This is a genomic window from Leptospira harrisiae (assembly GCF_002811945.1).
In the GTDB taxonomy this organism is placed as follows: Bacteria; Spirochaetota; Leptospiria; order Leptospirales; family Leptospiraceae; genus Leptospira_A; species Leptospira_A harrisiae.
The window spans coordinates 1-57,671 of record NZ_NPDX01000007.1 but is presented as its reverse complement, the minus strand read 5'-3'; the positions used below and the strand labels follow the sequence as shown (position 1 = coordinate 57,671).

At 38.0% G+C, this 57,671-nt stretch carries 47 protein-coding genes (1 of these 47 running past the window's edge); 23 read left to right on the top strand and 24 right to left on the bottom strand.

Annotated features, from left to right (window positions below):
• Positions 1–518 carry the 5' portion of a helix-turn-helix domain-containing protein gene (locus CH364_RS17645; protein WP_100744116.1) on the bottom strand. 583 nt of this gene lie to the left of the window's left edge, so 518 of the gene's 1,101 nt are visible here — the first part of the coding sequence; the start codon lies at positions 516–518; its stop codon lies off the left edge, out of view.
• Between the two features lie 6 nt (positions 519–524).
• A complete protein-coding gene (gene dnaE / locus CH364_RS17640) occupies positions 525–4,022 on the bottom strand; it encodes a DNA polymerase III subunit alpha (RefSeq protein WP_100744115.1) in 3,498 nt (1,165 codons plus the stop codon).
• A 163-nt stretch (positions 4,023–4,185) separates the two neighbouring features.
• Here dnaE and cobT point away from each other — a divergent pair, with 163 nt between their 5' ends.
• From cobT to CH364_RS17625, 3 genes are read left to right on the top strand one after another with little or no spacing between them, the layout of a single operon-like run.
• The gene (gene cobT / locus CH364_RS17635) at positions 4,186–5,241 is read left to right on the top strand and encodes a nicotinate-nucleotide--dimethylbenzimidazole phosphoribosyltransferase (protein ID WP_100744114.1); all 1,056 of its coding nucleotides are present in this window, start codon (positions 4,186–4,188) and stop codon (positions 5,239–5,241) included.
• A 7-nt stretch (positions 5,242–5,248) separates the two neighbouring features.
• A complete protein-coding gene (locus CH364_RS17630; protein ID WP_100744113.1) occupies positions 5,249–6,070 on the top strand; it encodes an adenosylcobinamide-GDP ribazoletransferase in 822 nt (273 codons plus the stop codon).
• Entirely contained in the window at positions 6,055–6,648 is a 594-nt protein-coding gene (locus CH364_RS17625) for a histidine phosphatase family protein (protein ID WP_100744112.1), read from the top strand. Before CH364_RS17630 ends, CH364_RS17625 begins: the two co-directional genes overlap by 16 nt.
• Here the strand turns inward: CH364_RS17625 and gatB are convergent.
• From gatB to CH364_RS17600, 5 genes are all read right to left on the bottom strand, one after another.
• Positions 6,645–8,108 (bottom strand): Asp-tRNA(Asn)/Glu-tRNA(Gln) amidotransferase subunit GatB, encoded by a 1,464-nt coding sequence (gene gatB, locus CH364_RS17620; protein ID WP_100744111.1) that lies wholly within the window; start codon positions 8,106–8,108, stop codon positions 6,645–6,647. The genes CH364_RS17625 and gatB overlap by 4 nt on opposite strands.
• 59 nt (positions 8,109–8,167) lie before the next feature.
• On the bottom strand, positions 8,168–9,271 hold the full coding sequence (locus CH364_RS17615) for a bacteriohemerythrin (RefSeq protein ID WP_100744110.1): 1,104 nt from the start codon (positions 9,269–9,271) through the stop codon (positions 8,168–8,170).
• Positions 9,272–9,465: 194 nt separating this feature from the next.
• On the bottom strand, positions 9,466–10,941 hold the full coding sequence (locus tag CH364_RS17610) for an aldehyde dehydrogenase family protein (RefSeq protein WP_100744109.1): 1,476 nt from the start codon (positions 10,939–10,941) through the stop codon (positions 9,466–9,468).
• A gap of 85 nt (positions 10,942–11,026) precedes the next feature.
• Positions 11,027–13,171: an adenylate/guanylate cyclase domain-containing protein gene (locus CH364_RS17605; RefSeq protein WP_100744108.1), complete on the bottom strand. Its 2,145-nt coding sequence runs from the start codon at positions 13,169–13,171 to the stop codon at positions 11,027–11,029.
• On the bottom strand, positions 13,159–15,273 hold the full coding sequence (locus CH364_RS17600) for an adenylate/guanylate cyclase domain-containing protein (RefSeq protein WP_100744756.1): 2,115 nt from the start codon (positions 15,271–15,273) through the stop codon (positions 13,159–13,161). The genes CH364_RS17605 and CH364_RS17600 overlap by 13 nt, the downstream gene beginning before the upstream one ends.
• Positions 15,274–15,386: 113 nt before the next feature.
• Here CH364_RS17600 and CH364_RS17595 point away from each other — a divergent pair, with 113 nt between their 5' ends.
• From CH364_RS17595 to CH364_RS17570, 6 genes are read left to right on the top strand one after another with little or no spacing between them, the layout of a single operon-like run.
• Positions 15,387–16,616 (top strand): FliG C-terminal domain-containing protein, encoded by a 1,230-nt coding sequence (locus tag CH364_RS17595; protein WP_100744107.1) that lies wholly within the window; start codon positions 15,387–15,389, stop codon positions 16,614–16,616.
• Between the two features lie 4 nt (positions 16,617–16,620).
• Complete coding sequence (gene fliH / locus CH364_RS17590; RefSeq protein WP_100744106.1) at positions 16,621–17,544, top strand: flagellar assembly protein FliH; 924 nt, start codon at positions 16,621–16,623, stop codon at positions 17,542–17,544.
• A complete protein-coding gene (locus tag CH364_RS17585; RefSeq protein ID WP_100744105.1) occupies positions 17,541–19,526 on the top strand; it encodes a sensor histidine kinase in 1,986 nt (661 codons plus the stop codon). Before fliH ends, CH364_RS17585 begins: the two co-directional genes overlap by 4 nt.
• Positions 19,523–21,520, top strand: a complete 1,998-nt coding sequence (locus CH364_RS17580; RefSeq protein ID WP_100744104.1) for a 7TM-DISM domain-containing protein — start codon at positions 19,523–19,525, stop codon at positions 21,518–21,520. Before CH364_RS17585 ends, CH364_RS17580 begins: the two co-directional genes overlap by 4 nt.
• Positions 21,521–21,532: 12 nt before the next feature.
• Positions 21,533–22,159 carry a Crp/Fnr family transcriptional regulator gene (locus CH364_RS17575; RefSeq protein ID WP_100744103.1) on the top strand — a complete coding sequence of 209 codons (627 nt, stop codon included), beginning with the start codon at positions 21,533–21,535 and terminating at the stop codon, positions 22,157–22,159.
• A 50-nt stretch (positions 22,160–22,209) separates the two neighbouring features.
• A complete protein-coding gene (locus CH364_RS17570) occupies positions 22,210–23,436 on the top strand; it encodes an NnrS family protein (protein ID WP_100744102.1) in 1,227 nt (408 codons plus the stop codon).
• Between the two features lie 11 nt (positions 23,437–23,447).
• Here CH364_RS17570 and CH364_RS17565 read toward each other — a convergent pair whose 3' ends face one another.
• From CH364_RS17565 to CH364_RS17550, 4 genes are read right to left on the bottom strand one after another with little or no spacing between them, the layout of a single operon-like run.
• A complete protein-coding gene (locus CH364_RS17565) occupies positions 23,448–25,220 on the bottom strand; it encodes a nitric oxide reductase activation protein NorD (RefSeq protein ID WP_100744101.1) in 1,773 nt (590 codons plus the stop codon).
• A 9-nt stretch (positions 25,221–25,229) separates the two neighbouring features.
• A complete protein-coding gene (locus CH364_RS17560) occupies positions 25,230–26,012 on the bottom strand; it encodes a CbbQ/NirQ/NorQ/GpvN family protein (protein ID WP_100744100.1) in 783 nt (260 codons plus the stop codon).
• 3 nt (positions 26,013–26,015) lie between these two features.
• Positions 26,016–27,365, bottom strand: coding sequence for a cbb3-type cytochrome c oxidase subunit I (locus CH364_RS17555; protein WP_100744099.1), 1,350 nt, complete (start codon positions 27,363–27,365; stop codon positions 26,016–26,018).
• 9 nt (positions 27,366–27,374) lie between these two features.
• A complete protein-coding gene (locus CH364_RS17550; RefSeq protein ID WP_100744098.1) occupies positions 27,375–28,079 on the bottom strand; it encodes a c-type cytochrome in 705 nt (234 codons plus the stop codon).
• Between the two features lie 301 nt (positions 28,080–28,380).
• On the opposite strand from CH364_RS17550, the gene CH364_RS17545 reads away from it, so the two are divergent.
• Together CH364_RS17545 and CH364_RS17540 are read left to right on the top strand one after the other, a co-directional pair.
• Complete coding sequence (locus CH364_RS17545; RefSeq protein WP_100744097.1) at positions 28,381–28,953, top strand: cytochrome c oxidase subunit 3; 573 nt, start codon at positions 28,381–28,383, stop codon at positions 28,951–28,953.
• A gap of 10 nt (positions 28,954–28,963) precedes the next feature.
• Positions 28,964–29,194, top strand: a complete 231-nt coding sequence (locus CH364_RS17540; RefSeq protein WP_100744096.1) for a prokaryotic cytochrome C oxidase subunit IV — start codon at positions 28,964–28,966, stop codon at positions 29,192–29,194.
• Here the strand turns inward: CH364_RS17540 and mtnC are convergent.
• The 3 genes from mtnC to CH364_RS17525 are packed head-to-tail and all read right to left on the bottom strand — an operon-like array spanning position 29,191 to position 32,330.
• Positions 29,191–29,922 carry an acireductone synthase gene (gene mtnC / locus CH364_RS17535; RefSeq protein WP_100744095.1) on the bottom strand — a complete coding sequence of 244 codons (732 nt, stop codon included), beginning with the start codon at positions 29,920–29,922 and terminating at the stop codon, positions 29,191–29,193. The genes CH364_RS17540 and mtnC overlap by 4 nt on opposite strands.
• Positions 29,923–29,943: 21 nt before the next feature.
• Positions 29,944–31,308, bottom strand: a complete 1,365-nt coding sequence (locus CH364_RS17530; protein ID WP_100744094.1) for an MFS transporter — start codon at positions 31,306–31,308, stop codon at positions 29,944–29,946.
• Positions 31,305–32,330: a hypothetical protein gene (locus tag CH364_RS17525; protein ID WP_100744093.1), complete on the bottom strand. Its 1,026-nt coding sequence runs from the start codon at positions 32,328–32,330 to the stop codon at positions 31,305–31,307. Before CH364_RS17525 ends, CH364_RS17530 begins: the two co-directional genes overlap by 4 nt.
• Positions 32,331–32,456: 126 nt before the next feature.
• Between CH364_RS17525 and CH364_RS17520 the strand changes: the two genes are divergently transcribed.
• Positions 32,457–33,269 carry a WecB/TagA/CpsF family glycosyltransferase gene (locus CH364_RS17520; RefSeq protein ID WP_035983331.1) on the top strand — a complete coding sequence of 271 codons (813 nt, stop codon included), beginning with the start codon at positions 32,457–32,459 and terminating at the stop codon, positions 33,267–33,269.
• Positions 33,270–33,364: 95 nt separating this feature from the next.
• Here CH364_RS17520 and CH364_RS17515 read toward each other — a convergent pair whose 3' ends face one another.
• Positions 33,365–37,006 (bottom strand): hypothetical protein, encoded by a 3,642-nt coding sequence (locus tag CH364_RS17515; RefSeq protein ID WP_100744092.1) that lies wholly within the window; start codon positions 37,004–37,006, stop codon positions 33,365–33,367.
• A 156-nt stretch (positions 37,007–37,162) separates the two neighbouring features.
• Between CH364_RS17515 and CH364_RS17510 the strand changes: the two genes are divergently transcribed.
• A complete protein-coding gene (locus CH364_RS17510; protein ID WP_243401369.1) occupies positions 37,163–38,041 on the top strand; it encodes a glycogen-binding domain-containing protein in 879 nt (292 codons plus the stop codon).
• A 51-nt stretch (positions 38,042–38,092) separates the two neighbouring features.
• Here CH364_RS17510 and CH364_RS17505 read toward each other — a convergent pair whose 3' ends face one another.
• From CH364_RS17505 to CH364_RS17475, 7 genes are read right to left on the bottom strand one after another with little or no spacing between them, the layout of a single operon-like run.
• Positions 38,093–38,419, bottom strand: a complete 327-nt coding sequence (locus CH364_RS17505; protein ID WP_100744090.1) for an ATP-dependent Clp protease adaptor ClpS — start codon at positions 38,417–38,419, stop codon at positions 38,093–38,095.
• A gap of 15 nt (positions 38,420–38,434) precedes the next feature.
• On the bottom strand, positions 38,435–39,400 hold the full coding sequence (locus CH364_RS17500; protein WP_100744089.1) for a transketolase family protein: 966 nt from the start codon (positions 39,398–39,400) through the stop codon (positions 38,435–38,437).
• Positions 39,401–39,402: 2 nt separating this feature from the next.
• Positions 39,403–40,569 (bottom strand): methionine adenosyltransferase, encoded by a 1,167-nt coding sequence (gene metK, locus CH364_RS17495; RefSeq protein WP_100744088.1) that lies wholly within the window; start codon positions 40,567–40,569, stop codon positions 39,403–39,405.
• A gap of 24 nt (positions 40,570–40,593) precedes the next feature.
• Positions 40,594–41,331, bottom strand: a complete 738-nt coding sequence (locus CH364_RS17490) for a lysophospholipid acyltransferase family protein (protein ID WP_100744087.1) — start codon at positions 41,329–41,331, stop codon at positions 40,594–40,596.
• Positions 41,328–42,020, bottom strand: coding sequence for a Rossmann-fold NAD(P)-binding domain-containing protein (locus CH364_RS17485; protein WP_100744086.1), 693 nt, complete (start codon positions 42,018–42,020; stop codon positions 41,328–41,330). Before CH364_RS17485 ends, CH364_RS17490 begins: the two co-directional genes overlap by 4 nt.
• The gene (locus CH364_RS17480) at positions 42,017–42,364 is read right to left on the bottom strand and encodes a PilZ domain-containing protein (RefSeq protein WP_100744085.1); all 348 of its coding nucleotides are present in this window, start codon (positions 42,362–42,364) and stop codon (positions 42,017–42,019) included. The genes CH364_RS17485 and CH364_RS17480 overlap by 4 nt, the downstream gene beginning before the upstream one ends.
• 47 nt (positions 42,365–42,411) lie before the next feature.
• The gene (locus tag CH364_RS17475) at positions 42,412–43,872 is read right to left on the bottom strand and encodes an MBOAT family O-acyltransferase (protein ID WP_100744084.1); all 1,461 of its coding nucleotides are present in this window, start codon (positions 43,870–43,872) and stop codon (positions 42,412–42,414) included.
• Positions 43,873–43,999: 127 nt separating this feature from the next.
• On the opposite strand from CH364_RS17475, the gene CH364_RS17470 reads away from it, so the two are divergent.
• A complete protein-coding gene (locus tag CH364_RS17470; protein WP_100744083.1) occupies positions 44,000–44,506 on the top strand; it encodes a DUF3332 family protein in 507 nt (168 codons plus the stop codon).
• A gap of 53 nt (positions 44,507–44,559) precedes the next feature.
• Complete coding sequence (locus CH364_RS17465; RefSeq protein WP_100744082.1) at positions 44,560–45,630, top strand: hypothetical protein; 1,071 nt, start codon at positions 44,560–44,562, stop codon at positions 45,628–45,630.
• A gap of 46 nt (positions 45,631–45,676) precedes the next feature.
• On the opposite strand, the gene CH364_RS17460 is transcribed toward CH364_RS17465, so the two are convergent.
• Positions 45,677–46,030 (bottom strand): single-stranded DNA-binding protein, encoded by a 354-nt coding sequence (locus CH364_RS17460; protein WP_100744081.1) that lies wholly within the window; start codon positions 46,028–46,030, stop codon positions 45,677–45,679.
• 123 nt (positions 46,031–46,153) lie between these two features.
• Between CH364_RS17460 and CH364_RS17455 the strand changes: the two genes are divergently transcribed.
• Genes CH364_RS17455 through CH364_RS17440 form a run of 4 tightly spaced genes read left to right on the top strand, consistent with a single transcriptional unit; the run spans position 46,154 to position 51,749 of the window.
• Positions 46,154–47,689 carry a sensor histidine kinase gene (locus CH364_RS17455; RefSeq protein WP_100787879.1) on the top strand — a complete coding sequence of 512 codons (1,536 nt, stop codon included), beginning with the start codon at positions 46,154–46,156 and terminating at the stop codon, positions 47,687–47,689.
• Positions 47,686–48,084: a response regulator gene (locus CH364_RS17450; RefSeq protein WP_100744079.1), complete on the top strand. Its 399-nt coding sequence runs from the start codon at positions 47,686–47,688 to the stop codon at positions 48,082–48,084. Before CH364_RS17455 ends, CH364_RS17450 begins: the two co-directional genes overlap by 4 nt.
• A gap of 29 nt (positions 48,085–48,113) precedes the next feature.
• The gene (locus CH364_RS17445; protein ID WP_100744078.1) at positions 48,114–49,676 is read left to right on the top strand and encodes an FMN-binding glutamate synthase family protein; all 1,563 of its coding nucleotides are present in this window, start codon (positions 48,114–48,116) and stop codon (positions 49,674–49,676) included.
• Positions 49,677–51,749, top strand: coding sequence for an adenylate/guanylate cyclase domain-containing protein (locus CH364_RS17440; RefSeq protein WP_100744077.1), 2,073 nt, complete (start codon positions 49,677–49,679; stop codon positions 51,747–51,749). It begins immediately after the preceding gene.
• On the opposite strand, the gene eat is transcribed toward CH364_RS17440, so the two are convergent.
• Positions 51,746–53,041: an ethanolamine permease gene (gene eat / locus CH364_RS17435; RefSeq protein WP_100744076.1), complete on the bottom strand. Its 1,296-nt coding sequence runs from the start codon at positions 53,039–53,041 to the stop codon at positions 51,746–51,748. The genes CH364_RS17440 and eat overlap by 4 nt on opposite strands.
• Positions 53,042–53,307: 266 nt before the next feature.
• Here eat and CH364_RS17425 point away from each other — a divergent pair, with 266 nt between their 5' ends.
• The 4 genes from CH364_RS17425 to CH364_RS17405 form a co-directional block, all read left to right on the top strand.
• Positions 53,308–54,129, top strand: a complete 822-nt coding sequence (locus tag CH364_RS17425; protein WP_100744074.1) for an LA_0442/LA_0875 N-terminal domain-containing protein — start codon at positions 53,308–53,310, stop codon at positions 54,127–54,129.
• Between the two features lie 18 nt (positions 54,130–54,147).
• Positions 54,148–55,023 (top strand): hypothetical protein, encoded by an 876-nt coding sequence (locus tag CH364_RS17420; protein ID WP_243401366.1) that lies wholly within the window; start codon positions 54,148–54,150, stop codon positions 55,021–55,023.
• Positions 55,024–55,191: 168 nt separating this feature from the next.
• Complete coding sequence (locus CH364_RS17410; RefSeq protein ID WP_100744071.1) at positions 55,192–56,001, top strand: carboxypeptidase-like regulatory domain-containing protein; 810 nt, start codon at positions 55,192–55,194, stop codon at positions 55,999–56,001.
• Between the two features lie 93 nt (positions 56,002–56,094).
• On the top strand, positions 56,095–57,671 hold a 1,577-nt coding region (locus CH364_RS17405; protein ID WP_244280423.1), incomplete at its 3' end, for a TPM domain-containing protein.

Below are 57,671 nucleotides of genomic sequence, written 5' to 3'. Positions count from 1 at the left end.
GACAACCTTACATTCGGTATCCATTCTTTCAGGAGAAATAAACCAACCGAAAGTAAGATAGAAATTTTAATTCCAAAGTTCATTCCTACGATTACGGAACCATATTCCGTTTTTGACATTTGTTCCAATATCTCTAATTGTTCCGCATCTGAATCAAAATAAAATGGAATCAAAAAAACTACGGATACAAATGCGGGAATAAAATGATAAATTTTAATTTGGATTAATTTTTCCAAAAACAAATATTCTAAGTATAAATAAAGTAAGGTTGCGGAAAGAAATACAAATGGGATGTGAATTAATGCTATGGAAGGAAGGTATCTGTAAAACCCAGTGAACATAAAAGCACCAGTGAGTAACCAAAGACCTGTTGAAAATAAAACAAAAGACCAGACAAACCCAGAGATATTTCTGTTTCTAATTAAATTTGAGAGAGACCAGATCAAACAAAAAACTGATCCAGAACCCATCCAAAGAAACTCAAAAAGAAGGTTTAAGGATATTGAACCAGTCGCCACAAAATTTTATCCGTATACTCTTACTTCTTCGCCAACGGTATAACGAACTGTACCTTTTCCCAAAATATCCGTTAACATCTTCATCAGATCAGAAGTAATTTCGATAGAAAAATGATCATGTGCACGAATTACTTTTTTTTCATCACCATTTCCAACCAAATGGAAAAATACTGAAGAAGCCCCGCGATGAACAGAGAGGATGTCTTGTAATTTTAAAATCACATCTCTATTTTTTTCTTCCATCATGTTAATTGTTAGATGGAGCGTTTTTTCCATTTTCTTTTCAATGGTAACTGAATTTAATTCTTCGAGTTTATTGACAATAATTTGGCCCTTTAACTCCGATTCGTCTGCATCAAGTCGTTCTAAAATTCCTCTGATGAAAACAGTATTGTCTTCCGTAAATAGGTGTTTGAATTCTGCATAAGTTTTTGGGAAAGCAACACATTCAATTTCCCCTGTTTGGTCTTCCAACATGAAGTTCACAAACTCTTCTTTTTTCTTTGTGAGTTTGACTACTTTTTTGGAAAGAACACCGGCAATTTCTACTTTAGATTTGGGGCGAACCTCTTCTAAGTTTTCGATAGTTGTAGGTTTTAATGTTTTTAATTGTTCAGTAAATTTATCAAGAGGGTGTCCAGAAAGATATAGTCCTGTGGTTTCTTTTTCTCTTTTAAGTAAATCATCCCCATTCCATTCAATTCCGTCTTTTGGTAAGTTGAGGTTTTCTTCCGCACCACCGTTTGCACCGCCAAACAAAGAAAACTGGCCTTCTTTTTCTTCCGCCTGTTTTTTGTTAGCGTAACTTAGAATCATATCGGTAGATTCAAAGATCGTTTTTCTTGTATATCCAAAAGAATCAAAGGCTCCCCCTTGTGCGAGAGACTCTAAAACTTTTTTGTTAGCAAGTCTAGTATCCAATTTTTTAGTGAAGTCACCTAACTGTTTATATCCGCCAATAGAATTTCGATTGGCGATAATATTTTCAGCAGCGAGTTCTCCGACACCTTTGATAGAGGAAAGACCGAATCTTACTGTTTTATCGTCGGTAATTTCGAAAGAAATACCTGATTCTTTGACATCAGGACCTAAAATACGAATTCCCATTTCTTTTGCATTATTGATGTATTTCACAACATCAGTGATTTTTGAATGATCTCCAGATAAAAGAGCAGTCAAGTATTCAATGGAGTAGTTGGCTTTTAAAAATGCAGTTTGGTAAGTGACAAAGGCATAGGCTACTGAGTGAGATTTATTAAAACCATACTCACCAAATTTTTCTAACTGTTCAAAAAGTTCTATGGCAAGTTTTTCGTTGATCTTTTTTTCGATCGCACCTTTCACAAACTTTTCTTTCAATGCTGGAAGTTTCGATTTGTCTTTTTTGGCCATCGCCTTACGAAGAACATCCGAGTCACCCACAGAGAATCCACCCATAATCCGCGAAATACCCATCACCTGTTCTTGGTAAACAACAACTCCGTAGGTTTCACCCAAAACTTCTGCCAAACTTTCATGTGGGAATATAACTTTCTTTTTCCCGTTTTTACGATCTAAATAATCATCCAACATTCCCGATCCCATCGGACCAGGTCGATATAATGCAAGTAAGGCGGCAATTTCTTCAAATTTTTGCACTTGCGCTTTTGCAAAAAGGTCACGAATTCCGGAAGAAGAATCTAACTGGAATATCCCAAGGACATTTGCTTTACGTAACAAACTAAATGTGGCCGGATCATCCAAAGGAATTTTATCTAAATCAAGCAACACTCCATGACGTTTTTCAATGAGTTTGGTGGCATGATGGATGGTCGTTAAGTTTTTTAAACCTAAGATATCCATCTTGATTAGCCCTACCTGTTCCGACATATTTTTGTCGTACTGAGTAACTATGGAACGACCATCCCTACCTGGTTCACTAACCGTAGATAAAGGAACAATTTCTTCCAGAGCCGTTGGTGCAATAACAACACCGGCAGCATGCCTTCCCACCTGACGGTAGTTACCCTCTAATTTCTGAGCAATATAAAAAACTTTTTTGTTTAAATCAGATTTTTCCGCAATGTCACGAAGGTCTTTCGATGTATCAACAGCTTCCTGGATGGTAATTCCCAATTTTTTTGGGAAGAGTTTACTCATCTCATTTACTTCTGAAAAAGGAACATTGAATACACGAGCAACATCTTTAATAGCAGCCTTTGCCGCTAACGATCCAAAGGTAATGATTTGCCCTACTCGGTTTTCACCATACCGGTGTTTAATGTAATTGATTACTTCTTCTCGCCTTTCCACACAGAAATCCGTATCAATATCGGGCATATCCTTTCTGTCGGGATTGAGAAACCTTTCAAAAAGTAGGTTATAACGAATAGGGTCTACATTGGTGATTCCAAGTGCAAAAGCAATGATGGATCCTGCAGCAGAACCACGCCCAGGCCCTACTGGAATTCCTGCTCGTCTTGCAAAATTAATATAATCTTGAACGATAAGAAAGTAACCAGCAAAATGCATATTTCGAATGGTTTGCATTTCATATTCTGTTCTTTCTCGCACAACGGGAGTGATCTCTTGGTATTTTTCTTGGATACCTTCCCAAACCAATTTTTCCAAATAACTATCGGTATCAAAACCAGCAGGTACTTCAAAAGGAGGGAGTAATGGATTTCCAAATTGAAAGTTAAGAGAACATTTATCTCGAATGGCTAAGGTATTATAAAATGCATCCTTATGATCGGGAAAGATACCCATCATTTCTGCGGGAGACTTTACATAGAAGTTATCATTGAAACCAAATCGCATTTCATCATCGATATTTTTACGCATACCGATTCGAAGTAAGATATCTTGCGCTTCACGATCATCTTTTGTTAAAAAGTGCGAATCGTTTGTAAGCACAAGAGGTATGCCTGTTCGTTTGGAAAATCCCATCACCGCTTCGGCAACAGTTCGTTGTTCTGGAATTCCATGGTCTTGGATTTCTAAATAAAAATCTTCTTTGCGAAAAATTTCATGTAACCGACCAGCTAACGCATATGCTTTGTCTTCTTTGCCTTCTAATATCTTACGGTTGACTTCTCCCGCAAGACAAGCAGTCAAACAAACGAGGCCTTCACTATGTCGTTCTAATAAATCATAATCGATCCTTGGTTTGCGATAAAATCCTTCTGTAAAGGAACGACTAGCCAGTTTGATGATATTTCGATAACCAATTTCGTTTTTACAAAGTAAGATGATATGATATGCACCACCATCGGCAATCTCATCTAGTTCCGTTTCAGCACTGCGAGATGGAGTTACATAAAACTCACATCCAATGATGGGTTTAACATCATGTTTGACAGCCTCTTTGTAAAATTCAATGGCCCCATACATGTTTCCGTGGTCGGTGATGGCGACAGAACTCATACCAAGTTCCTTCACACGCTTCATCAGATCGCTGATTCGTATGGCTCCATCGAGCATGGAATAGGTAGTATGTAAATGTAAGTGGGCAAAATCTTCCATGGCTTGGTGACATAGTAACTCCGACGGCTTCCTACGTAAAGCGCCCCAAGGTCAGAATTTCGGATTTTTTTCGGTCCAAATTGCCAATTCCCAAACCTCCCCGTCCCTTCCAAGTCCAAAAACGATGGAAGCGGATACAGACCCTTTTAGACTGGTTTTGTTTATGTCACCATTTTCCCTACCTTCCATTTCTCCCGTAACCGATGTTTTGCGAGATTCAATCCGCAATAAAATAGACAACAAAACCAAACCTGTGGGTTCGTTGGGTGATTTGGAGGCAATTGCCTTGCAATTGGCTGAAATCCAAAATACCCTTACCCCAAGTTTAAATCACCCGAAACTCATTCTTTTTGCAGGTGACCATGGCATAACGGAAGAACCGGTTTCTTTGTATCCCAAGGATGTCACTTGGCAGATGGTTTTAAATTTTTTATCAGGTGGGGCTTGCGCGAATGTCTTCGCCAAACACAGCTATATCGAAGTGGAAGTGGTAGATTCGGGAGTAGACCATGATTGGGATGATCATTCTCCAAAACCCATCCAAAGAAAAATCAGAAAAGGTACTTCCAACTTTTTAAAACAGTCGGCTATGTCACTCAATGAGGCAAAAGAAACCATCATTAGTGGGATTGAACTTCTCTCAGAAAAAAGATACGAATCAACAAATATATTTTTATTTGGTGAGATGGGAATTGGGAATACCTCTTCTGCATCTTTAGTTTTATCTCAACTAACAGAAATTCCATTAAACCAACTTGTGGGACGAGGGACTGGACTTACTAACTCTGCAAAGGATATCAAATTCAAAATTCTTTCAGAAGCTTTTCAAAGAACTGGAAAAATAAAAGACCCGCTAGAAGTTTTGTCTGAATTTGGTGGATTTGAAATTGGTATGATGGCGGGTGCTATGATTGGCGCTGCAGCACAGAGAAAAGCTTTTGTAGTGGATGGATTCATTACAACAGCTGCTTTTGCCATAGCATTCGCGCTCAATCCTACCGTAAAAAGTTACGCCATTTTTTCACATCTATCAGAAGAAGAAGGCCATACAGTTGTATTGGAACATTGGAAAATAAAACCTTTACTTCGGCTCAATTTACGGTTAGGTGAAGGAAGTGGTGCACTTGCAGCTTATCCTCTCATTGAACTCAGTGTAAAATTTCTAAATGAAATGGCATCCTTTGCAGATGCTGGTGTTAGTAATACGGATTCTAAATAGAAAATTGATGCATCTAATTCTAACAGAAGTTCGCCTATTCTTTGTTTGTTTGTCGTTTCTTTCAAGAATACCTTCACCTAATTGGATTGGTTTTAAGGAAGAGTGGTTACACAAATCGATTAAATATTCTCCTTTTGTTGGGATCTTACTGGGATCTTTACAATGGATGATTTTTATTCTTTTTCAAATGTTCTTTGGGGTAGGGATCGCATTTGTAATTTCGCTGGGATTTTTGTTAATCTTAACAGGAGCCTTTCACGAAGATGGATTTTCTGATTTTTGTGATGGGATTGGCGGAGGTTGGAAAAGAGAAGACATCCTTCGGATTATGAAAGATAGCCGGGTCGGTAGTTTTGGCGCAGCAGGAATTTCTCTTTTACTCGTATTAAAAATTTTAGGTGCATGGGAATCCCTACAAGATATGAGAATCTATTGGAACCAATTTTCAATTGATAAAATTGACCAACTAATACTAATTTGGTTGTATTTTGTTTCTGCGCATAGCCTTAGTCGCTTTTTTTCTGTTTTGATGATGAAACTCCTCCCCTATGCCAAAGAAGAAGGTTATGCAAAACCAATGGCCAAAGAAATTACTTGGCCTCAAACATTCTTTGCAAGCCTTGCAGGTTTAGTTCCATTTCTTTTTCTTTCCTACCTTTATCCAAAATATTTATTTAGTTTGGTTTGTATCATTCCCAGTTTATTTTATATGTATTCACTAATGAAACGTTGGATTGGTGGGTTTACTGGAGATTGTTTGGGAGCCGTCCAACAAGTGGTCGAAACTTGTCTTTGGATTTCTGGAGTATTTGTATGGACCTCTATTTAATTCGCCATCCTGAAACCATAGCTCCAAAAGGAACTTGTTATGGTCGTACTGACTTTCCTCTCAAATATCCAGTAGAAGATACGGCAGACTCAACATTTTCTTATTTGCCATCCACCTTTGATTTTTTCCTTTCGAGTCCAGCACCGAGGGCACTCAAATTATCCTCCGCTTTATTATCCAAATTTAATGTATCAAAAGTTGATCATTCCGAAATACCAACTGACGAACGTTTGTGGGAAATGAATTTTGGAGAATGGGATGGAAAACTTTGGGAAGAAATTCCTAGAAAAGAAACCATTCCTTGGATGAAAGACTTTGTTAATGCAAAAACACCTGGTGGGGAAGCTTTTACTGATCTTATCCGTAGAGTGGATTCTTTTATCAATGATTGGAAAACAGATGGGTCTTTAAGAATGGATTGGGAAAAAACAAACAGCAAATCCTTAAACTCACTGATTGTTGTTTGCCACTCAGGTCCCATCCGAGCCGTCCTTTGCAAACAGAACGGCACCCCTTACGCAGAAGCTTTCAAATCACCTGTGGACTTTGGATCCGTCCACAAAGTAAAGATAGATTAAACTTTCTTTTTCTCGCCTAACGGGCCAAGTTTTGCAAGAATCAGTTCGTTCACAAGTTTTGGATCAGCTTTTCCTTTGGTTTCTTTCATAACTCCGCCAACAATGGCACCGAGAACTCGATCTTTTCCGTTTTTCCAACCTTCTACTGATTCCGGTTGTGCTTCAATCACACGAATGACAATTTCTTCCAATGCTTTGTCATCACGAACCACTTTTAAACCTTTAGCTTCAACAATGGCTTCAGGTTGGTCTTTGGATGTTAACATATCTTCAAAGATTGTTTTTGCAATTTTTCCTGTGATCTCACCTGAGTTAATGAGTTTTACAAGTTTACCAATTCGTAATGGATCGATGGCAAACTCTTGAATGGAAATATTTTCTTTATTTACGATTCCAAGGATTTCATCTTTTACCCAGTTGGATGTTTTTTTTGCATCTTCGGAAACAAGAAGTGCTTGTTCAAAGTATTCGGCAATCTCACGTTCGCTCGTTAATACTTCTGCATCGTAATCAGGAAGTCCAAGATCTGTTTTGTATCTTTCCTTTTTTTGTCTAGGAAGCTCTGGCAAAGATTTACGAATCTCTTCAATAAAAGAATCAGCAATTTGAATTGTAGGAAGATCAGGTTCTGGAAAATAACGATAATCATGACTCATTTCTTTAGAACGCATTGGAATGGTTTTAAGTAAAGTGGCATCCCAAAGTTTTGTCATTTGGCGAAAAGACTCCCCACGGGAATAAACATCTTTTTGCCATTCAATTTCATAGTCTATCGCTTGTTTTACGGCCTTAAAGGAGTTTAAGTTTTTGATTTCTACTCGAGTACGAAATCCTTTTTCACCTTTAGGTCGAATGGAAACGTTAGCATCACAACGTAGCGATCCTTCTTCCATGTTACAATCAGAAACCTGAATGTATCGTAAAATTGTTTTAAGTTCGTTTAAATAAACATACGCTTCATCAGAAGAACGTAAGTCTGGTTCTGATACGATTTCGATCAGAGGTGTTCCCGCACGATTATAATCCACATAAGAACGGTTAATGGAAGGATCATGGGAATGGATTAGTTTTCCCGCATCCTCTTCCATATGAATTCTTGTAAGAGGAATGAATTTTTCTTCTGTTTCCCCTTTTAGTTTAATATGGATTCCACCTTGGGTGGCATAAGGTTTATCAAACTGAGAAATCTGATACCCTTTTGGTAAATCTGGGTAAAAATAATTTTTGCGATCAAACTTTGTAAACCTTGTGATTTCGCAGCCAAGTGCCACTCCAGCACGAACTGCCTTTTCCAAAACCACTTCATTTAACACTGGCAATGTGCCAGGGAGAGCCACACAAAGTGTGGAAATATGGGTATTGGGGCTACCGCCAAATTCGTTTGTAGCTGTAGAAAATATTTTAGATAGAGTATTGAGCTGGACGTGGACTTCCAGACCGATGATGACTTCGTATTCCATGGGTTTGAAAACAGGATTTTCCCGGAAAATCAGACTGGCAATTCAATTTCCGACGGAAATCAATCGAGAGGGTCGGGTGCCGATTGCATTACAAGTTTATATAGGTTTTTTTGCTCTCGAGAGATGCTGATTTCGCCAGTTTGGTGGAGTTTTTTTGTAAACTCAGAAAGTTCACGGACACGGGCCTCAAAGGCGATCCCAATTTTTTTATCCTCAAGGGCAATATGTGACAAAAGCCAATTGCGGAGGTCTTGGACCAAATGAAGTCCAGCACGGGGGTGTCCTAACTTAAATTCATCGTTTCTTGTTTTAATAAAGTCAATAAAACGTTTGTGCTGATTCATATGTTGGACAACATCCGTATACCGAAAGTATCTCATAATTTTATCTTCCACACCAAAATGATCCTTTGTGTATTCGATTGCAGAAGTAATCACTTTCTGGAAAGTTTCACTAGAACCATCACCTAACTTTAATGAGTTGTCTAATTCAACTATCATCTTTAAAAGCCAAATATGTTGTAAATCGATAATAGGAATTCCAGTTGCAAGATTATATGTTTTCCAAATATTTCTAATTTCCTGAATAATATCAATAGATTGTTCATGGAGAGTGATATGAGTTGTATCCACTTGCACAATATTCTGATAAATCAAAAGTTGCTCCTTTGAAATTGGATATTTACCTGATTTTAAAATTTCATTACAATAGGATTTTAGATCAACGGCACTTGCCTTAAAAAAATCAGCGTAATCGGTATCATCATGTAAAATATGTTGGAACAACCATTTTTTTAAAATTTGGAGGATTCCCAAAGCAGCCATTTGACTATCCTTTGCTTGGTAGTATTTTTCAGTTAACCTTTCAACAAATTTGCGATGGCTACTAACATGTTCAGAAAATTCTGGATAGTTGAAATGTTCGAGAATATCTTCTTCTAATGCAAAATGTTCTGATACATAATCCAGTGCCTTTCGAAATGAAGAATGAACATCCACATCAGAACCTTCTTTTTCGGATTCGACTATGGTTTCTTCTAACTCTAAAATGATATGTACCAACCACACGTGTTGTAGATCAATAATAGGAATTCCAAGGTGGAAAGGTTCACTTAACCAAGTGATTCGTAAGGAATCTAAATGCGCGGAAAAATCCTTCTGCATATTTCCACAAAAATATTCACTCAGTCAGTGTCACGGAATTAGAATCATTTGAGGAATTGATATTTATCAGTAGTTTCTAAAAAGCGAGTATATCGATTTTAGGATGGGAATCAAGAATCAATATTCTGTAGTAAATATGATAGATACACTCCCGAAGTTTTCCTAGGAGTGTATCTTCATTAAGCGAAATTGGACTAAACGAAGAATTTGGTAGTTAATTTCACCATTAATCTCACAAAACCAGAGTAAGGTGGATACATCAATTTAGCAATGGATGCCTTAGGAGTTTGTAAAACCGATCTTTCATGTGAAAAAGTTTTAAATCCAAAATTTCCATGGTAACTACCGTGACCAGAATGATTCACTCCACCAAATGGAAGATTTGAATTCACCAAATGTAGGATCACGTCGTTAATGACAGCTCCACCTGAACTTGTTCTTTTGAGAACATACCTGGAAGTACTTCTTTTTTTAGTAAAAATATACAACGCAAGTGGTTTCGGTCTCTCATTGATGATTTGAATGGCTTCATCTAAAGTTTTGTAAGTGATGATAGGAAGCAGTGGTCCAAAAATTTCATCTTCCATAATGCGAGCATCCAAAGTCACATTTGTTAAGATGGTTGGTGAAATAAAATTATCCGAACTTCTTACCTCTCCACCGTAAGCAATTTTTGCACCTTTTTTAACTGCGTCTTCCATATAGGAAGAAACTCTTCCAAAGTTTTTTGCATTCACGATACGGCAAAAGTCAGGACTTGCCGTAAAATTTTCAGGTTTGGACTTAAAAAAACTTTCTGTTGTTTCTTTAGCATTTTTTACAAATTCTTCGACTTTTGATTCTGGAATCAAAAGATAATCAGGAGCCACACAGGTCTGACCTGCGTTTAAAAATTTTCCCCACATAATCCTTTCTGCTGCTACTTTTAAATCAGCATCTTCTGCAACTATCGAAGGAGATTTACCACCTAATTCGAGCGTTACGCTTGTAAGATGTTTTGCAGCCGCAGCCATCACAATTTTACCCACAGGAGTAGAACCCGTAAAAAAGATATGATCGAAAGGCACTTCAAGTAATGCAGTTGCCACAGCAACATCACCTTCAAAAACAGCGACTTCATCTTCTGCAAAAATTTCACTTAACATTGCTTTCATGACATCAGCTGTATGAGGTGTAAATTCAGAAGGTTTCAACATGATCGTGTTACCAGCAGCAATCGCTGCAGCTAGTGGTGCAATGGCAAGGTGGAAGGGATAATTCCAAGGGGCAATGATTAGACAAACACCTTTTGGTTCATAAACGATACGGCTAGTGGCTCCCAGTAAAGTTGGCGGTGTCATCACATTTTTAGGGCGCATCCAATGTTTTACATGGCGGATGGCATCATTGATTTCTGCGATGGTTGGCAAAATTTCAGTGATGTCCACTTCGCCTGCAGATTTTCTAAAATCGGAATGTAGCGCCGTTTGGATTTCTTTTTGGTATTTGAGGACTGCGTTTTTTAGTTTTTTTAATTTGAGGATTCGAGTTTTGAAATTGGATAAACGAAGTTCCAATGCTTTTTTCTTTTGTGCTTGGAAAATACGATCAATGTCAGAGGGAGTAAAACTTTTTGTTTGGATCACAGCCTTTCCTGAATTAGAGGTTTGTGTGAGAGTAGCTTGGGTCATGGGAATCTCCGTATTACTGACTCTCGTTCATTTAGAGAGGAAGTTCAAGAACTTTTTCAAGAACCGGGGCGAATCTATGTCTTTTTTATGCCAAAAACCCCCTCCCAAACCCGGGTGGTGGACCATTTTGGGCATAAACTTCCGTTCGATCCAAATACAATTTGGCTGCTTTGTCAGAAGGATCGATTTCATAAACTGCACGAAACCCTTCCCTTGCTTTTTCAAATTCCCCATCCCAAAATAAATTCACACAATCTTCAAACTGATTTTTGGTTTTTAATTTTAAATCAAAGGACTCTTCTACTCCCTCGACTAACACTTGAGCGATTCCAATTAACTTTTGTTTGGCCGGAATTTTAATAAAATCCAATAGCCTATGCGGATAAGAATCTGGATGTTTTAACTCTAGAAGTGCATCTAAACTAAGAATGATTTTTGCTCCATATTTTTTGGTCATGGATTCCAAAGAATTAGCAACACCCATCGAATCAGATAATACTGCAGATTCAATTCGTTGTTCCTCACCAATGATTCCTAACATCAGTTCACCAAAATGAATCCCAATTCCAACTTGAATGTCCGAAACTCGATGAGACATTGTTTCCTTATTCCACTTAGCAATTGTTTTGTGCATTTCAATGGCAGCCGACAAAGCATCTTCTGGTTGTCTTTCAAACAATGCAAAAATTGCATCCCCAACATATTTTTCGATAAACCCATTATGTGATCGTATCGTTGGGCCTACTTGCCTCAAATAATCATTGAGGAATAAAAACGTTTCTTCAGGACTTAAGGTTTCAGAAATTGCAGTAAAATCACGAATGTCCGAAGAGAGCACTGACATTTGTTTTACGATAAAATCGCCACGTTTGACTCTTATTTTAGTAACTTTTGAAAACAATTGTATGAGACGTAAGGGAACAAACTTCGCATAGATTTTATTAGATGCTTCTAGGCGATTATTTACTTCAATGAGTTCAGTTGTTAACATATCCATTGATGAATAGAATCTGGCATTTCTCCTTGCGAGCAGGATACTCTGAAATAAAAAGAAAACAAACAAAGAAAAAGGCATCAATGGTTGAGATTGAAACCAATAATTTCCTGCCATCAAATCATGCGTTGATCCAACCATCAGAAGTAGTGATCCATAGAACACTAAGCTACTATCTTTTTTTTTCTGCTTATAAATCCGTAAAATCACGTAAAAAGAACAAGCGCTAAAAAATAAAATTACAACTTGAGAAAAGATATTCGTTTTCGTGAATAATTTAACATCAGTTAAAAGAACAAAAGACACATAACAAGCAGTAATGCTCCAACAGGAATAGATCATCCACTTGGGGACTTCAGATCTACCAGGAAACAAACTCTTTAAGTAACCTAGGAAAAAACATACAAGAAGAGGGGCAGATATATAATCCAAAACCTGCATCCAATGCCAAGAAAAATCAGGAATTGCATAAACAATATAGTAATTATCTAGAACAACCAATCGAAGGCCCGTGAACAAACAAAACATTGCAAAAAAAAGAGAACTTTTTTCTTCTCTCCGGAAGAAAAACACTGTTAGCTGGTATAATGCCATTGTCAGCATTGTTCCAAAAACAAAGATTTCTCCCGCAGAATAAATAAGAGATTGATTTTGGATGACCTCTTTGGTTCCAATCTCTATTGGTTTCCTATATCCACCGCGGGCATGATGAAAATTACTCACCACATAAAGTATTTCTTGTTCGAAACCTTCTGGTTGAAATGAAACATATTGAATTTGGTATTTAGGAACTGCTGTGAACTCATCAGTTCCGACCTTCCCTGAACTTGCAATTTTTTGCCGATTGACATAAAGTTCATAAGAACTTGTTGCAGGTTGAACCCTTAGGTAATAACGAATGTTTGGATCAGGAACTTTTAGCGTTAGACGAAATACTGCAAAACCATCCCCACCTTCACCTTCTGGTCTGTATGAATTCCACGACGATGGAACCTTTACATAAGTTTTGTTAGGTTCATTTATTTTTTCAAATAAACTTTCGCCAAAAACCTCTCCCCAATAAAACTCCCATTCACCTCCGGTAGAAAGTTTTTGATTATTCTCTACGACCTGAGGAGGAAGTTCCAAATATCCTTTTTCTGCCTCTTTTGAAGATCCGAATTGACATGACGAAAATAAAATTGCCGAGATAAAAAATACAAAAATTGCTTGGTTGGTTTTAGTTATTTTTCCCATGCGGAAACCCCATCCCAATCTTCACCGACACCGGAAGTTTGGTAATATTCACATCTTTCAATGTAAATCTTTGCGGCCAAATCTTCTGGGTTGTTTGTAAATACTTCGCGAAATCCTTTTAAAGCAGAAACAAAATCAGCACGTTCATAATCAAAAATGGCAGCTTCAAATCTGTTTCGATTTCCAATTTTTTTATTAGAGATTACATCAATATCGGGAATCAAAACCTCCGCAATCATAACAGCTTCCTGTTTTCCTTTAACACGTACAAAATCTAAAATTCTATAAGGGATTGTATCCAAATCTTCGTGTAACATAAGAGATGTTAAACTAACAAGAATCCTAGCGCCGTATTTTTTTGTTAAACCTTGGATACGACTCGAAAGATTAACGGTGTCGGAAATGACGGTAGATTCTAATCTTTTTTCTTCTCCCAAAATTCCGAGCATTGTATCGCCAGAATGAATTCCAATCCCTGCATGTAGTGGTAAATACCCAATGGTTCGCCGACGCTCATTGTATTTTTCTAATTCCCATTGGATGTCTTCAGCTGCCTTGATGGAATCCTGAATTCCTCCATCAAATAGAGCCATAATCGCACTTCCAATGTATTTATCTATGAAACCATTATTTTTGCGAACACAGGGTCCAATCCTTCCCAAGTAAGAATTGGTGAACAACATACGGTTTTCTAAAGGTATAGAATAAATAATATCCCAATATTCCCAAATGTCCGCAAACAAAATGGTCATTTCTCTTTCGCTACTGTCGCCTAACTGTACCTCTTCAATACTTTCCTTTCCTAAATGAGTTAAAAAATCACGAGGAATGAATTTTGCATAAAATCGATTTGTTAGAATAAACTGTTCATTAATGGTTTCAAATTCTTCTTTTAATAAAACTTTCTTATGAAAGTTCCTTGCCGTACGAAGTGTAACAATTGTGGACTGGACTCCAAAAAACAAAAAGACCGCTATCTGAGATAACGTTGACTCTCCTTGCCCACTATAAGCTAGAAATACATCGTAAACAAAACCAACAAATAATACCAGATACCCTAAAAAGAAAATTCCCGCATCAGGCAACCCTCTAAGCATCATTTGGAATAATCGAATTCCTAAAAATAAAGCAAAAACAACACCTAATACTTGAAATACAACTTCAAATTGTGTATAAACGTCCGGTTTAATAATTAAACCATAAACTAACATAAACTGTACGTAGGCGCTGAAATAAAGAATTAACTTATGATCGATAAACCTTGGAAAAAGTCCATCGACAAACCACAAAAACAAAATTCCTAAAACAAAAACAGATGCATACTCTACATAAATCACTAGTTCCCAAGGAATATTTGGAAATACCGCATATATTGTTTTACTTCCAATAAAAGGAATTCGTGCCGCAAATACTAAACAGAAAAAACCAAAGTAAAACGCTTCTCTTTGTTTGTTTCGATAGAAAAACAAAATAAAATGATACAAACCAAACATAAATATAGCACCCGTTAATGCTAAATCGATCGTACTTTGCGCCAAAATATAATTTTGAACACTTTCCGCAAGTCCGAAGACGGGTGCGTTAGGGAGACCTCCTTCTTTATGATGGAAGTTACTCACTTCAATTCGGATTTGAAGGTGTTCCTTTGCGGATATTGTAAAACTTTGGCCTTGCGCACTTGGGATTGTAAATTCCTTCGTGGTACCAGGTATTCCTGACACCAAACTCCTGTTACCCGCTATGAGTCGAAAGGAGGTACGAACCTCTGGCAGATAAATAGCATAAATCTGATTTTCAGTGGGAAGTTGTATGTCTAAAACATAAGTTCCATAACCCTTACCATCAATGATCCCCGAGCGCAAAGGAACCTGATTCCAAAGTGCAGGGACAGGAAGATAGGAAGGAGAGAGTGCCCCTTCCTGAAGGTTCAGCTGCCCTGGAAAAAATTTCCAGTCCCCTTGGAGAGTCATGGCGGATCCTGATTCAAATGGGAAATTTCGTAAATCCAATGCGCCTGAAAGAATTTTTGGTGAAGGTGCCACCATACGACAGGCCGTTGACAAAAGTGCGATGGAAAGGTAGATTATTGTCTGACGGGTCATCCCTAACCTTAAGAGACTTGGAGGACAAGAATTTGGAAAGGAAGTTTTCGAATTAAAAAAAATAATATTTTTTGGTTTGTACGACTGTCCCATTAAGTTATTATGTCACCTAAATGAAAACTCCGTCCGGGCCCAATAAAGCTGCTCTTGCCTACCAAATCCTAGGCCGCTATTTACCGGATGAAGTGTTCGCTCATTTGAGTGATGCAGAAATCGAATCACTTCTGATCAAAGTGGAATCCAATCCTTCCCCAACCAGAGGGCAGGAAAAGGACATCCTCCTTTCCTTTACCAAGTTTCTGCAAAAAAATCAGAAACAACCAAAGGGAAAAAATTCTTTTCAAGCGGGCCTACCTAGCAATTCCAAATCTGGACCTATATCTCAAAACCTGCGCAGTGATTCCCATCAAGGATACTCTCCGAATTCACGTGGAAAATATGCGAATAACGACTATTTCCCTGAAAAAGTGGGTAAATCTGATCCTAATTTCGAAAAATCAGCGTTCGAAAACGGCTATACGAATAACGAAGATGATCCCCGGAATCTCGACGGATCTGGCAGAAAATATGCGCATAACGAACAACAAGATTCAAATGAATTGTATTCTTTGCTCCAGGAAATTCTAAAAGAAGAAGAATCCAAATCCAAATCGAACTCGCCCCTTTGGCCAGAGCTTCCCAAATATTCCTTAGAAATGCTCCGCCATTTGACCATGGACGAATCCTCAGAAGTTGTGGCTCGGGTTTTAAGTTTTTCAGATCCGGAGACTGCTTCCGAGGTTTTAGCCGAATACCCAGAAAACCACCGGGAAGATATCATTTTAGCACTTTCTGAAATTGATTACCACTCGGACAGGGAACGCGACCAACTCGAACGGTTCCTCCGCTTCAAAATGGAACTGATTGAGAAAAAAATGCCGGTTTCGAAGATCCGTAGCCGCAAAGCAAAGACTGCCGGAGAAATTCTCACTCGACTTCCTTTTTTACCATCTCAAAATTTAATTGAACGAATTCAGAAAAAAAGCCCAGAATATGCCGAAACTATAGTAGAACACTACTTTCGTTTGGAAGACCTCCTTCATTTAGGAAGGACGAGTCTTACTCGATTTTTTTCTGAGATCCATCCTCTTGTCATTGCATGCGCATTGAAAGGAGTAGAGACGGATTTCCGCGACCAAATATATTCCAATTTGGAATCTTGGCTCGTAAAAGAAATAAAGATCGAATGGGATTCGTTAGGTCCTGTTTCACTGGCAGAGATTGAAGAAGCCCAAAAGGGAATCTTAGATCGTTTGCGGGAAGCAATGGATGAAGGCAAAGTGAAACTTTGGAGATTGAAGTAAGGATATGGCAAAACTAGTTTTTAAACCCATTCAAATTGCCGACTTACAAGAAGAAGTTGAAATCCAACTTCCTGATAAGTACAAAAAATTTCATAAAACAGACGAACAAGAAGACTTCGAGATAGACCAAGAAGGGAATATCATCGAACAATACCAAGGACCCTCGATCGAAGAGATCGAAGCCGAACTCCAAAGGTATCGCCAAGAAACAGAAGAACAAGTCCGCCAATTATTAGAAGATGCTAAAAAACAAGCAAAGTCCATTGAAGAAGAAGGCAGAACCAAAGCCTTCCAAATGGTTCAGGACTCAAAAGAAAAAATCAAATTAGAAGAAGATTCAGGCCGAGCAAAAGCGGAACAAATCTTAGATCGTGCGAAGATGGAAGTCGAACGTATGATCAAAGAAGCCGAAATGAAACAGGCTGAGATCGAACATGAAGCCTACCAAAAAGGATATGATGCTGGACGTGAAGTTGGTTTTAAAAAAGGCCAAGGGGAAGTAAGACGTCTCATTGACAGATTGGGAACTATCATTGGTAAGGCGATCGACATTCGCGAAGAGATGATTGCTGCTTCTGAAAAACAAATGGTAGAAATGATTCTTGTGATTGCAAGGAAAGTAATCAAAGACGAAATCATTGAACGTAAAGAAATTGTGTTAAATAATATTCGTGAGGCGATGAAACGAATTAAAGATCGAGACCGTATCGATATTCGTGTTAACTTCGCTGACTTAGAACTTACAACAGCACATAAAGACGAACTCATCAAACTAATGGAATCACTCCGTAAAGTAAACATCTACGAAGATTCACGTGTGGACCGTGGTGGAGTGATCATCGAAACAGATGTGGGAGCTATCGACGCAAGGATCTCTACTCAGCTCAAAGAAATCGAAGAGGCCATTCGAAACGTCGAACCGATATGATTTCGAAAACCCGTATTTACCAACTCGTATTCGGGTTTTCACTTGTTCTCTTTCCAACTGTTTTTGGTTTGGCGGCGGAACCCTGTGGAAACATGGTCACATCCTTCGAAAAACCGGTGGTTCTAAAAACAGACTGGTTATTTCGTAAGGGAGATAATTTAGATTGGCGAGATGAAACCGTTGAGGAATCATTTTGGGTCAAACGATCTGTTCCTGATTATGGAATATCCAAAACGGAAAACCTAACAGGTTATCACTGGTATCGCTGTTCCTTTTATTTACCAGAAAATTATACAACCCCTGTTGAACCAATCGCAATCCAACTCGGTCGCATTCGGGACGTTGATGAATTTTATCTAAATGGAACCCTGATCGATAAAACAGGAACTGTACTTCCAAAACTAGAAGTTGACTTTCAAAAAATTAGAATTTATTCTCTACCAACTCACCTCCTCAAGCCGGGTCTCAATATTTTGGCGATTCGCATTTATGCAGCAACAAACCTAAATGGACTCAAAGAAGCACCTACCATTGCAAAAGAACGATTTTTACGTGAAGCCGTTTTTTCAAAAGAAGCTTTTGCCATGGTTTGCGGTTATGTATTTATATTTATGGGAATTTACTTTTTAGTTGGTTCCATTGTTCGCGGGCGAGCTGGCGAAAACTTTTTCTTCGCACTCTTTTCCATTTTCATGGGAATTTACGTTTTGATCCGTACTCAACATAGAGACATCTTATTTGATAGTTTTACATGGTCTTATGTTGCAGAACTGTTAGTTCTCATTTGCCTTCCCGTATTTTTTATCAACTTCATGCACCAATATTTAAAAATGAAACGAAGCATAGTTTTATTGGTATATGAAGTATTCCTATTTGCATTATTCGTTATCACACTTTTTTTTAGAACACCAAAAACTTGGATTTTGGTCATTGCGCTCTTCAACTATACATTGCCAGTTGCGATGGGACTTGTGATTTATTTATTTGTAAACAATGGGAAGGCTAACATTGCAAAGGTGAAATATATCCTCATCGGAATTGCTTGTATTTTACCAACAATTCTTATTGATAGCCTCTCCGCTTTAGAAATCATTTCGATGCCTGGAACATTGTATTTAGGATTTTTGATCTTTTTGGTAATGATATCCATCCAACTATCAAATGATATTGTTTTAGGATTAGAGAACTTTATCGAACAAGAAAAAGAACTTATCCAAATGGAAAGAGTCAAAACTGGTTTTTTAATTAATTTATCTTCTGAATTCAAATCAGGAATGGAAAAAATTAAAAAGGCTATCGACAATATTTCTGCAAATCACGGTAAATCCAATTCCAAAGACCAAACTAAAGTATTACCAAAACAAGCAGCAAAAAAGAAAACCAAAAGTAAAACAAGTTCGAAACAAGAATCTGATCCTATTAAACAAGCAGAAGATCATATTTCTTACATGAGTTATATGGTAGAAGAAGCAATTCTTCTTCGAAAATTGGAAGAGAAAACTTATATTCCATTTTATGAAACATTCTCCGTACAAGAATTAATTCGAAACTGTGTCTTTAGTGTAGAAAACCATTTAGAACAACACAGAAAAACGACTTCAATCGAAGTAAAACCAAATGATTTGGAAATATATTTTCCTAAAGAATTGTTGTTCTGTATCTTAAGAAACCTGGTAGAAAACGCCTACCAATACACCGATCCTAAAACAGACATTGGTATCGAATTTTTTAATCGTGATGGTTACCACCAACTAATCGTTATGGATGAAGGGATGGGACTTAGCCAACTGGAGATGGAAACCATTTTCCAGAAATTTGTCCGTGGATATCGTGACAAAAAAAATGAAATACCAGGAGCCGGAATCGGTTTAACCCTGGTAGAAGCGACCACAAAATTCTTAGGTGGGACGGTGAGTTTGAAATCAAGCGAAGGTATGGGAGCCAAATTCACAATTCGGATTCCGGAGAAACCTAAAAGATGAAATTTTTAATTTTATATAGAATTTTAGTATTAAGTTTCTTTTTATTTATTTTGAATTGTGCTCGTTCCACAGACGAAAACACAGTCGTACTACGATTAGACGGTGATGACTGGGGAATTTACTTTAACAACAATCCCGACATTCTGAATGCTGAATTCAATGCAAACAATTTAGATATCACAACTGTTCCTAACAACTTTCGCAATATTAACAAAAGTTATCGTGGTTCCATTTGGGTTAGAAAAAATTTTGAAATCACAACAGAACAGCACCAAAAATCTTTAGCTCTCCAACTGGGAAAAATATACCAATCTGATGAAGTATTTATCAATGGAGTGCTCATTGGAAAAAACAACTCTGCCTTTGGAAAAGATCCAGATGAGTTTGCCTTTGGTAGACCAAGAATTTATCCAATTCCGCATGATTTATTGTTAGAAGGTGAGAATGTACTAATTGTAAAAATAGATTCTTCACTTTCCACATCAGCAGGTATCATTTCAGGACCAATTCGTATCGTTACTTACGAAGAAGCTCTTAACGGTAACCTATATGATTCGCTGGTAGAATTGATCTTTGTTGGATTTTATCTCTTTATTGCTCTATTTTTCTTCATAAATTTTTTCAATTTACGAGATAAAAAAGAATACCTAAGTTTTAGTATTTTAGCATTAATTTTCTCTGCTTATGAATTATCAAAAAACGAAGTTAGATTCTTTTTAATCAATCAATTTGCCATATTAAAATTTATAGAATATGCATTCCTTCTCATTCTTCCTTATGGATTTATCAAATTCATTCAAGATTTTTTTGAATTAAAACCTTTCAAATACCAAAGACTGTATTTGTTAATGCAGTTCTTCTTCATAGCTGTATTTGCAATCATACACAATCCTGTGTTCTGGTACAATTTTATCGGATATTGGGATATCCATTTATTAGCTGTCATTGGTTATGCGATTTATGTAACTTTTTTAAAATTTCGCGACCAAGCCCGAGGATCAACCATCCATTTACTTGCACTCGTTTACTTATTATATTCAATTTTAAAAGAAATATTAATCGAGAGAGGATATTTGAATTCACCTTCTTCTCTCGAAACTAGCTTTTTAGTATATCTGGTATTGATGACTCTTGCGTTACGATTTCAGTTTTTAATGATGAAACGTAAACTTCAAAATAGATACGAAAGGCTAAAAGAAGCAGACTCTTTACGTGAAAAGATATTTTATTATATGGATGCAATGATTTCTGGTCCACTGAAATCCATGAAAGAAAAGTTGATTTCTTTTCGTGAATCTACACAAAAAACCAAGGATAAAAACTTAGTTAAAGAAGTGATTGAAGTTCAATCTTCAATAGACAATGTAATGGATGATATAATTGAACTTTCGCGATTAGAAGTTCTAAAAGAGGTTCCATTCAAAGAACAAGTCAACTTCATCTCTTTTATCAACGAAGTGATTCCAGAAGATGACATTACTTATTCAATTAAGGTAAATCCAGAAACAGAAATCCATAACAGCTTAGATTTAATTAACTCGGTCGTTGTTAGGTTAGTTGACTTTCCTCCATTCAAAGAATTCAACCATAACGATTTAATCATCACTCAGGATTTGAAAGGGAATGTCCATTTCCGTTTTTTATTGTTTCATAGTAACCCAAAAGTTTCACAAAGACTATTTAGTGATTTAGTTGAAAATTACAACACACTCACTCCAGTAAAAGTTAAGTGGGCAATTATCCTTGAAATTGTACGTTTATTAGGTGCAAAAATTGATTTCAAAATTATTAAAAAGAAATATTTGAAAATTGATTTAGGCATTGCTGCTATTGTTCCTGTATCAGAATTACAACCTATCAAAGAGCCAAAAAACTCAACTCAAACAACTTCAAATAAAACAGCAAAGGAAGATTGGAGAGTCACTTTAAAACGGATATGGAAATTTTTGAAAGAAACTGAAATAAAAATTCCAAACTTCAAAAAGAAAAAATAAATTCTAAAATTTATGATCATAAAGTACCTGACACAACCAAATCCAGAATCTTTAAAGAAGGCCTTTGAAGGCTGCCAGGAACTTACATTTTCAAAAGATGAGTTTTTATTTCATGGTGGTGATGCTGTTGCTTACATGGATTTATTAGTAACCGGTGACCTTCAGGTATTCAAATACGATGGAAACATGAATGAAGTTACTTTAACTTTTTTTCGTCCTGTCAGTATCATTGCAGAATGGGCCGTCATTCAAGGAATTCCTTACCCGGCTTCAGGAAGATTTACCAAAACAAGTACGATCTTAAGAATGCCTTTGTCGGAAGTGCAGACTCGGATTCATAAAAATATTGAACTGAATCATATTCTAATGCACTCGCTAATGAATAAAATTGATACATTGAATTTAGCAATCAATCGTGGATTAACGATGGATGCAATGCAAAGGGTGGCTCATTTTTTGTTTTATGGAACACCTGATTCACTGGCATTAAAACAAACGCAAATGGCCTCCCTTCTCTATCTAAGACCAGAAACTTTTTCTAGAATTCTCAAACAATTAAAAGATCAGGGTCTCATAGATAACCAAAAAGGTGAAATTTCTATTTTGGACAAAGAAGGTTTACTTAAAATTTTGGCTTAGTTCTTGATTTGAATCAATGAAATGATTCTAATTTCCAATAGGATCAAATCATGAAGAATTCTTTTTTTCAGTGGAGTTTTTGGAATACAGCCTTTCGTCCGTTTTTTTGGTTCGGTTCGGTATATGGCGTATTAGTCATTACAATTTGGTTATTGGTGCTTTCGAATGCGATCGTTAACCTCATTCAAATTAACTCAATCCATTGGCATTCTTATGAAATGGTTTTTGGTTTCTCAAAAGCAATTGTCCTTGGGTTCCTTTTTACTGCAGTTCAAAACTGGACTAACTCAAGTATCTTAAAGGGAAAAAATCTATTTTTCCTTCTTCTCTTTTGGTCTCTGGGAAGATTCTCCATGTATCCGCTTGGTTTTGTTTCCTATTTATCTTTTGGTCTGGATATTAGTTCCGATTTAATGGTGATCTTTTTACTTTTTCCCAAACTCACAGTGCCCACCCAAAAACACAATCGCCCAATTCTTTATCATTATGGATTGTTTACCATATTTCACTTGTTAGCTGGTTTTTCGGCGAGATCTGTGTTAAATTCAGAGATGACTTTATTATACATTCATTTAAGCATTTTTGTAATCCTATTCCTTATTTTGATCATTGGCGGAAGGGTAGTTCCTTTTTTTTCCGGAGTTGTCATACAAGGATATTCTTTCAAACGATTGCCAAAACTAGAAACATTAATCCTATATTTGCCATTTGTATTTTATGTTTCGAAATTGATACAGGGTTATCTTGTTAATAATGAGTCCATACACTTGGATTTTGCGAATTTAAATCTTTCAAGTTTGATACTACTCACAACATTTTTTGTAAGTTTTTCTTTGTTTATTACCAATCTGGTTCGTTACGTTTCTTGGAAACCTTGGAGATCGTACAAAAAACCCATCCTTTGGATTTTGTATACTGGTTACTTCTGGGTCTGTTTAGGTTTTTTATTATATAGTCTAGTGTATTTAGGTTACTTTCCCGTGTCTTCTGCGATCCACAGTTTGACTGTTGGTGGGATTGGAGTTTTTATCTATGGAATGATCACGCGTGTGAGTTTAGGTCATACAGGAAGGAGCATTATAGCATCCCCACTCACAGTAGGTGCTTACATTTTATTAAATTTAGCAGTGGTGGTTCGAGTATTTCTTCCACTCATTGGAAAATACACCTGGGCATACCATCTTTCGGGAATTGGTTGGATCTTGGCATTTAGTTTGTTTATTTTCCAATACACAAAAATTTTATTTAGCGCAAGACCTGACGGAAAACCATCCTAATGTATTAGATTTTATACTCTGATGGCTCTTCGAAAAAACTCTTGAAGCGAATCGAGGAGCCTCTCTGGCTGGAACAACATTTGATAACTAGCATTTCTCATCATCGCAGGAATTGTTGGCTTTTCTTCTGTTCCAATGGCTAAAGTATAGACTTGAACTCCATTTAACAAACATTCGCCGACAGCCTTATTCACATCTTCGATTCCGTATTTTCCTTCATATTTATCATAGTCATTGGGACGAGCATCAGTGATGAGAATGATCCACTTTTGTTTATAAGTTGTTTCTTTTAAAATGGAATTGATATGACGTAAAGAGGGGCCAACACGGGTGTATCCTATGGGTGAAAGTGAACCCAAACGATCACGAGAACTTAGCCAAGACTCAGATAATTGTTTCAAATGTAAAAATTGATTAAAATTACGAGTTCGAGAATAAAATCCTGCAATACCAAATGGAATTTTTAAATCTTCCAAACATTCAGAAAACAAAAGTAAACTTTCTCTTTCTACATCTAAAACTCTTTTTTCCTGGATCCATGAATCAGTAGACAAACTCAAATCTACCAAAAAGTATAACACCATATCAGAAACATCTCGAATAGGGTTCATATAAATAGATTCTGATGGACTAATTTTTGCTTTGATATCCGCATAACGATCCACAAGTGCATCTAAATCAATATCATCTCCCGAAACCAAACGTTTTTTGATTCGTGTTTGGTTTAAGAGTGCCATCGTTTTCTTTTTTAACTGTGTCAAAGTGGAATGTTGTTTTTCTAATACATGTTTTGTGTAAAAAATATCCTTTTGGTTCGGAAATTCCTCTACAACATTACAATAATTAGGTTTATAGTTTTTTAATTTATAGTCCCACTCAGGATAGGAAAAACGATTTCCCAAATTTTTTTCGTCTAAAATCTCCAGTGTTGTTCCAGATCCGGATTCACTGCTACGTGTAGTATGCACTGGATCTTCTGTACGAATGATATGTTTTAAGTTCAGCTCTTGTAGTGCCTCCTCTTCTTCCATATCTTCTTCTCCGTCAATGTCACGCCATTGCCCATCAAACTCTTCTACCGTTTCAATTTTTTCAAAATTATGGCCTAATGTATATTCCTCGATTTTTTTCTCATCGACTTCCAAAACCTCTGCATCACTGGGATCTAACTTTTGTTTGGAATCTTTGGATTTAATTTTTTGTTTATCCGTTTTCGAAATAAAATCTTTCCCTGTGGGAAACTCATGTTTCAAATCAGAAATGGCAGAGGATGTATCCGTGATTAGTTTCTTTATTTTTTGGTGTTGGACTGGATCTTTTTTGCGGATGATGAATCTCTCGTTTCGAATTTCTTTCCAATCATTCCGAATGCCTGGAAATTCAATGATGAAATTTCGAAACTGATAAAAGAAATTTTCTTTTGATAATGACTTTATTCCATTTATATTTTTTTTATCATCTTTCTTCGTTAATTTAAGGTTCTTACCATTAGAAAGAAAAGCTAAATACGCAAGATAGATACGTACAAATTTTTTAGAAATAGACTCTGATAAAAACCAATGTATTTCTTCTGGAAATTTTAAATAATTTGGACCAAATGTGACAGATTCTCCACCAAGAATCAAAGCTGTAGGTTCCTTTTTTAATGTTTGTAAATAACGAAGAACCCGAACTTCTTCCAACCCCATTTGATACGCATAATATGGATTTGGTGGAGTTAATTTTTTACGAATCTTTTTCCAAAGTTTATGACCTTGGAAGAATACAAACTGATCCCATTCCAAATCTGTACCCTAAAAAATCAGGTCAAAACTATCCTGCAAAGCAGTGACAGTATCCAAATCATCAGAGAGTGGTAAAATAATCGCAGTCCTTCCCGCTAAGCGAGCCGGTAAACCTTTTGCCATTAATTTTGCACAAGATACGAGTAACCTGGTCGAAACAGTCTCTGCCAAACCTAACTCTGGCTTATTTCTTACCAACCCTGCAAATTGCACTAATTTCTTTGAGACAGAATCACTAATTCCCGTTTCTCCCACGATGATTTTTTCCTCTACAGATGCCTTCGGATAAGGGAAGTCCATTCCGAGAAATCGTTGTTTTGTGGAAGGTTTTAATTCCTTAAATCCTCTCTGGTATCCTGGGTTATAAGATGCTACGAGTAAAAAATCAGGATGTGCTTGGATTTCTTCGTTTTTTCTTTCTAAAAATAGAGTACGGCGATGGTCGGTTAAGGAGTGAATGGTTACAAGAGTGTCAGGTCTTGCTTCTGCCACTTCATCTAAATAAACAATGGCTCCTTCTTTGACTCCTGTTGTTAAAGGTCCATCCATCCAAATGGTATCAGCACCTTTGACTAAAAATCTTCCGACTAAATCTACAGAAGATGTTTCATCGTTACATAAAATTGTGATGAGTCTACGGCCTAATGTATGAGCCATATACTCCAAAAATCGAGACTTACCGGATCCAGTAGGACCTTTCAACAAAAGCGGCAGAGAATTCTCTGCCGCCATTTGAAAGATTTCTATTTCCTTACCGATTGGTTCGTAATAGGGTGCTTTCTTCGTTAACATAGATTATTCGAGATCACCTGCATTTTTTCCTACAGCTTCATCGGATGGAAGACCATGTCGAATGAAATCCACGATAAAGTAAGTGATCCCTACCGTAAATAGTGTGGCAGCCAGTAACATTCCAATAAAGTGGAATATGATTTCTTTCTGAACCACGAGGAAGTCCATTCCTAATTTACGTTCTAAATACACTTGAGTGATACCGGCAACCGCGAGTGCACCAGTCATACCTAACATTCCAATATTGGATGCCCAAAATGCCAAATAACCTGACATTCCAGTAAACAGTTTTCTTCCGGTTAGGTTTGGCATTGCATAGGAAATCACAGCTAACACTAACATAGCGTAGGCTCCCCAGAATGCAAGGTGTCCATGCATTGCAGTGATGAGAGTTCCATGAGTCCATTGGTTTACGGAAGGCCATGTATGAGCAAAACCTAAAAATCCAGCACCAATGAAAGACATCATGGCACTGCCCAAAGTCCAATAGAGCGCAATTTTATTAGGATGGTTTTTTCCTTTTTTGCGATACATATTGAGAGCCCAGATTGCCATTCCAAGAAAAGCAAGTGGTTCCAAAGCAGAAAAAATTCCACCCACCATAAGCCAATACTTAGGAGTTCCAATCCAGTAGTAGTGGTGGCCTGTTCCAAGAATTCCTGAAAGGAAAGTTAAACCAACAACTACATACAACCATTTTTCGATTACTTCTCTATCCACACCAGTGAGTTTGATGAGTAAAAAAGCAAGGATACCACCCATAATGAGTTCCCAAACTCCTTCTACCCAAAGATGTACCACCCACCAACGAAAGTAGGAATCCAGTGTTTGGTTGTCGAAGTAAATCATACCTGGTAGATATAATAACGCAGCACATAACAATCCAAAGAAGAGAACTAGTTGTGTTGTACTTCTTTTTTTTGCCTGCCAGATCGTCATTGCAATGTTAAACAAAAAGGTTAAAACATTCACAACAACCAAATAGTCGAGAGGTCTTGGGATTTCTAAGAACTTACGACCTTCCCACCAATTGAAGTGAAATCCGATAATGGCGACAACTCCAACAACAACCCAAGAAAGAAGTTGAATATAGGCAAGTTTTACACTATACAGCTCTCTATCAGATTCTTCAGGAATGATGTAATAAGCAGCTCCCATAAAACCAGTTAACAACCATACAACGAGTAAATTTGTATGTGTTGCGCGAGCAGTATTAAACGGAATATAATCATGTAACCCGTCTAATCCAATGCGAGCAAAACCCATTATAAAACCATATACGATTTGTAAAGATAAGAGTAACATACAAGTTGCAAAGAACCAATATGCGACCTTTTGTGATTGGAATCTCATTGTTTCTCCTTATTTCAACGAAGAAAGATAAGTTACGATATCTTTTCTTTCTGGATCAGTTAACGGTAACTTTGGCATATTCGTTCCCGGTTTGATGGCTTGTGGATCTGATAACCAACGATTGAGATAATCAGCATCGAACTTGGATCCTACATGATCAAGTGCCGGCCCAACATTTCCACCCTTCCCACCGACTGCGTGACAGGCGACACAAAGTTGAGAAAACTTTTCAGGTTGAGACAAGGCAACTGCATTTGTTTTTGCCTGTGGCGCAGGAGGAGTTGCAATCGAATCAATTGGGATATTTGGTTTAGGAGGCCATCCATTGGCATCAATTTTACCTACCCAATCAAGAAAGGCAATGACCTGACCTTTTTCTTCCTTAGTGAAGTTATACTTCACCATCTTTCGTTCTCCTGGAAACATCGCTTGCGGATCGTCTAAAAAGACATCGATCCAAGTAGCTCCTCTTCTTTCGACAACCTTTGTTAGGTCAGGTGCATAATAAGCGCCTTCACCTAACAATGTATGACAGCCCATACAGTTATTTTTTTCCCAAATTTCCTTTCCTTTCAAAACATCCGCTGTTATGTTTTGCGCATTGGTTCGGGAATCATTTTGCCGCAAGGTATCCACAGTGAGAAACACAAAGATAGCACTGAACAAAAAGGTGCCTCCCAAAAAGAACGCCCTGGCTTGCGATTTTGATAGCATCCTTGCCTCCTAATTTCAATTTTTTAAATTGTAGGTGCAGATATTAGTTTCGGCATTGATTTATATCAAGTACGAATTTGAATTTTTCTAATATCATAACGAATGAATATAGGAACAGCGGTTAATTGATACTTGAAATCAATTGAGCACATTGAGAACTCGGTTCTACGAAGGAAATTAGGTACAGATTGTAACAAACTAAAGGAAAACCCTAAAAAAATCAAAATAGGAACAGAATATATCAAATTAAAGAAATTGAATATTCCGTTATTCATCAATAATACTTATAAAGGAGATTTCGATGCACGAAAACAAAATAGAAACAAACCAATCGCTATGGTATCCACCCGGTGGAATTCTCATTTGGATGATTATCCTTGTCGAAGTTCTGACATTCAGTTTAGGAATTGGTTCCTTGCTATATGATAAGTCAAAGGAGCTTACGGCTTTTAGTTTTATGCAGTCACACTTAAACAAAACTTTTGCATTTTACAATACTGTCTTTTTGCTAACTAGTGGGTTTAGTATCGCAATGGCAGCACATTTCAGAACAAAAAATAATTTTAAGTTTTTTACAATTTCGTTATCTGCCTCCATTCTCTTTGGATTTGCTTTTCTTTTTCTTAAATTCTATGAGTTTCGAGAAAAGTGGTCATTAGGTTTTGGCCTCGAAACCAGTCAGTTTTTTAGTTATTATTGGTTACTCACTGGATTCCATTATCTTCATGTGGTTGTAGGTGTGATCATTTTGTTGATCATCTATTTGAATCGAAAGACCATCTCCATTGATAACTTGGAAGCAGGTGGCGTATTTTGGCACATGTGCGATTTGATTTGGCTATTATTGTATCCAGCTTTGTATTTAATTCAATAAGAGGTTCATGATGAAATTGATCATTCTTACCTATTTCATTCTTTTAGGGATTGTTTATTATTCATTTTTTGGAATGGGTTCCACCATTCCCGGAACTTGGAACTTGATTTTATTTAGCGCAATCAAGTTCCTTCTGGTTTGTTTTATATTTATGAATTTGAAAGTGGCTCACTTATTTTGGAAGGTGGCCTTTCCTATTCTCATTGGAATTTATTCCGTTAGTATTTTGTTACTGACTTAAAAATGATCCCAGATGGGAAAGGGATGTGGTTTCTGCGGGATATTTCCTGGGCGGTTTAAAATCACCACATCCATTCCTATCGCCTTAGCCGCTTCCGCTTCTTCCACGATATCGGTAAAAAAACGAATTTGGTCTGGCTGCGACCTTAGTTCGTGCGCTATGTTTTCATAACTAGTTTTTTCTCTTTTTCCGCCCACTGCCGTATCAAAATAAGATTCAAAATAGTTTCGAAGATCACCTAACTCTGAATACTGATAAATCAAAATTTGGGCTTCTACAGAACCAGAAGAATACACATGATTTTTGATTCCAGAATCCATCGCAGTTTTTAGAAACCCTGGAACATCTGAATAAACAATACTTTTGATTTCACCAGATTCGTATCCTTCTTTCCAAATTTTACCTTGGATTTCTTTCAATGGGCCAAACTTTCGATCTTTCTCTATTAAATACTCAAAATAAGAAGGAATGAGATCCTGTGAAAAAACAATCGTTTCCATTTTTGTATGAGAATTTGATTTAAAAAATCGTGATAAAAAACTTTCCTCACGAAGGGCCGAATCCTTCTCAAATTCAGATTGGATTTCTTTCCGTTGTAGTTCGGAAAACTGAAAGTCTTTTAAAAAACGGGTAATATGTTTTTTAGCATAAGGAAAAAGGACCTGATGGACAAAGGCAATTGGTGCCGTTGTCCCCTCAATGTCGAGTAAGTTGTGTTTAATATTCATTTATACCAAAATGATTAAAAGTTATGCCTTTGAGGCATTTTGTTTCATCAACTGGAGCATACTGTTTTCATCTTTTTCATAATTAAACAAAATTAGTAACCATGCCAATGCACATGGGATCCAGAAAAGAATCGATATCGATAAAGCGAGTCCACGATCAGGAGTTAATCCTAAAATCACTGCTGACATAACAGGACCAAGCCCTTTCCCTAAATCATCAGTTAAGTTATAGATAGAAAAAATAGCACTTCTTGATTTTGGTTCGTTTACATTGAGTAACACAGCACGAACGTTAGGTCCCGTGATGGAAATCATTATCCCTGTAAAAATATTCAAAGCGATAAATAAACCCATATAAGGCACTATATCAAATGAATAAAGAAGCATGATTGCAGGGAATACACCAAAAAAAGTAGTACCGATACAAAGTAGTGGTTGGTATGTTTTTTTGATATTGTATAAAATTTGTCCAAGCACTCCACCAAAGAAAGTTCCAATAAAAATTCCTACGGCAGCAAAAGTAATCATACCAGCAGAAATTTCTTTGGAAAGATGGTAGGTGTGTTCGTAATAATCTGCTAAATAAACAAAGAACACTCCCCAAGGAATACAACCTGGAAGGCCTTGTAAAAAGGCACCTAAGTTTGTTTTACTTTCAAATAATAATTTAAAATCTTTTAAACTTATTTTATGTGATAACTCATCGCTGGAAACACCTTCTGCGCCACCACGTTTTGGTTCTTTACAAAAGAATAAATAAATCGCAGCAAAAACAAAGGAAGGAGCAGACATATAAATAAAAGAAGCACGCCATCCGTTGATAGGATCGGCCCCACCTAAAATTCCACCGAGTAATTGTCCGACCCCTACTCCAAGGCCCATCGCCAAAGACACATAACCAGTGGCAATCGCCCTAGATTTGCTAGAAAAATAATCTCCAATCAAACTAAAGAGCAATGGAAAAATTCCACCAAGACCAAACCCGCATAACGTTCGTAAAACTAAAAACTGGTCATAAGTTTCAACGTATGCAGTTAAAAAACATGGAATTTCACCAAGAAGGACAGTGGCGAGAAGTAAATTCTTTCGTGAGAAAGTCTGAGAGAGGTATCCCATTGACAATGAGACAGCACCACCCAAAATAAAGAACAAAACAGGAATGATACCACCTAACTTCCAATCGACTTCGTTGGGGTCAGTGATGCCCAAGGAAGCACCAATATTTTTCATATTCGGTGCAATTAGGTTTTGATCACCAAACAAAAAGAAGGCCATTCCTAGGATGACCCAAAATGCTAAAATACCTCTTGCCCCATGGTCTGCAAGTTCGGCCAGGCCGAAAAATCGCAGATAGGTTGTTTCTCGTTTTGTTTGTTTTTGGTTCATGGATTGTTTTTCCTTTCTCTTTGTTTTCGATAGACAAAAATAAATGAGAGCGTAAATAAAAATCCAAGAAACCCAACGACAGCAAAAAGGGAAAGATCCCAACTAGTCAGTATGGAACCGTTCCAGATTTCTGGATTTGAATTATTGGAAATTGTTGGAAGTGGTTTTCCACCGGAAAAAGTAAATTCAACAGTCGTTCCAAAACTTAAGGAACTCAATACATAAGCACTCAGTCCAGGAGGAACATCTTTGTCTAGTTTGGTGACAGGAGTTGCTGAACCAGTTTTGATTTCCATATCTTGTGGTTTTACAAAGATAGGAAATTTTCCATTTTCTGATTCAATTAACATCCGTTCGTTGAAAGTATCTTGGTTATTAGGTATAAAATAAGAAACTTGCATTTCAGAAACACCAGGAAGAATGGCCCGGTCAAGTAACCTTCCTCCATTTGGTCCTTCTGGTATTCCTAAAGGAATTGCCATCTTACTTCCTGGTTGTTGGATTTGTGCCAGGATCTCCGTAGCTTCACTTGCCACAGAATATTCAAAGGGAGAAACTTTAGAATCATATGATTTGGGAGGTTTACTTGAATTATCAATTAAGAACAGTTTAAAAACTCTTAATCCTTTTTTTTCTCGCATAACCTGCATTAAACTTTTAATGGCCACTTGTTTTCGTTCCGCACCTGTATCATAAACCAAGACCTCTTGCGGAGAAGTACGAAACTTAGTAGTAGGCGGTATCATTTTATTATAATTTACGCCTTGGTATTGGATTTGTAAAAGAATGGGTGCTCCCTCTGGTAAATCCGTTTCTGGAAAACGAAATTTACCAGACTGTGGACCAATGTCTGCTAAAGGAATCATAGCTCCTTGCAGTGCAAGCATTCGAATGGAATCAGCTTTGCCAGGTCCGCCGGTGGTTCCATTTTGTAACGTTCCAAAAATGGAAAGTTTTTCCGCATAACTTGCGCTTGAGAGTAAAAAGAGAATCAATACTAGAAAAAGTTGGCTTCGAAACATTTTGATACTTTTTCTCGTTCTTTCGATTCCAATCCAAGTGAAAAAACGGAAGTTTTTAAAAATTTAGAGGCGACAATAGAGGGTACTGGACATAATGTTTTAGATAGGAAAGGATAGTCCGGCTACATGAAGCAATTGAGCGAAATCGTTCACAATTCCTCAAAAGATGAGAGGGATATACTACTGGAATACCAAAATATCGATGTTTCCAAGCTGGAAACTCTGAATGTTTTGGGAATTCCCATCGATAATGTCACAACAGACGAAGCCATAGCCAAACTCTTTCGCGTGCTCGAGAAAAAAGAAGGCATGCACCATGTATTATTTTTAGATCCCATCAAACTCATGAGGATGCGTCCGAAAAAGTCCCTCCACCGCATCGCAGAAAAAGCCGGAACCATTTTGGTAGAAGGGGCGGGAATTGGTTGGATGACCTCAGGAAGACTCAAAGAAAGAGTCACGCCCATCGCTGTGATGATGGATCTCATTCGATTGGCCGAACTCAAAGAATTCACAGCATTCATCTTTGGAGCCAAAGACGAAATAGTAGAACGAATTTATTTCAACCTCACAAGGCATTTTCCAAAAGTTAGGATTGTAGGAAGACACGCTGGCCATCTCGATCGCCAAAGAGAAATGCGAGTCAAAGAAGCCATTCGAAAAACTGGACCCGATATCATTTTCCTTGCGATGGATTTTCCAGACCAAGAAATTTGGATCGAAAACAACACTGGTTATTTTGGCAAAGCAGTTGTGATTGGTGTGGGTGGCGCTTTAGATATGTTATCTGGGGCAGACAAAAAAGCACCAGAGTGGTTTAAAGAAAGAGGGCTTATTTGGCTTTGGAGGATCATCGCAAGACCTTACCGAATCCAAAGGATGTGGGAAACTTTCTATTTCTTTCTACTCGGGATCCGCGAACGTTTCCGTAAACACTAATTTCGGAATCCGATCAGTATACACCTAGTTTAAAACAATGCGGAGGATAGAATGGATCTGTCCCGTTGTTCTTACCTTTTTTAGTTCACAACAACTTACTTTTTAATTTGATCCAATCGGTCAAGAGTTGGTGCCAACCAATCCTCGAGGAGTGGTTCGCGGTCAAGTTTTGCACGAGCAAAAACCAAATCTTTATTAGAGTTTGCAATTTCACTCACAGATCCAATTTTACGAGCCGTTTCCATCGCCTTCCAATAGTATTTGAGGGCATTGATGGTATCTTGTTTTTTCTCATACACAGCCCCAATATTATTATAAAGAGCAGTGAGAGTTTCATATACTTCTCTGTGGTCTGAGTTTTCTGTATCGATTCGACCCAAACTTTGTTCTTTGAGTTCAAAATCATCCTTTAACTTCAGATAGTTGCCAAGAGCTGCATTGTACTGTCTTGTATAGTAAAATGCATTTCCTTTTCCAAAAAGTAAGGTGGCATTATTATAAATATCTTCTTCAGGGAGTTCTGCCCAAAAATCTAAACTTTGTGCAAAGTCTCCATGGTTGTAATCTATCCAACCCAAATAATAATAACATTCTCTCACAATCTTTGGATCTTTGGAAATATCACGATCAAGTGCTGCAAGGAAAGATTCACGAGCCATAAAAAGTCCGTTTCTTCTTTCTTTTTCTTCGTAAGATAGAGTGCCAATGCTACGTTCTGGATAGATTTTTTTACCAGGAAATTCCCGTATATTGTCTGTTACATTGATTCCAGCAGCTTCTAAAAATTGGATTTTACCTAAGTTAAACGAAATCCTTCCAGGGCTTCCTTCGAGTAAGGTTTCATCCTCATCTCTTTCTCCAAGCCTTTCTCGATAATTTTGATAACGATCATCGGCTTCTCTGAGAAGTTTGACGGCTTCATCATAATTTTCCGTTTGGATATAATACTCAGCCATTAGCAATACTGCTAAGTAGTGGCGAATGTCATAAGTGGATGCCAATTCCAATTGTTTGAGAGCCCGTGCCGCTTCCTCTTTTTTGAAATAGAATCTGGCTCTTTGGTAATATCCTTCCGCAAATTTGGATCCACCTTCTTTTCCATAAGCAATGTTGAGAAGGTATTCCACGTTATCATCAATTTCCATCCCAGTGACTTGGTCTTCAGGGTTGATGTTATATTTGATTCGAACTTCTTCAGAATCCAAATCAATATAGAAGGATGCAAGTTTTGCGAGTACAAAGAGAGAAAGTTCATCTTCAATGTTCAGAGCATTCCGAACCTGTCTATGGTGATTGAGAACGTACTGCGGATTTTTATCACGTTTCCACATTTCGATGTAGGTTGATAATATCCCACCGTGCCCAATGGCATTTTTCGGATACTTTTCAATGATATCGTTATAGTATTTAACAGCCGTTCCAAACTCTTGTTTGTTATAAAAAATCTTTGCGATTCCCGCAATGGCATCTACGTTATCGGGATCGCCACCATCAGTAAACACTCGTTTGAAATATTCAATGGCAAGATGGTCGTTTTTATATTTTTTACGATTACTTCCTGGAGGGACTTCTATAAAATCCTTTCTATGAAAGGAGTGAAAGGTTCCAAGTGCAATGTAAGTATCTATGTCGTGAATGTTGTATTTCAGTCGAGAAGCAATGTATGCGCCTGCTTTCAATACCTTTCTTGGAACTTTATCTTGCGAAGTGAGATAAAATGCGAGTTCCGATAATGGTCTTCTACCGGCCGTCTCAACACCTGCATCATTCCATTCTGTTTTTTTCGCAAAACTAATGTTTGGAACTTCTTTTCTATTTTCCCAGGCTCTTTTGTGTTCTTTGTCTTCTGGTTCATAACCAAAATCAGGTTCGACTTTACCAAAACATTTTTCAAAAGCTCTTTCATACTGACCGGCTTTGGTATAAGCAATACAGTATTTATTTAAAAATTCTAAGTTATGAGGAAAAATCTCTTCCCCTTTGATAAAATAATTTTCTGCATCTGCGAGGAGTTTTTTCTTCTCTAATGCATCCGTTTCATAACTAAACTCTTCGATTTTTTCAAGTCCGAGGGCATACTGTGCTTTGGCACGGTATGGAACAATCACATACTTCCAAAGTGTCACAATTCCAAATACAAGAAATACTGCCGCTGCGGAAGACAAAATGGTTCTACGAACTAACTCTCGTTTGCGGGCAGCACCTTCTTTGGTATAAGCATCGCGGCTGGCAATGATGGGAACACCGTCGGCTGCAAACTTTCCAGTAGAATCGCTGAGTTCAACTCGTTCACCCAGAAGGCCACTTAGGTAACTAGCAATGTCTTCTGGTTTTTGTTGTGCCTTAATGAGTTCAATGATTTCTTTTTGATTACGAACCGGAATCCTTTGGTTCACAATCGTATCAATGATGGTTCGTCTTAGTTTTGGTGGGTAACGAAGTAATTCGGATTGAATCACTGCCAACTCTTCATCTGTTAAGTTGGCTTCGAGTGATTCTTCTGGTTCCTCTTCTTTACCAAGAGACATGAGGTCTTCCTCAAATCCTCCAGGTCCATCGGAACCAAAATCATCCATCGTAGAAACTGGCATATCATCAATGGATGGTGCCAAATCGTCAAAGGAAGGAGCTCCTAAGTCATCATCCAGACTTGGTGGTTCCATTCCCACACCCAAGTCCCCAAATGGATCATCAAATCCACCACCTATATCCGCAGGTTCATTATCACGAGAAGGAGTGGAAGGACTGCCCATACTACCAAACGGGTCATCTCCGAAACTTTCTGTAGTGGCAGGTGTAGAACCCATGTCCGCAAATGGATCGTCTCCAAAAGTATCACCGCCAGAACTTGGAGATGACATATCACCAAACGGATCATTGGTGGAATCTGTATCAGAAGAAGGAGTGTTATCTCCACCTAAATTTGCAAAAGGGTCGTCACCAAAACTTTCGGTTGCAGCGGGTGTGGAACCCATATCCGCAAAAGGATCATCACCGGCAGTGGGAGCATCTGCTCCACCACCAAAATCAAAATCATCTCCCGCAGGAGTGGTTTCTTCCGATCCCGTATCAAAACCAGCAAACAGGTCTTCGTCGGTCGCCTGTGGTGTTTCCTCTCCGCCTAAATTGGCAAAAGGGTCATCCCCAAAATCGGGAGCCGGTTTTTCTTCGATGGGAGCTTCATCAATCGCATCTAAATTAGCAAAAGGATCATCTTCAGGACTTTCGGATTCCGTGGGCGTGGAACCCATATCAGAAAAAGGATCAGCTTCGTCCGATGCACCAGAATCTGAAGCGAATGGATCCGCATCGTCTGGAGCGGGAGCCGGTGTATCAAAATCAAAATCGTCAGTAGGGTCTTGAGTGGGAGTGGGTTTTGGGCCGTCTTCACCCAAAAGTTCATCTAGATCAATGCCATCGTCTTCTTCAGCTTCGCGGTTGGGTAATTTGGGAGGACCAAAATCATCGTCCTCATCGAGACCAGAAAAAGGGTCGCTTGCTTCTGAATCACCTGCCCCTTCATTCTCAAAATCATCGAAGGCAGAGTCGGAATCTTCTTCTCCTTCCGGTTCTGGCTCGGAAGGCGCAATGGGATTTGTGTATCCCAGTTTCTCACGTAAAACCTTCGCCATCGGATTCAATTCTTCCGATGAGAGCGGATTTTTATTGAGAGCCGAAAACATCGTCTCGATTTGTTTGATTTCTTCCGGACTCAATTTGTCTATCGGCTCAGCCATTTGAAGGTCTATTCCTAATGAATTATCGGCCCCTTCTGAAAATGACAGAATATTTTTTTTATTATGTCAGATGGTTCCTTTGGAAAAAAACCTTTCACTCTCTTTTTTCAATTCTGCCGAAAATTATGTAGAAGGACAGTTTACGACCAAACGACTATGATGAAATTCAAATCCATCCGTATCGCCATCATTTTACTCTTTTTTACCGGAATCGGAATCTTTGCCGAGGAGGGAATGGATTGGATTGGAAGTTTTTCCGCAGGGGAACTTGAGATGTCAGATGAAACGGAAGACCAAAATACGGTGTATTACCTTTGGCAACTGGAAAGTCTCAAAAAAAATATCGCTCCACGTTACATTCGTTATCTCGATGTAGAATCTTATGTTTCTTCAGGAAAACTCATACATAGAGGAATACTTTTTACTTACAATGGACTCCGAGATGAAGCTGTAGAAATCTGCGGAAGTTTTAATAATTGGGAATGTTCCGATATGAAGCGCAACCAATATGGAATTTATTATACTGTGATTGAACCTACACAAATCACAGAGACCTACGAAGAAGATCATATTTACGAATACAAGTTCCGAGTGAATGGTCTTCTCACATACGACCCAGAAAATTTTGATAAGTTGGAAGATGGATCTGGTTCTTACTATTCCCGTTTTGTTTTAGAAGGAAAAGATACGGACCGCCAAACTAAAACAATGGTTTTGGAAGATTCTGCAAACGAAGAACGCGATTTACGAACCGTAAAGTTTCAAATTTATTTACCAGATGCCGAAGTGGTGCGAGTGGTTGGAAATTTTAATGATTGGAACCCGGAACACGATTTTTTAAAGAAAGATCGAAAGGGTGTTTTTACTCTTGAAAAAAAATTATTACCAGGTGAATACCACTACCAATTCATTGTCGATGGCGAGTATATGTTGGATACTTACAATCCGGCTACGAATATCAAAGTGGACACTAATGAATCTGTTTCTTCATTGTTAGTTCCAGAACGAAACTACGCCTTAGAACGTAAGATGTAAATTGTTTGGTTTAACAAATCAGAGTTGGTTTGATTTTTAACTTATTGTTACTTACTGTTCTAAAGTTGCAGTCATGGAACCTTTCGATGTTCCCATCCTAGGATCAGGGCCATAGTTTAAGATTCTTTCGTGGACGAATTCTGCATGTTCCAACTCACCAAAAAAGACGATGGTTTTTTTTCTTGTGTCCACTTCCACAGCATGTTGGAAAGCTTTTTCCCAAGGCATTTGACAAACTTCCATTAACATTTCAATCACATACTCGTATGTGTGAAAGTCATCATCCCAAAGCACAACCTTCCAAGGCCCATCACTAAGACGGGGCTTTCTTTCGGTTTCTTCTAAAATGGTAGGTTGGGATGCTCCAGAACCGGTCATAACCCAACCATAACCTTATTTTTTCTTTTTGGAAATAGCGATTTCTGCGTGGGAAACTACATCTTTTGCACGGAGACCGAAGTAGTCGAGTAAACCACTCCATGTTCCTGACTTTCCAAAACTATCTTTCATTCCCACTTTGATGACAGGAACAGGATACTCTTCAGAAAGAAGTTCCGAAACAGCAGAACCAAGTCCACCCACCACATTGTGTTCTTCACAAGTAACGATGGCACCACATTCTTTTGCTTTGGCGATGATGGCTTCTTTGTCCAAAGGTTTGATGGTTGCCATATTCAGAAGGCTTGCATGAATTCCTTTTTCTTTGAGTAGTCCCACTGCGATCATAGCTTCGTTCACCATCACACCGTTGGCAATGATACAAACATCTTTTCCTTCGGAGATCACTTCAGCTTTTCCTATTTGGAATTTGTAGTTTTCTCTTTCGATGACAGGGATTGCCGGACGGCCAACCCTAACATACACAGGGCCCTTGTAATCGGCAATGGCATGGATGACTTGTTTGGTTTCGTTAAAATCAGAAGGACAAATGACTGTCATTTCAGGAATGACACGCATGATTGCGAAATCTTCAATACATTGGTGAGAAGCACCGTCTTCCCCCACGGTAATACCACCATGAGAAGCAACCAGTTTAACATTTAACTTTGGATAAACGACGCTGTTTCTTACGACTTCCCAAGCTCTACCAGATAAAAACATGGCAAAACTGGAGGCAAAAGGTACAAACCCGGAAAGAGCAAGACCAGCTGCATGGCCAACTAAGTTTTGTTCAGCGACACCTACGTTAAAAAAACGTTCAGGATACTTTTTTTTGAAATCTGCAGTTTTAGTGGAACCTGAAAGATCCGCATCTAAAACCACAATATCTTGTCTAGATGCACCTAACTCAACTAAGGCTTCGCCGTAGGCATCTCTTGTTGCTTTTTTGTCTGCTGTGGATTGGCTAGGTGCTCCCATACTTATCCTTTTTTTAAAGCTTCTGCTTTATCAGTTTTTTCCCAAGTAAATGTATTACCTGTTCTACCAAAGTGACCATAAGCCGCAGTTTCTTGGTATTTTCTTCCTTTTCCAAGAAGATCCAAACCATCTACGATTCCTTTTGGTGTGAGTTTGAAATTTGCTAAAACTCGTTTTGCAATTTCTTCATCAGAAATGGTTCCTGTTCCGAATGTATCAACTAGAACAGATACTGGTTCAGCAACACCAATTGCATAAGCAAGTTGCACTTCACATTTATGAGCAAGGCCAGCAGCCACAACGTTTTTCGCAATATAACGGCCGATATATGCTGCTGAGCGGTCTACTTTCGATGGATCTTTTCCAGAGAAAGCTCCACCACCATGGCGACCCATTCCACCGTAAGTATCTACAATGATCTTACGTCCAGTAAGACCTGTATCACCATGTGGCCCACCAATTTCAAATTTACCAGTAGGATTAATAAAATAACGAGTGTTAGTCAAAAGTTCTTTTGGTATCATTTTTTTGATACATTCTTCAATGACTGCTTCTTCGATTTGTTTATGAGTCACACCTGGTTTGTGTTGTGTTGAGATTACAACTGTATCAACACGTTTTGGTTTTCCATCTTCGTATTGGATGGTGACTTGTGATTTTGCATCAGGACGTAACCAGTCAATTTTTCCAGTGTGACGAAGGTCCGACAAATGTTCCAAAAGTTTGTGTGAGTAATAAAGCGGAGCAGGCATAAGCTCTGGAGTTTCTGCAATGGCAAAACCAAACATAAGACCTTGGTCACCAGCACCTTGTTCTGTATGAAGCCCCTCTCCTTCGTTTACCCCTTGGGCAATATCGGGAGACTGTGCGTGAACGTGGGAAGCAACAACAGCAAAGTCTGCATCAAAATACATATTGATATCGTTATAACCGATTTTACGGATCACATCACGAGCCACTTCTTGTGTGTCCACTTTTCCTTTACTGGTAATCTCACCAGCAATGACTACGAGATTGGTAGTCACAAGAGTTTCACAAGCAACACGGGATTTTGGGTCTTGGGCTAAATACGCATCGAGAATGGCATCAGAAATTTGGTCGCAGACTTTGTCTGGGTGTCCTTCAGATACGGACTCGGAAGTGAAGATATAGTTTTTGAGAGATGACATTTTTTTACCTTACTTGGTTAAAATTTAGAGTTTAGGCGGTACGTCAATAGAATTGTACGGGAAGAGTCCACGCACATAAGATTCCAAGATTTCCGCATTTTTTCCCATAGCTATTTCCAATTTTTTGGCATATTCATCCATTTGGCTCTCCGAAAGACCCTTGGGAACAAAAAACGGTTCCCCATATTGGATAAATAATCTCGCACCAAATTTTGGGAAAAAATGCCTATCCCAACTTTTGAAAGTATAAGCCCGGTCATAACAAGAGTGCAAATATAGGATGGGAAATCCCGTGAGAGAAGCCGTCACAATGACTCCAGGTTTCACTTCTCGCCTTGGGCCTTTCGGACCATCGACAGTAAAAATAGGAACTGCACCTTGTTTCATTTCTTTTAAGATATTACGAAAGGCACCTGTTCCCCCACGTGTGGATGAACCCCGAACCGAACGAAGTCCTGACCGAGCAAAGGTTTGGTGGATGATCTCTCCATCTTTGGATTGTGAAACAAGAGCGACCATATCGGCTTTTTTCTTTCGTTTTAAATATTGGGTCGCATGCCGGTATAAAGAAAGTGTGGTTTCGTGAAAAACGGCAATGATGTACCCAGAACCTTTTTCAATCACCTTAGCACTTTCTTCAGGAATGATGAACTTTTGGTTTCGAATGAATAAATACCAAACTCTGACAATGAAGTGAACCACCCAACTGAGGATGATGTATTTGGTTTTGGAATACGGTTTTTGTTTGTTGTCTGGAATCAAAAAGAATGGTCCTTACCGATCTCCCAAAGGACATCGTTTTCATATACTTTTACTTGAGGAGGTGCACCCTTCTCAGGTTTATCGTGTAACAAAGAATGTATCATGGATTTGGCAACATATTCGCCAGGGATGGGTTTGAATTTTTTTAAGCCCAGAAGTCCAAAAGGAATGATGTTTCCAAGAAACTCCCCTACTTTTTCTCCAATCCGAACTTCCTCTCTTTCTCCAATGAGAAGGGAAGGCCTAAATATTCCCAAAAAAGGAAATTGTAACTTACGAAGTTCAGTTTCAATTTCGCCTTTGACTCGGTTATAAAAAATAGTAGAACTGGCATCCGATCCCATAGCAGTGATGATATAAAATCCGGGAACGTTTTTTTCTTTGGCTTGTTTGGCTGCAAGGAGTGGATATTCGTAATCAATTTCTTTGAATTTTTCCTGACTTCCTGCTTTGCCAATGGTAGTTCCAAGACAACAAAACACAGCATCCAATCCATCCGGAATCGAAATTTTCCCTGAATGGAAATCTTCCCAGCTAACTTTGGTTACCTCAATAGGAACATTCGGATTGGAAGCTGATTGAGAGTTCCTTGCCCAAACAATTACCTTTTTGATTTGAGGATAAAAAACAAGAGAGAGTAACACTTGTTTACCGATAAGGCCGGTACCACCAAGAAGTAAAATTTTCATTTGATCTCCAAACTACGCGCAAGCATAGAATCCGTAAGATTGAGTCTTTCTAAAAACTGGATTCCTGCGATATAATAAACTACATTTTTGATTTTTGAAGTTTGGGTCCACATGACCGTTCCTTCAAAAAACATACGTTTGGTGCCTTTTGCCCAAACAATACTACCCAAAACCTGGGACTCAATTTCATCACTGAGTAAGTCATCCTCACCCAAAAAACAAAGACCTTCTTCTGAAATATTCCCTAACTTTCCGAAAAGTGTGATTCCTTCTAAATCCAATTGGACCTCAAACTCAGAAAAGTCTCCTGGGGATATTCTTGGAAGCCTTCGCTCACTTTCCATAGCAACAAGCTACAAGGATTCCTATTATTGGAAACGAAAAAAGCAAATTAGAACTGAAAGTAAATGAACGGAACGGAATTTTCTGGTGTAGCTAAATTTAAGACAAGGAAAAGAACCGGATACAGGGCAAACTCTAAACTGGCAGGGATTTTTTTGCCTTTTCCCTTTTCGAAGATAAAATACCCAATGAGATGGCCTAAATACAAAAAGATGATGATCCAAAGGAAGTCCTTCCACATATAAGGTCGAATCTGTCCCGCTTGGAATGTAAAAATCCCTCGGATGTGAATCCAAGCATTTTCCCAGGTAAGAGAACGAAAGAAAACAGCACCCAAAAAAAATATGGAGCTATTGAGAATATTCTGAAAGAGCCAAACAGGAACATTGTACCAATGTTTGGTTTCCAAATCGTTCTTTTTGTCCGGAAACCATTCCTTCCATACTTCTTCCAAAACATAAAAAACACCGTTGAGAGAACCCCAAAATACAAATGTCCATTGGGCTCCGTGCCAAACCCCGCTTACAAACATTGTAAACCAAAGATTGAATTTTCGTCTTACGGAAGTTACTCGACTTCCTCCCATGGGAATATAAATATAATCTCGTAACCAGGAATTTAAGGTCATATGCCATCGACGCCAAAATCCAGATACAGAAGTAGCAAGGAAAGGTAAATTAAAGTTCGTAGGAAGTTTATAACCGAGTAACATGGCGCTTCCGATGGCCATATCAGAATACCCACTAAAATCTAAATACACTTGAATTCCACCAAGAGCTGCAGCAATTAACAATGCATAGGCGTGATGTCCGGCCGGATCTGCATAAATGACATCAATGGTTGGGGCGACCATATCGGAAAGGACGGCTTTTTTAAAATAACCCAACATAAAAAAACGGATGGCCACCCGGAACTCAATGTCCTCCAATTTTTTTGGTGAATACAATTGTGGCATAAAGGTTCTTGCCGTCACAATGGGTCCTGCTACCAGTTGTGGGAAAAAACTCACGAACAATGCAAACCGAATGAAATCTTTTTCCGCAGGAATTTCTTTTCTATAAACATCAATGGTATAGGACAAAGATTGAAAGGTAAAAAAGGAAATTCCTGCGGGTAAAATTATTTTTAAAACAGGTAAAACCTCAGCACCAAACATAGGATTGGTGACTGAGTTGATCGAAGTCACTACGAAATTGTAATATTTAAAAAATCCTAAAATAAAAACTAAGTTTGTGATCAAACTAAAAAGTAAAAGGTAGTATCTTACTTTTTCTCGAGATTCGGATGCGAGCCTTAAGCCAACATAATAATCTATGGCAGTGGAAAGTAAAATGAGAGCACCAAAACGATAGTCCCAAGACATGTAAAAGAAATAACTACTAATCAGTAGGAATACATGCAAGATCCTGGTTTCTCTAGATTGATTCGAAAAAATTGTGGGGAATACGTACCAAACCGTAAAAAAAACGAAGAGAAAGAAGACAAAATATTCAAAATCGGAAAAGATCAATGGGGGTGCCTTCTATTCAGACCAAGCTCTTTGAAAAAATATGTCTGTCAATCATTTCGGCTTGCAGAGGCTTGAAGAATCGCCTATGATATAGCTCTAGTTTTTAAACTAAAACGAAGAGGTAAAAATGAAAAAAATATTAAAAGCAGCCCTCGTTGGACTTTTGTCCTTCGGTTTATTGTCGAATTGTTTTGGAAAATTTGGAGCAGTAAAGGCAGTTTATTCTTTTAATGGAAACATTCAAATTGGAAGTGGAAAAGTTGCTGGTTTCTTTCGTTCCCTTTTAATGATCTTCCCACTTTATTTCGCATACGGAATTGGAAGTTTTTTAGACATCGTTGTTTTCAATTTAATTGAGTTCTGGACTGATAAAAACCCAATTGCTATGGCAGAGTACGACTTTGATGGAAAACTTGTAAAAGAATACTCCCAAGATGGACAAACCATTACTCTTACTTACACTGAATGGGGTAAAGTCTTGAAAATGGAAGCTCCTACACAAAAAGGAACTGAGGCTGTCTATTTCCTAAAAGAAAAACCAGAAAAAGCATTCCGTTTGATCAATGGAAAGTATGTAGAAATCCTACAAACCAGTGGACCAATCCTACCTCCAGCTGGCGTAAAACTCATCTAACTTCCGCATTGCCCCTAATTTTAGGGGCAATCTTTGTCCGATACTATTAGTATATGAACCGACTGTTTTTCTTATCCTTTCTTTTACTCCTAACAATGGGATGCGAAACTCCGCAACAGGTCATTACCCCAACTTTTCCCACCCATTCGGAACAAATCAATCTGAACCGAATTAAGATGATTACTAAATCAGAAGCAGTCCATTCAGAATCCAAAGATGGAAAAAAGCCTTTGACCCAAGAGCCTGGAGTTAGTGTAGAATATTCTGAAAACAAAATTCCTTTTATTCAATTGGATTTGTTTTTTGAAGATGCTGGGATTAGTATCATTGAAGAAATCATTGCCGGTACAATTTTAGAACATCATATCATTGCTTTAAACCAAAAGGGTGAAGTGATCGCCAAACAGCCAGTTAACTTTCAAGCATACGAAATTTTAGAAACAAAAACAGAAGTAATGCGAAATAAAGTCATTGTGGGAGAATCGAAAAAACCGGTTAAAGTAAACAGTACAACTCCCGAAACAAAAATCTCAAGAGAAGCTATCGAAAGACAATACACGGACCGAGACACAGTTCCTCAAGTTTTGGAAATAATCGATGGAAAAGTGCCGAATCCAGGCGAATACATCAGCATCTACCTAGAACTTACCTTTGTCAATCCTCACTTAGAACCGAACTGTGAATCCTATTTTGGAAATTGTAACGGTGCCAAACAAAAATTTTTTGAAGACGTAACATTGCGAAATCGCAGGGAATTAGATATTTTAAGAAACCGTTACGTAGAAGGAGAAGTAGCACAATTTCCAAACCTAACGCCTGTAGAACAAGCAGAGTTTAAAACAAATATAAAATCCAAAATTGATTCCACCAATGGAGTTTTTGGTCCCAAACATGGTTTTACAAAATTTTATTTCAGAGAATGGAACTTAGTATCTTCGCCAAGATATTTCCGAATTGTTTCCATAAACAAAAACGGAAAACAATCGTCACTAGATGATCGAAATGAAGAAAAAAAACAAACAGATGATTCTAATGAAAATTCTAAATCAGATAACGATTCACACTCTATCTTTGATTCACCCACTCATTCAAAACACAAAAAAAGAACCATCCCAACCCCCTAACAAAAAATAACGGGTGAAGCGTTTCCTATCACCCGTTATATATTCCTTAAGCCACCTTCTCCTCTTTTTTTCGCATACTGTCAAAGCGGACAGTCGAAGCAATGACCCGAAATTTTGATTTGTTTTCTCCATCCGAAGTTTTCCAACGGTTTTGTTTCAGATTTCCCATCACTGTGACCTTACTTCCTTTTTTTAGGTATTCAACACAGTTTTCCCCTAGTTTTTCCCAAGCTTCCACTTCGAAGAAAGAAACTTCTTCCTTATCTTTACCTTCTTGGTGGTTGGAAGTATGATTGACAGCCACTGTAAAATTGGCCAATGACTTACCTCCTGCTATTGTTTTTTCCTCTGGATCAGCGGTGAGATTTCCGTCCAGTATGATGTACGATAGATTTTTCATTTGAGTATCCTTTAATCAATTTTGATGGCCATCGATAAGGAAGGTTCGTTTTTGTTTGGATTGGTTGTAAAAAAAACGAACTAAACAAAATTTATAAAATCTCAGGGACTTGCTACATTTCGGATAGACAATTGGAAGGAAGCAGAGAAGAATTTGTCTGTGGGACTTCCCGATTCCGAAATACTTCACCTACTAACAGCGATTAGCCGAGAGTTGGTGTGTTTGCATGAGCCGGACGGAACTTATATTTATGTCAGTCCCACATCTGAAAAAATCATTGGATACAAATCCGAAGAACTTGTCGGAAAAAATCCATACGATTATTTTCACCCGGATGAAAAAAGGCTCATCCAAGAAAGATTTCACCAACCACTGCTCCGTGGAGAAGAAAATATCCATACTACGTTTCGTTTTTTGCATAAAGATGGACATTATATTTGGCTGCAATCTGACAATCGTTTAACGGTTCATCCACTAACTGGGAAAAAATATTTACATACTTCCTCCAGAGACATTTCAGAAAAAATTGATACCGAAGCAAACTTAGCACTCGCAGAAAGAAGGTTCAAAACGCTTTTCCATGACTCTCCCATTGGGTTAGTCCTCACAGGTGGACATGGTTATATTGATGAAACCAATGAAGCCTTTGCTCAATTTTTAGGTTACAAAAGTTACGAAGTGATTGGAAAACATTTTACTGAAATCAGTTCAGATGATGAAATTGAAACAAATTTAAAGTTTAGAGACGAAGTCCAAAAAGGAATTATTGATAACTATTCCATCGAAAAACAATACATTCATAAATCAGGGAAAAAAGTTTGGGCTTACCTCACTGTAACTGTACTTCGTGATGATTCAGGGCATCCCATCCATTATCTTGCACAAATCATCGATATCAATGAAAGGAAAAAAAACGAAACTCTGCTTAAAGAAAATAATGATAGGTTACGTGCCACAACCAATTCATTTTTAACTCAAAATAAACAACTACAAGCTTACAACCAAATCATCTCACATCACTTACTTGCACCCGTAAGTAACTTGAGAAGCTTACTTGATTTGATGAAAGAAACAAACCAATTAAAAGAGATTAAAGAAATTGAATCCCATTTGGAAAACGTAACAGAATCTATTGAAACTGTTTTTTCAGAACTTATCTCCTCGTTAAAAATTCAAAAAACAAATCAATACCAACCAGAAACGGTAAACATAAACGAATCATTTTCCAAAGTAATCCAATTGATGGACGGGGAAATCAAAAGCAAACAAGCAGAAATTCAGGCAAATTTTTCTGGTGCGAACACCGTATATTTTTCAAAAGATTTTTTAGAGACAATCTTTTTACACCTCCTTAGTAATTCCCTCCGCTACGCTGATCCAAACCGAAAGCTACGAATTTCTGTCGAATCCTTTCAAATTGGTTCCCAAACCACCATTTCTTTTTCTGACAATGGGTTGGGGATCGATTTAGAGCGTTATGGGAACCAAATTTTTCAGCTTAGAAAGACTTTTCATCGTCATATCAGTGGGAAAGGACTCGGATTGTTTTTAATCAAATACAAAATGGAATCGGTCGGAGGAAGGATTGAGGTACGTTCCAAACCAGGAGCAGGAGCCACCTTTCTATTGTACTTTCCTGAAGGGAGTGATGTTGAATGACTCCCAAAATCTGCGTCATAGATGATGATACTATTTATCAGTTCACAACAAAAAAGATCATATCCAATGCGGGAATCAAAGGAGAGGTTTTATTATTTTCTGACGCAGAGAATGCACTCGAATTTTTTCATTCGGAATTTCAAAACAAAGACAAACTTCCAGACATCATCTTTCTGGATATCAATATGCCATTTATGGATGGTTGGCAGTTTTTAGATGCCTTTGGAAAAATAATGCCAAAACTTCCCAAATCCATCACTATCTTCCTCGTCAGTTCTTCTGTTGATGAAGCTGATACAGAACGTGCTGCCAAAATTCCCATTATCTCTGGGTATATCTTCAAACCATTTACGAAAGAAAAACTTTTGGAATCTTTGGCCCACCTCCAATCTTAGCTTGTCATCTTTTTGCTTTTGATATAGAAATGGACGCACCCCTTATGGATCAGATACTAACTTGGATTGAAACCCATCCCTTATCCTCCACTTTGATTGGATTGTTCCTATTTCTTGTGCTTGTCTTCCTCCGAGACATCACTCAAAAAACGCACACAATTCAGAGAAACTTTCCGATTGTAGGTCGTCTGCGTTATTTTTTAGAAATGATTGGGCCGGAACTTCGACAGTATTGGGTGGCACACGATAAAGAAGAACGCCCTTTCGATCGTACAGAAAGAAGTTGGATTTATGCCACAGCCAAAGGACAAAACAATAACTTTGGATTTGGAACCACAGAAATCCAATACGAACCTGGATATCCCATTATCAAACACAAGGCCTTTCCTTATCCAGAAGCAAAGGCATACATCCACAACCAAGATCCTAGTTGTATTCCATGTTTAAAAATCATTGGACCCAAACGAAAATTTCCTTACAGACCATATTCGATTGTTAATATTTCAGCTATGTCTTTTGGTTCTCTTGGTAAAAATGCTGTGATGGCGCTCAATCGAGGAGCAAGAGATTCTGGCGCCTATCAGAACACAGGCGAAGGGGGTCTCAGTCAGTACCATATGGAAGGGGCAGATATGGTTTGGCAAATTGGGACAGGATACTTTGGAGCAAGAGACCATTCCGGAAAATTTAGTTTAGATGTCTTAAAGGAAAAAGTAGGTAAAAATCCTTGTATTAAGATGATCGAAATCAAATTATCACAAGGCGCCAAACCAGGAAAAGGCGGAATTCTTCCTGCTAAAAAAGTAAACGCAGAAATAGCGGCGATCCGCCATGTTGAAGAAGGTAAGGATTGTATCTCACCTAACTCGCATAATGAATTTACAAATGTCAAAGAGCTCATCCATTTTATAGAAAAAATTGCTTCCGGAACAGGACTTCCTGTTGGAATCAAAAGTGCTGTTGGGGAAATCGAATTTTGGGAAGAACTTGCCCATGAAATGAAACAAACTTCGCAAGGCCCAGACTTCATTACTATCGATGGTGGCGAAGGTGGAACAGGAGCGGCTCCCCTTACCTATGCCGATCACGTTTCTTTACCTTTTAAAATTGGATTCCAAAGAGTGTACACTCTCTTCCAGAAAGAGGGTTTGTCCGAACAAATTGTATGGATTGGATCAGGAAAACTTGGATTTCCGGACAGAGCTGTGGTTGCGATTGCCATGGGTTGTGATCTCATCAATGTGGCCAGAGAAGCCATGTTATCCATTGGTTGTATCCAAGCGCAAAAATGCCATACAGACCATTGTCCCGCAGGTGTCGCCACTCAAAACTGGTGGTTACAACGGGGAGTGGACCCAGAGATCAAAGGGAAACGAGCTGCCAAATACATCCAAGGTTTTCGAAAAGAACTCTTAAGTTTAGCCCACTCTTGTGGATACGAACATCCTGGACAGTTTACAGGCCAAGACATAGAAATCAGTATGGGAATGAATCGATACCAAACCTTAGAGGGACTACTCGGATACAAACGTGATGAAGTGAAATTTACAAAACTTCAGGATTATACGGTATTTCCGAAACGACAAGCCTAAATGAAAAAACTCTTTTTTATTCTTATCTTATTACAACTCAGTTGCCTATCAGAGGAGAGGAATGTAAAAGCTGAAGCAGAGAAAGGGTATTTAGACCTTAGTCGTCATTCTTTTGTAAACGAACCTTTTGTTGTTTTAAACGGGGAATGGAAATTTTTTTGGAATACAACTCCTTCACAAATTCAGGAAACTGATTCCGATTTGTATCTCAAACTTCCCAAACATTGGAACGGATATGTAATGAATTATGGATCCCTTGGCGGATTTGGACATGCTAGTTTCAGGATCAAATTAAAACTTCCAAACAACTTACAAGAAACAATGGCACTGACTGTCCCGGAACAGGACACTTCGTACGCCATTTATGCCAATGGTAAGTATTTAGGTGGATCGGGAAAACCAGGACCTAATCCAAACGAATACATCCCACAAGTAAAATCCACAGTTGTCGTATTACCAGAAAGTTCCGAAATCACGATCGATCTCTATATTGCAAATTACGTACACCGAAAGGGTGGGATTTGGAATGATATCGTCATTTCCACTTACAAAAAAGCAGAAAGTCGACTCACCAAACGAAAGATCAACGAAACCATGTTGTCATCGGTTCTTGCCTTTGTTGGAATTTTCTTTTTAGTGATGTATTTTTACAATCGTGATGGGAAACACACCATCGGAATCTTTTTATTTTCTCTGGCTGTATTACTACGAACTATTTCCACAGGAGAACGAATTCTAATAGAATTTGTGGATGTTCCTTATTGGTTTTTACTACGACTAGAATACCTGTCTTGGTATTGGTCCGCACCTCTTTTGTATCATTATTTTTATACAATTTTTCCAGAAGACTTCTCGAAACGAATGGGGACTTTTTTCTACGCGCTGTCTACAATTTTGACAATTGGTCTTTTGTTACCTCCCGTTTATTTTACAGAAACTGCATCGATATATCCCATAGCCTTTGTTGCCAACGGAATGATCATATTTTTTTATTTGTATCGAGCTTATACAAAAAAACGAATGGAGTCCAAACCTTTATTGTTTGGAATGCTTTTGGTTCTTGCGGCAGCTACTAACGATGTCCTTCATGCAGAATCTTATATCCATACAATGTATGTAGCACCAGCAAGTGTTGTGATCTTTGTCTTTTTACAAGTGATAACATTTGGACGGATTGTTCGGCAAACTATGACAAAAACTCTAGAGTTTGCGCAAGAACAGAAACAACTAAGCAATTCCTTTAGCCGTTTTGTCCCAACAGAATTTTTATACCACTTAGGTAAATCAGATATCAGATATGTCGACTTAGGTGACCAAGTGCAAAAAAGAATGACTATTCTGTTTGCCGATATTAGATCATTCACCGAATTTTCAGAAACCCTCACGCCAAAAGAAAACTTTGATTTTTTAAACAGTTACCTCCAACGAGTTGGACCTATCATTCGACACAACAACGGATTTATCGATAAATTTATAGGTGATGCGGTAATGGCACTATTTCCGTATGACATTAATGATGCGGTAAAAGCCGCAGTAGAAATGCAGGATGCCATTCGTATTTATAACGGCCACAGAGCCAATTGTGGATACATTCCCATCGAAGTAGGAATTGGAATTCATACCGGAAACCTCACCTTAGGAATCTTAGGTGAACATAAAAGAATGGAAGGAACCGTTATCTCTGATGCAGTCAACCTTGCTTCCCGAATTGAAGGAATCACAAAACTCTTTTCTTCTAGGATCGTAATTAGTGCCGATACCTTTATCGAAGCATCCGAAGGTCTTGGATACCATTATCGATTGCTTGATCGAGTGGCAATCAAAGGAAAAACAGAATCAGTATTCGTAGTAGAAGTTTTAGATGGTTATGAACCAGAAAAAGCATCAAGACTCATGGCGATTAAAGATGATTACACCTTAGCCCTAGATGCATTCCGCAGAGATGATTTTGAGGAAGCCATCAATGGATTTTCAAAGTTGTTAGATAAAAACCCAGATGATTCGGTCTCGAGGTTATTTTTAGAACGTTGTAACGAAGCAAAAGAAAGAACAAAGATGGAATTTGGATCTTAGTTTCTTTTTTGTTTCCAAAGATATCCAACTCCCAACAAAAAACCAAAAACCACAACTCCTAATGCCAAATACGGTTCAGAAACAGAAACCGATCCACAAGCCACAATTCCTAAAACAAGAGCCAATCCCGGCAACACAGGATAAAATGGAGCCTTGTAGGGCCTTGCCATTGAAGGTTCTTTTTTTCTTAAAACAAAATAAGAGACCAAACTTAAAAGATACATCCCACAAGCACCTAATGCGGAGATGGTAATGAGTTCTGCTGTGTCTAAAAAACACATACAAAAAATTCCAAGAACCCCTCCACTTAAAACTGCATTTTGTGGAACATGTGAACCTTTACTTAAGTTCGATAGATAAGTAGGTAAATATCCTTCCTTTGCCATCGCATAAATCAATCGCGAATTGCCTAGGATGATTCCAAATAATGAGGCGACTAAACCAAACAAACCAATAAAGGTAAATACAAAAGGCCAAACTTGATCTTTTCCATATAACTTTTGCAATACATAAGACAAAGGATAATCCAATTCAGAAATTTCTTTTGTATCAACTACCGCTGCCGTAAATACGAAAATAAGTCCCGCCAAACAAAGTAATGTAAAGATTCCAGCAGTATAACCAATGGGAATGTCACGTGAAGGATTTCGCACTTCCTCTGCTGCTAAAGCCACACCTTCCACTGCCAAAAAAAACCAAATCGCAAAAGGAATAGAAAGAAAAACAGAACTCCAAACAATGGAATCAACCTTTGGTAAATTGGGTATTTTTTCGAATGATACGTGTGGTGTTAAAAATGCCAAATATAACAAAAGTCCGAATACTGCGACAAGAGTCACCAGAAGTTCAAACCTAGCTGTTTGTTTGATTCCGGTTAAGTTGATTAATAACAACAAACAGAACATAATAATACCAGCACCAAACGCAGGTATTATGGGAAAAAGAAAATGGATGTATCCCCCGAGGGCAGATGCGATGGCAGGTGGCGCCAACAAAAATTCAACAAGGACCAAATACCCAGTGATTAGTCCAAACAAGTCCCCTAATGCGCGTTTTGCATAAGCCGATGGACCACCGGATTGCGGAATGCTTGCAGCAAGTTCAGTAAAACAAAGTGCAAATAATACATAAAAAGTTGCCACAATTACAACTGCAAAACCGAATTCCCAAAAACTAGCTTTGGACCATCCGAAGTTCCAACCAAAATAATCACCAGAAATGACAAGACCCACGGCAATGCCCCATAAATGGACAGAATGTAAAACTTTGTGCATTTTTTGATCTTCTTTCATCCCACCTACTTGCTCCCAAGTCCTTCTTTTACAAAAAGAAACATGATGGAGCCTAAATCACACATAAACAATGCAATATACTAATTTATAAGCCTAACCGGAGGCAAGTTCTTTCAAACTCCGAATTGGGAATGTTTGGTGGCTTTCCATTGATTTCCCAATCAATCCCAATTTCTCGAAGTATTTCTGCTAAATGAGAAAATTCTGTATTGCAAATGATTCTAAATCCTAATAATATAGGGAAAATACTAGAACGGACCTTCACTATGCGAAACATTCACTTATCTCTCATTGTATTTATTTTTTGTATCATATCCCCTCTGGCTGCTGTACAAACCATCCTATTGAAACAAGGGAAGTCCATCAAAGGTTTGATTACCAATCAAAATGTGGATAGTGTTGAAGTAGACACACAAAACGGAAAACATATGGTGATTTCCAAAAAAACCGTTTTAAAGATTATCTACAAAGACGTAGCGGAATCTGAAGAAGAAATCATCCGTAAAGAAGAAGAAGAAAAAAGAAAATCCGAAAAAGAAAAAGCCATCGCTGCCAAACAAGAGGAGATTCGTAAACGCAGAGAAGATTTGATGCGACAAGAATCAGAAAGAAAAGCCAACCAAGAAGGTGGTGAAGTGGTCACACATAGTCTACGTGATTCCTTTGTGCTCGGATCCATTGCCGATGGCAATATGATCACACTTGCACCGAATTCAGCAAAATGCCAAGCTTTTCAATCCTATCCCGAATACTTTTGGTTGTTTGGTGCGTTCCGTTTCAAAGAACCAAATTGGGATGTATTACTTCCTAAAGACAATCGTCCCGTTCGCATCAAACAAACATCGACTTGGGGAGATATGGCTATTACCCTTCTAGGCGGATTTCTGATCACGATCACACGAAAAACAATTGTCGTAGATGTTTGTGATGGCAGCGGCTATCGTATGGTTTCTGATTCGGAAATCAAACGCATCAAAGATGAAGCTGTAGAACAAATTAAAACCGAACAAGAACTGAAAGAAGCAGAAGAAAAATACGAGTTGGAACAACTCGAAAAAGATTTAGAAACTCTAAAGAAGAGAAAATAATCAAATAGGTCGACTGAAATGAAATCTACTTACATTCAAGTATTACGAGCGATGCGATCCAAAATGTCGATTGGATTGTTATTTCTATTGTTTTTACTTTTTCAGAATTGTTATCTCAACCCGGTTGTGAATGGAATTTTAAATCCAGTGGAAAAGAAAGCGGATGGTTCCCTGGCTGCACTTGGGTTAGTTGGATTTGCAGCAGATACTTCTGACCTACGCATCACCGGCCAAATCCGAGATCAAAATGGTGTTGCAATTTCTGGACTTGTTTTGCTTCCATCTCTCCCTTCATTCCAAGGTAAATTAGGTTTACCACCTTACACTACAGATTCGGGAGGGAGATTCTATTTGCCGTTTCAAACTGGTTCTACGAGTTATCAAGTTTTGCAAAACGGGAATCCATTTTTTACACTGATCCTGATAGTTACGAGTCCAATTGATATCGGCATAGGAACAAATGGAGCACCTTTAGGACTTGAAATTTCTAACCTAAGTGCCGTGAGTGGGAACGAACCACCTAACTTTTTTGACTTAGTAAGGGTCTTTTATCTAGAAGGAGGAGTCACTGAAGTGAACATACACAATGCTAACTTGGGAAAATCTCCCAATCCTTTGGTTTTAGAATTCAGTGAACCTCCAGCGAGTGTTGATTCAGAAGATGTAAGTTGGATGCCTAATTCAGTATTGATTATACCCGCTCCCAGTGTAGGTTACCTAAATCCTAGCGTATCAGGGAACCAGCTCATATTTAGTGGCGCAGAAGGATTTACACCTAATACTCAACATTTTATCGCATTCACATCCAATATCAAATCTGCCACTGGAAAGTTGTTATCTCCACGTGTTGTTAGATTTTGTTATGCGCCTTCAGTTAACTGTGTCTTTTATTAAGGGTTTTATCGTTAAGCAATTGGTAATTTCAACCATACCAACACCAAACTTTATCGATAAATTTCTTGCAAAACAATCCGGATTTTTATACAATTTATCTCTTGGGTTCTGAAACCTAAGAGATATTTCCGTTTCCGCAACAATCCTTTCTTTTTCCGGAGAAATCATATGAAACCACGACCTAGTTTACCAACTTTTTCGATGATTTTAGGTTTATGGATGGTGCTCGGGAATTGTTATTTCAATCCAGCGGTGCAACTGGTTGTGAATCCAGAAATCACAGAAGAGAACAACCCTGCAGCTCTGCTCGGAGTAGCTTCCATACTTGCGGCTCCAAAAACCGTTCAAATCACTGGCCAGATCGTTGATGCAAATGGTGTAGCCGCAGTGGGCGCAACCCTATCAGTCATTAGTCGAACAAATCAATTAGATGGTCTAACAAATACAATGTTATTAAATGAAGGAGGAAGGTTTTATTTGATTTTAAGTACGGGCGAAACAACAATTCGTGTGGATCAATCCGGTAGCGAATTGTTTAGATTTACCATTTCGATTCCATTTCCTGGATCTGCCATGATCATAAATAAGTCATTAAGTGGCCCAGATGTATTGAATGTAGAATTTTATGAAAAAGGATTCACACCAGCATATTTGGATATGATCTATTCAACCCCATACGATAAAGCAATCTTTACCAATTGGCCAACATTGGTGATAGTTACTTTCTCTGAAGATTTAGAAATTCCATCGGATATGCAAACTTTTTTGGACTCAAATGTCATCACAAACCCTCCTATTTCGTTTGATGGTTCTTTTTCATCTGTATCAAATAATATTCTCCAAATCTATAACTCTTCTAATTTTTCGGTCGGAACCAATACATTCATTTTTGGACCTGGTATCAAATCTGCGACAGGAAAAAGTTTATCTCCAAAAACGATTACTTATATTTGTAACTCTCCTTGTAATGGCTCATGAGCGAAAAAAGTCAATCGCTTCGCATACAATTCTTTTCTAACTTCTCAACTCATACTTGACAACTCTACGAGTTTCGTTTAATTTCTTTAGATCGTGAAATTTCCACTTCGATCAAAAACCAATTTCTTTCCTAAATTCACTTTTTCTTTACTCATTCCATTTCTTTTGGTCTCTCTTTGTTTTCAATGTTCCCCATCAACTGAGGAGCCCATCGACATACTTGTCGCCAAAGTCCCAAACCCGAAAACGATTCGAAACAGTTGGGTAGAAGACAGTGCCGGTGTTTTAACAGACACGGCATCCATTGACCAAATGATCAATGCAGCAGAGGCAAACTCTGGATTAGAAATTGCCGTAGTGACTTTGCCAACCATTGGAAGTTATGATCCTAAAGACTTTGCTGTTGCACTTTTAAAACACTGGAAAATTGGGAAAAAAGGAAAAGACAATGGAATCCTTATTTTACATGTGATCGACCAACGACGGATAGAAATTGAAACTGGGTATGGACTGGAAGGTGACCTTCCTGATGTCACTGTCAAACGAATCATCGATACATACACCATTCCTTCATTCAAAGAAAATAACTTTCAAAAAGGACATGCGGACACTGTGTCCGCCATCATTAGTAAATTAAATCATCCTGAGTTGGCGGTAGAAGATTTAGTTTCGAATACAACGACAACTGACTATGTTACAGATGCAAGTGCCTATCCTTCAAATAACGATACACCGAATGAATCCAAACGAAGGGATGAATATGATTACCAAGGAAAATCCTATTCACAACTAACAGACGATGAAAAACGAATTTTAGAAGAAACCGTTGACCGATACAATACCACGAGTAATTTCTTTTTAAACGATGAAGAATCTAGACTTTTAAACGAAAAATTTACTGAACTGGAAAGAATCGAAAAAGAAGAATCACTTCGTAATAAAAAATATTTTATATTGGGTTACCTAGCCCTTTTTGTATTTTTAAATTTATTTCAAAGGGTTGTGGTTTGGCTCACTCCTTCCCCTACAGCAAAGTATCATATCGTCCACAAAACCGATTTCATTTTGTTTTATGGAATTGTGATTAGTCCCGTTATCGTTGCTATCACTCTCCTTTCTTTGGTTTTGGACGATGCGTTATTTCCTGTTTCAATCTTTCTCATCATTGGTAGCATTATTTTATTTTTTATTTTTTGGGGAGACTTACGAATGCGTAAGTTAATGGAACGTTTGCAATCCATCCGAAATATTCCCAGAAAATGTAAAAAATGTGAAACGACAATGGCGAAACTGTCAGAAGAAGCAGATAACAAACATTTGTCGGAAGGGCAGGTATCGGAAGAAATTGTCAATTCAATTGATTATGATGTTTGGGTATGCCCCAGCTGCCATTCCAATGATATTTTAAAATTTCCCAATATCAATCCTGAATACATTTACAATGGAACCTCTTTTCCAAAAATTAAATCTTGTCCCGAATGTAAGTTTGAAACTTTTGTTTGTAAATCCAGTCGTATCCTTTCAGAAGCAACCTATAGTAGTTCTGGTAAAGTTGAAGTGAAACGAACTTGTGCCCATTGCAAACATAGTGCCACCGAATACGAAACCATTCCCAAAAAACAAAAGAGTAGTAGCTCCGGCGGTTCCTCTGGTGGAGGCGGCGGTGGGGG

Excerpts from the sequence above, each read along its gene's own strand:
- CH364_RS17480 (WP_100744085.1), bottom strand. The coding sequence starts at position 42,364 with ATGGAAAGTGAGCGAAGGCTTCCAAGAATATCCCCAGGAGACTTTTCT.
- CH364_RS17575 (WP_100744103.1), top strand. The coding sequence starts at position 21,533 with ATGATCATAAAGTACCTGACACAACCAAATCCAGAATCTTTAAAGAAG.
- CH364_RS17600 (WP_100744756.1), bottom strand. The coding sequence starts at position 15,273 with ATGACCCGTCAGACAATAATCTACCTTTCCATCGCACTTTTGTCAACG.
- CH364_RS17440 (WP_100744077.1), top strand. The coding sequence starts at position 49,677 with ATGAAAAAACTCTTTTTTATTCTTATCTTATTACAACTCAGTTGCCTA.
- CH364_RS17450 (WP_100744079.1), top strand. The coding sequence starts at position 47,686 with ATGACTCCCAAAATCTGCGTCATAGATGATGATACTATTTATCAGTTC.
- CH364_RS17445 (WP_100744078.1), top strand. The coding sequence starts at position 48,114 with ATGGACGCACCCCTTATGGATCAGATACTAACTTGGATTGAAACCCAT.
- CH364_RS17525 (WP_100744093.1), bottom strand. The coding sequence starts at position 32,330 with ATGTTTCGAAGCCAACTTTTTCTAGTATTGATTCTCTTTTTACTCTCA.
- dnaE (WP_100744115.1), bottom strand. The coding sequence starts at position 4,022 with ATGGAAGATTTTGCCCACTTACATTTACATACTACCTATTCCATGCTC.
- CH364_RS17520 (WP_035983331.1), top strand. The coding sequence starts at position 32,457 with ATGAAGCAATTGAGCGAAATCGTTCACAATTCCTCAAAAGATGAGAGG.
- CH364_RS17610 (WP_100744109.1), bottom strand. The coding sequence starts at position 10,941 with ATGACCCAAGCTACTCTCACACAAACCTCTAATTCAGGAAAGGCTGTG.
- CH364_RS17585 (WP_100744105.1), top strand. The coding sequence starts at position 17,541 with ATGATTTCGAAAACCCGTATTTACCAACTCGTATTCGGGTTTTCACTT.
- CH364_RS17460 (WP_100744081.1), bottom strand. The coding sequence starts at position 46,030 with ATGAAAAATCTATCGTACATCATACTGGACGGAAATCTCACCGCTGAT.
- CH364_RS17630 (WP_100744113.1), top strand. The coding sequence starts at position 5,249 with ATGCATCTAATTCTAACAGAAGTTCGCCTATTCTTTGTTTGTTTGTCG.
- CH364_RS17560 (WP_100744100.1), bottom strand. The coding sequence starts at position 26,012 with ATGTTAACGAAGAAAGCACCCTATTACGAACCAATCGGTAAGGAAATA.
- eat (WP_100744076.1), bottom strand. The coding sequence starts at position 53,041 with ATGAAAGAAGATCAAAAAATGCACAAAGTTTTACATTCTGTCCATTTA.
- CH364_RS17510 (WP_243401369.1), top strand. The coding sequence starts at position 37,163 with ATGATGAAATTCAAATCCATCCGTATCGCCATCATTTTACTCTTTTTT.
- CH364_RS17500 (WP_100744089.1), bottom strand. The coding sequence starts at position 39,400 with ATGGGAGCACCTAGCCAATCCACAGCAGACAAAAAAGCAACAAGAGAT.
- CH364_RS17530 (WP_100744094.1), bottom strand. The coding sequence starts at position 31,308 with ATGAACCAAAAACAAACAAAACGAGAAACAACCTATCTGCGATTTTTC.
- CH364_RS17515 (WP_100744092.1), bottom strand. The coding sequence starts at position 37,006 with ATGGCTGAGCCGATAGACAAATTGAGTCCGGAAGAAATCAAACAAATC.
- CH364_RS17465 (WP_100744082.1), top strand. The coding sequence starts at position 44,560 with ATGAACCGACTGTTTTTCTTATCCTTTCTTTTACTCCTAACAATGGGA.
- CH364_RS17595 (WP_100744107.1), top strand. The coding sequence starts at position 15,387 with ATGAAAACTCCGTCCGGGCCCAATAAAGCTGCTCTTGCCTACCAAATC.
- mtnC (WP_100744095.1), bottom strand. The coding sequence starts at position 29,922 with ATGAATATTAAACACAACTTACTCGACATTGAGGGGACAACGGCACCA.
- CH364_RS17410 (WP_100744071.1), top strand. The coding sequence starts at position 55,192 with ATGAAACCACGACCTAGTTTACCAACTTTTTCGATGATTTTAGGTTTA.
- CH364_RS17485 (WP_100744086.1), bottom strand. The coding sequence starts at position 42,020 with ATGAAAATTTTACTTCTTGGTGGTACCGGCCTTATCGGTAAACAAGTG.
- CH364_RS17580 (WP_100744104.1), top strand. The coding sequence starts at position 19,523 with ATGAAATTTTTAATTTTATATAGAATTTTAGTATTAAGTTTCTTTTTA.
- CH364_RS17605 (WP_100744108.1), bottom strand. The coding sequence starts at position 13,171 with ATGGGAAAAATAACTAAAACCAACCAAGCAATTTTTGTATTTTTTATC.
- CH364_RS17540 (WP_100744096.1), top strand. The coding sequence starts at position 28,964 with ATGAAATTGATCATTCTTACCTATTTCATTCTTTTAGGGATTGTTTAT.
- gatB (WP_100744111.1), bottom strand. The coding sequence starts at position 8,108 with ATGGAATACGAAGTCATCATCGGTCTGGAAGTCCACGTCCAGCTCAAT.
- CH364_RS17555 (WP_100744099.1), bottom strand. The coding sequence starts at position 27,365 with ATGAGATTCCAATCACAAAAGGTCGCATATTGGTTCTTTGCAACTTGT.
- metK (WP_100744088.1), bottom strand. The coding sequence starts at position 40,569 with ATGTCATCTCTCAAAAACTATATCTTCACTTCCGAGTCCGTATCTGAA.
- fliH (WP_100744106.1), top strand. The coding sequence starts at position 16,621 with ATGGCAAAACTAGTTTTTAAACCCATTCAAATTGCCGACTTACAAGAA.
- CH364_RS17420 (WP_243401366.1), top strand. The coding sequence starts at position 54,148 with ATGAAATCTACTTACATTCAAGTATTACGAGCGATGCGATCCAAAATG.
- CH364_RS17615 (WP_100744110.1), bottom strand. The coding sequence starts at position 9,271 with ATGCAGAAGGATTTTTCCGCGCATTTAGATTCCTTACGAATCACTTGG.
- cobT (WP_100744114.1), top strand. The coding sequence starts at position 4,186 with ATGTCACCATTTTCCCTACCTTCCATTTCTCCCGTAACCGATGTTTTG.
- CH364_RS17625 (WP_100744112.1), top strand. The coding sequence starts at position 6,055 with ATGGACCTCTATTTAATTCGCCATCCTGAAACCATAGCTCCAAAAGGA.
- CH364_RS17550 (WP_100744098.1), bottom strand. The coding sequence starts at position 28,079 with ATGCTATCAAAATCGCAAGCCAGGGCGTTCTTTTTGGGAGGCACCTTT.
- CH364_RS17470 (WP_100744083.1), top strand. The coding sequence starts at position 44,000 with ATGAAAAAAATATTAAAAGCAGCCCTCGTTGGACTTTTGTCCTTCGGT.
- CH364_RS17570 (WP_100744102.1), top strand. The coding sequence starts at position 22,210 with ATGAAGAATTCTTTTTTTCAGTGGAGTTTTTGGAATACAGCCTTTCGT.
- CH364_RS17425 (WP_100744074.1), top strand. The coding sequence starts at position 53,308 with ATGCGAAACATTCACTTATCTCTCATTGTATTTATTTTTTGTATCATA.
- CH364_RS17545 (WP_100744097.1), top strand. The coding sequence starts at position 28,381 with ATGCACGAAAACAAAATAGAAACAAACCAATCGCTATGGTATCCACCC.
- CH364_RS17505 (WP_100744090.1), bottom strand. The coding sequence starts at position 38,419 with ATGACCGGTTCTGGAGCATCCCAACCTACCATTTTAGAAGAAACCGAA.